At 34.6% G+C, this 57,671-nt stretch carries 56 protein-coding genes (2 of these 56 running past the window's edge); 27 read left to right on the forward strand and 29 right to left on the reverse strand.

The genetic code is table 11. The annotated features are described in order from the left end of the window. Together DM397_RS11575 and DM397_RS11580 are read left to right on the forward strand one after the other, a co-directional pair. On the forward strand, positions 1–2,833 hold the 3' portion of the coding sequence (locus tag DM397_RS11575; RefSeq protein WP_111377689.1) for an efflux RND transporter permease subunit. 341 nt of this gene lie to the left of the window's left edge; only the last 2,833 of its 3,174 coding nucleotides appear in the window; the start codon falls outside the window, past its left edge; the stop codon is at positions 2,831–2,833. Then, the gene (locus tag DM397_RS11580) at positions 2,826–4,193 is read left to right on the forward strand and encodes an efflux transporter outer membrane subunit (RefSeq protein ID WP_111377690.1); all 1,368 of its coding nucleotides are present in this window, start codon (positions 2,826–2,828) and stop codon (positions 4,191–4,193) included. Before DM397_RS11575 ends, DM397_RS11580 begins: the two co-directional genes overlap by 8 nt. Before the next feature lie 169 nt (positions 4,194–4,362). On the opposite strand, the gene DM397_RS11585 is transcribed toward DM397_RS11580, so the two are convergent. The 7 genes from DM397_RS11585 to DM397_RS11615 all read right to left on the reverse strand — a co-directional run bounded on the left by DM397_RS11585 (position 4,363) and on the right by DM397_RS11615 (position 11,026). After that, entirely contained in the window at positions 4,363–4,773 is a 411-nt protein-coding gene (locus DM397_RS11585) for a BrxA/BrxB family bacilliredoxin (protein WP_111368202.1), read from the reverse strand. A 128-nt stretch (positions 4,774–4,901) separates the two neighbouring features. Further along, positions 4,902–5,333, reverse strand: a complete 432-nt coding sequence (locus DM397_RS11590) for an ArsR/SmtB family transcription factor (protein WP_111377691.1) — start codon at positions 5,331–5,333, stop codon at positions 4,902–4,904. Between the two features lie 136 nt (positions 5,334–5,469). Further along, positions 5,470–6,636 carry a lycopene cyclase family protein gene (locus DM397_RS11595; protein WP_111377692.1) on the reverse strand — a complete coding sequence of 389 codons (1,167 nt, stop codon included), beginning with the start codon at positions 6,634–6,636 and terminating at the stop codon, positions 5,470–5,472. 18 nt (positions 6,637–6,654) lie between these two features. Continuing rightward, entirely contained in the window at positions 6,655–7,119 is a 465-nt protein-coding gene (locus DM397_RS11600; protein ID WP_111377755.1) for a thioredoxin family protein, read from the reverse strand. Positions 7,120–7,289: 170 nt separating this feature from the next. After that, a complete protein-coding gene (locus DM397_RS11605) occupies positions 7,290–9,542 on the reverse strand; it encodes a TonB-dependent receptor (RefSeq protein ID WP_111377693.1) in 2,253 nt (750 codons plus the stop codon). A gap of 214 nt (positions 9,543–9,756) precedes the next feature. Further along, entirely contained in the window at positions 9,757–10,662 is a 906-nt protein-coding gene (locus DM397_RS11610) for an NAD(P)/FAD-dependent oxidoreductase (RefSeq protein ID WP_111377694.1), read from the reverse strand. Positions 10,663–10,672: 10 nt separating this feature from the next. Further along, positions 10,673–11,026, reverse strand: coding sequence for a MerC domain-containing protein (locus tag DM397_RS11615; protein WP_111377695.1), 354 nt, complete (start codon positions 11,024–11,026; stop codon positions 10,673–10,675). Between the two features lie 93 nt (positions 11,027–11,119). On the opposite strand from DM397_RS11615, the gene DM397_RS11620 reads away from it, so the two are divergent. The 3 genes from DM397_RS11620 to DM397_RS11630 all read left to right on the forward strand — a co-directional run bounded on the left by DM397_RS11620 (position 11,120) and on the right by DM397_RS11630 (position 14,214). Continuing rightward, entirely contained in the window at positions 11,120–11,512 is a 393-nt protein-coding gene (locus DM397_RS11620) for a Fur family transcriptional regulator (protein WP_095930227.1), read from the forward strand. A gap of 74 nt (positions 11,513–11,586) precedes the next feature. After that, entirely contained in the window at positions 11,587–13,455 is a 1,869-nt protein-coding gene (locus DM397_RS11625; RefSeq protein ID WP_111377696.1) for an Nramp family divalent metal transporter, read from the forward strand. A 105-nt stretch (positions 13,456–13,560) separates the two neighbouring features. Continuing rightward, positions 13,561–14,214: a metal-dependent transcriptional regulator gene (locus DM397_RS11630; protein ID WP_111368214.1), complete on the forward strand. Its 654-nt coding sequence runs from the start codon at positions 13,561–13,563 to the stop codon at positions 14,212–14,214. A 182-nt stretch (positions 14,215–14,396) separates the two neighbouring features. On the opposite strand, the gene DM397_RS11635 is transcribed toward DM397_RS11630, so the two are convergent. The 8 genes from DM397_RS11635 to DM397_RS11670 all read right to left on the reverse strand — a co-directional run bounded on the left by DM397_RS11635 (position 14,397) and on the right by DM397_RS11670 (position 20,849). Then, on the reverse strand, positions 14,397–14,795 hold the full coding sequence (locus tag DM397_RS11635) for a hypothetical protein (protein WP_111377756.1): 399 nt from the start codon (positions 14,793–14,795) through the stop codon (positions 14,397–14,399). A gap of 183 nt (positions 14,796–14,978) precedes the next feature. Then, positions 14,979–15,761 carry an enoyl-CoA hydratase/isomerase family protein gene (locus tag DM397_RS11640; RefSeq protein WP_111377697.1) on the reverse strand — a complete coding sequence of 261 codons (783 nt, stop codon included), beginning with the start codon at positions 15,759–15,761 and terminating at the stop codon, positions 14,979–14,981. Between the two features lie 11 nt (positions 15,762–15,772). Next, on the reverse strand, positions 15,773–17,188 hold the full coding sequence (locus tag DM397_RS11645; protein WP_111377698.1) for a sensor histidine kinase: 1,416 nt from the start codon (positions 17,186–17,188) through the stop codon (positions 15,773–15,775). A 125-nt stretch (positions 17,189–17,313) separates the two neighbouring features. Then, positions 17,314–17,862: a CopD family protein gene (locus DM397_RS11650; protein ID WP_111377699.1), complete on the reverse strand. Its 549-nt coding sequence runs from the start codon at positions 17,860–17,862 to the stop codon at positions 17,314–17,316. Next, positions 17,863–18,435, reverse strand: a complete 573-nt coding sequence (locus DM397_RS11655; RefSeq protein ID WP_111377700.1) for a hypothetical protein — start codon at positions 18,433–18,435, stop codon at positions 17,863–17,865. A gap of 15 nt (positions 18,436–18,450) precedes the next feature. Continuing rightward, the gene (hemH, locus tag DM397_RS11660) at positions 18,451–19,470 is read right to left on the reverse strand and encodes a ferrochelatase (protein ID WP_111377701.1); all 1,020 of its coding nucleotides are present in this window, start codon (positions 19,468–19,470) and stop codon (positions 18,451–18,453) included. 137 nt (positions 19,471–19,607) lie between these two features. Next, the gene (locus tag DM397_RS11665; RefSeq protein ID WP_111377702.1) at positions 19,608–19,970 is read right to left on the reverse strand and encodes an FEKKY domain-containing protein; all 363 of its coding nucleotides are present in this window, start codon (positions 19,968–19,970) and stop codon (positions 19,608–19,610) included. A gap of 3 nt (positions 19,971–19,973) precedes the next feature. Beyond that, the gene (locus DM397_RS11670; protein ID WP_111377703.1) at positions 19,974–20,849 is read right to left on the reverse strand and encodes a helix-turn-helix domain-containing protein; all 876 of its coding nucleotides are present in this window, start codon (positions 20,847–20,849) and stop codon (positions 19,974–19,976) included. A 227-nt stretch (positions 20,850–21,076) separates the two neighbouring features. Here DM397_RS11670 and hemA point away from each other — a divergent pair, with 227 nt between their 5' ends. From hemA to DM397_RS11725, 11 genes are all read left to right on the forward strand, one after another. Beyond that, positions 21,077–22,327 carry a glutamyl-tRNA reductase gene (gene hemA, locus DM397_RS11675; protein ID WP_111377704.1) on the forward strand — a complete coding sequence of 417 codons (1,251 nt, stop codon included), beginning with the start codon at positions 21,077–21,079 and terminating at the stop codon, positions 22,325–22,327. A 154-nt stretch (positions 22,328–22,481) separates the two neighbouring features. Further along, positions 22,482–22,886: a GxxExxY protein gene (locus DM397_RS11680; RefSeq protein ID WP_111377705.1), complete on the forward strand. Its 405-nt coding sequence runs from the start codon at positions 22,482–22,484 to the stop codon at positions 22,884–22,886. A gap of 96 nt (positions 22,887–22,982) precedes the next feature. Continuing rightward, positions 22,983–23,906 carry a hydroxymethylbilane synthase gene (gene hemC, locus DM397_RS11685; protein WP_111377706.1) on the forward strand — a complete coding sequence of 308 codons (924 nt, stop codon included), beginning with the start codon at positions 22,983–22,985 and terminating at the stop codon, positions 23,904–23,906. Next, a complete protein-coding gene (locus tag DM397_RS11690) occupies positions 23,906–24,571 on the forward strand; it encodes a uroporphyrinogen-III synthase (RefSeq protein ID WP_111377707.1) in 666 nt (221 codons plus the stop codon). The genes hemC and DM397_RS11690 overlap by 1 nt, the downstream gene beginning before the upstream one ends. Before the next feature lie 54 nt (positions 24,572–24,625). Beyond that, on the forward strand, positions 24,626–25,651 hold the full coding sequence (gene hemE / locus DM397_RS11695) for a uroporphyrinogen decarboxylase (RefSeq protein WP_111377708.1): 1,026 nt from the start codon (positions 24,626–24,628) through the stop codon (positions 25,649–25,651). 82 nt (positions 25,652–25,733) lie between these two features. After that, positions 25,734–26,411, forward strand: coding sequence for a hypothetical protein (locus tag DM397_RS11700; protein WP_111377709.1), 678 nt, complete (start codon positions 25,734–25,736; stop codon positions 26,409–26,411). A gap of 3 nt (positions 26,412–26,414) precedes the next feature. Further along, positions 26,415–26,792: a hypothetical protein gene (locus DM397_RS11705; RefSeq protein WP_111377710.1), complete on the forward strand. Its 378-nt coding sequence runs from the start codon at positions 26,415–26,417 to the stop codon at positions 26,790–26,792. Position 26,793: 1 nt separating this feature from the next. Continuing rightward, complete coding sequence (locus tag DM397_RS11710; RefSeq protein ID WP_111377711.1) at positions 26,794–27,339, forward strand: GNAT family N-acetyltransferase; 546 nt, start codon at positions 26,794–26,796, stop codon at positions 27,337–27,339. Beyond that, positions 27,336–28,241: an oxygen-dependent coproporphyrinogen oxidase gene (gene hemF, locus DM397_RS11715; RefSeq protein ID WP_111377712.1), complete on the forward strand. Its 906-nt coding sequence runs from the start codon at positions 27,336–27,338 to the stop codon at positions 28,239–28,241. The genes DM397_RS11710 and hemF overlap by 4 nt, the downstream gene beginning before the upstream one ends. A 143-nt stretch (positions 28,242–28,384) precedes the next feature. Continuing rightward, entirely contained in the window at positions 28,385–29,323 is a 939-nt protein-coding gene (locus DM397_RS11720) for a DUF4421 family protein (protein ID WP_111377713.1), read from the forward strand. Positions 29,324–29,405: 82 nt separating this feature from the next. Beyond that, on the forward strand, positions 29,406–30,302 hold the full coding sequence (locus tag DM397_RS11725; protein WP_111377714.1) for a fructose bisphosphate aldolase: 897 nt from the start codon (positions 29,406–29,408) through the stop codon (positions 30,300–30,302). Positions 30,303–30,449: 147 nt separating this feature from the next. On the opposite strand, the gene DM397_RS11730 is transcribed toward DM397_RS11725, so the two are convergent. Both DM397_RS11730 and DM397_RS11735 read right to left on the reverse strand, forming a co-directional pair. Then, positions 30,450–32,327, reverse strand: coding sequence for a hypothetical protein (locus DM397_RS11730; RefSeq protein ID WP_111377715.1), 1,878 nt, complete (start codon positions 32,325–32,327; stop codon positions 30,450–30,452). Positions 32,328–32,331: 4 nt separating this feature from the next. Beyond that, positions 32,332–32,964 (reverse strand): hypothetical protein, encoded by a 633-nt coding sequence (locus DM397_RS11735; RefSeq protein WP_111377716.1) that lies wholly within the window; start codon positions 32,962–32,964, stop codon positions 32,332–32,334. Positions 32,965–33,228: 264 nt separating this feature from the next. On the opposite strand from DM397_RS11735, the gene hemB reads away from it, so the two are divergent. Then, on the forward strand, positions 33,229–34,224 hold the full coding sequence (hemB, locus tag DM397_RS11740; protein WP_111377717.1) for a porphobilinogen synthase: 996 nt from the start codon (positions 33,229–33,231) through the stop codon (positions 34,222–34,224). A 1-nt stretch (position 34,225) separates the two neighbouring features. Next, positions 34,226–34,624: a c-type cytochrome gene (locus DM397_RS11745; protein WP_111377718.1), complete on the forward strand. Its 399-nt coding sequence runs from the start codon at positions 34,226–34,228 to the stop codon at positions 34,622–34,624. 260 nt (positions 34,625–34,884) lie between these two features. On the opposite strand, the gene DM397_RS11750 is transcribed toward DM397_RS11745, so the two are convergent. After that, positions 34,885–36,942: a M13 family metallopeptidase gene (locus DM397_RS11750; protein WP_111377719.1), complete on the reverse strand. Its 2,058-nt coding sequence runs from the start codon at positions 36,940–36,942 to the stop codon at positions 34,885–34,887. A 226-nt stretch (positions 36,943–37,168) separates the two neighbouring features. Here DM397_RS11750 and DM397_RS11755 point away from each other — a divergent pair, with 226 nt between their 5' ends. From DM397_RS11755 to DM397_RS11775, 5 genes are all read left to right on the forward strand, one after another. Continuing rightward, complete coding sequence (locus tag DM397_RS11755; RefSeq protein ID WP_111377720.1) at positions 37,169–37,834, forward strand: SCO family protein; 666 nt, start codon at positions 37,169–37,171, stop codon at positions 37,832–37,834. 103 nt (positions 37,835–37,937) lie between these two features. After that, positions 37,938–38,177 (forward strand): FeoA family protein, encoded by a 240-nt coding sequence (locus tag DM397_RS11760; protein WP_111368256.1) that lies wholly within the window; start codon positions 37,938–37,940, stop codon positions 38,175–38,177. After that, positions 38,177–40,276 carry a ferrous iron transport protein B gene (feoB, locus tag DM397_RS11765; RefSeq protein WP_111377721.1) on the forward strand — a complete coding sequence of 700 codons (2,100 nt, stop codon included), beginning with the start codon at positions 38,177–38,179 and terminating at the stop codon, positions 40,274–40,276. Before DM397_RS11760 ends, feoB begins: the two co-directional genes overlap by 1 nt. A 6-nt stretch (positions 40,277–40,282) precedes the next feature. Next, a complete protein-coding gene (locus tag DM397_RS11770) occupies positions 40,283–40,408 on the forward strand; it encodes a FeoB-associated Cys-rich membrane protein (protein ID WP_085949274.1) in 126 nt (41 codons plus the stop codon). 138 nt (positions 40,409–40,546) lie between these two features. Then, positions 40,547–41,470 (forward strand): alpha/beta fold hydrolase, encoded by a 924-nt coding sequence (locus DM397_RS11775; RefSeq protein ID WP_111377722.1) that lies wholly within the window; start codon positions 40,547–40,549, stop codon positions 41,468–41,470. 66 nt (positions 41,471–41,536) lie between these two features. Here DM397_RS11775 and DM397_RS11780 read toward each other — a convergent pair whose 3' ends face one another. The 3 genes from DM397_RS11780 to DM397_RS11790 all read right to left on the reverse strand — a co-directional run bounded on the left by DM397_RS11780 (position 41,537) and on the right by DM397_RS11790 (position 44,145). Next, on the reverse strand, positions 41,537–42,190 hold the full coding sequence (locus DM397_RS11780; protein WP_111377723.1) for an HD domain-containing protein: 654 nt from the start codon (positions 42,188–42,190) through the stop codon (positions 41,537–41,539). A 167-nt stretch (positions 42,191–42,357) separates the two neighbouring features. Further along, positions 42,358–43,353 (reverse strand): acyl-ACP desaturase, encoded by a 996-nt coding sequence (locus tag DM397_RS11785; RefSeq protein ID WP_111377724.1) that lies wholly within the window; start codon positions 43,351–43,353, stop codon positions 42,358–42,360. A gap of 45 nt (positions 43,354–43,398) precedes the next feature. Continuing rightward, on the reverse strand, positions 43,399–44,145 hold the full coding sequence (locus DM397_RS11790; RefSeq protein WP_111377725.1) for a lysophospholipid acyltransferase family protein: 747 nt from the start codon (positions 44,143–44,145) through the stop codon (positions 43,399–43,401). A 125-nt stretch (positions 44,146–44,270) separates the two neighbouring features. On the opposite strand from DM397_RS11790, the gene rnpA reads away from it, so the two are divergent. The 4 genes from rnpA to DM397_RS11810 all read left to right on the forward strand — a co-directional run bounded on the left by rnpA (position 44,271) and on the right by DM397_RS11810 (position 48,026). Further along, positions 44,271–44,675 carry a ribonuclease P protein component gene (gene rnpA, locus DM397_RS11795; protein WP_111377726.1) on the forward strand — a complete coding sequence of 135 codons (405 nt, stop codon included), beginning with the start codon at positions 44,271–44,273 and terminating at the stop codon, positions 44,673–44,675. Between the two features lie 70 nt (positions 44,676–44,745). Then, positions 44,746–45,579, forward strand: coding sequence for a DUF4349 domain-containing protein (locus DM397_RS11800; protein ID WP_111377727.1), 834 nt, complete (start codon positions 44,746–44,748; stop codon positions 45,577–45,579). A gap of 2 nt (positions 45,580–45,581) precedes the next feature. Beyond that, positions 45,582–47,219, forward strand: coding sequence for a S41 family peptidase (locus tag DM397_RS11805; protein ID WP_111377728.1), 1,638 nt, complete (start codon positions 45,582–45,584; stop codon positions 47,217–47,219). A 3-nt stretch (positions 47,220–47,222) separates the two neighbouring features. Then, complete coding sequence (locus DM397_RS11810; RefSeq protein ID WP_111377729.1) at positions 47,223–48,026, forward strand: OmpA family protein; 804 nt, start codon at positions 47,223–47,225, stop codon at positions 48,024–48,026. Positions 48,027–48,029: 3 nt separating this feature from the next. Here DM397_RS11810 and DM397_RS11815 read toward each other — a convergent pair whose 3' ends face one another. The 8 genes from DM397_RS11815 to DM397_RS11850 all read right to left on the reverse strand — a co-directional run. Continuing rightward, positions 48,030–48,587, reverse strand: a complete 558-nt coding sequence (locus DM397_RS11815; RefSeq protein ID WP_111377730.1) for a TlpA family protein disulfide reductase — start codon at positions 48,585–48,587, stop codon at positions 48,030–48,032. Between the two features lie 149 nt (positions 48,588–48,736). Then, positions 48,737–49,183, reverse strand: coding sequence for a GNAT family N-acetyltransferase (locus DM397_RS11820; RefSeq protein ID WP_111377731.1), 447 nt, complete (start codon positions 49,181–49,183; stop codon positions 48,737–48,739). Between the two features lie 162 nt (positions 49,184–49,345). Beyond that, entirely contained in the window at positions 49,346–49,987 is a 642-nt protein-coding gene (locus DM397_RS11825) for a DUF1579 domain-containing protein (RefSeq protein ID WP_111377732.1), read from the reverse strand. 214 nt (positions 49,988–50,201) lie between these two features. Continuing rightward, positions 50,202–51,170 (reverse strand): DUF4837 family protein, encoded by a 969-nt coding sequence (locus DM397_RS11830; RefSeq protein WP_111377733.1) that lies wholly within the window; start codon positions 51,168–51,170, stop codon positions 50,202–50,204. 46 nt (positions 51,171–51,216) lie between these two features. Further along, positions 51,217–53,028: a LysM peptidoglycan-binding domain-containing protein gene (locus DM397_RS11835; protein ID WP_111377734.1), complete on the reverse strand. Its 1,812-nt coding sequence runs from the start codon at positions 53,026–53,028 to the stop codon at positions 51,217–51,219. 110 nt (positions 53,029–53,138) lie between these two features. Next, positions 53,139–54,326 (reverse strand): phosphoglycerate kinase, encoded by a 1,188-nt coding sequence (locus DM397_RS11840; RefSeq protein ID WP_111377735.1) that lies wholly within the window; start codon positions 54,324–54,326, stop codon positions 53,139–53,141. A gap of 158 nt (positions 54,327–54,484) precedes the next feature. Then, positions 54,485–55,465 carry a PorP/SprF family type IX secretion system membrane protein gene (locus tag DM397_RS11845; protein ID WP_239457843.1) on the reverse strand — a complete coding sequence of 327 codons (981 nt, stop codon included), beginning with the start codon at positions 55,463–55,465 and terminating at the stop codon, positions 54,485–54,487. Between the two features lie 43 nt (positions 55,466–55,508). Then, positions 55,509–57,671 carry the 3' portion of a T9SS type B sorting domain-containing protein gene (locus DM397_RS11850; RefSeq protein WP_111377736.1) on the reverse strand. 16,143 nt of this gene lie beyond the right edge of the window, so only the last 2,163 of its 18,306 coding nucleotides appear in the window; the start codon falls outside the window, past its right edge — the gene reads right to left on this strand; it ends in the stop codon at positions 55,509–55,511.

Genomic DNA, 57,671 nt, shown 5'->3' on the forward strand with positions numbered 1-57,671 from the left:
TGCTCCCTTTATGCCTTCGAGCGTAAAACAACAGGGTGTTGTGGTAAAAAAGTCCCTTTCGTTCCCGATGATGCTTTTTACGATCACATCTACCAATCCGAAATATGATGCTAAATTTTTAAATAACTACGCAAGTATAAATGTTGTGGATCAGCTGGCCCGTATCAAAGGAGTTGGAGAGGTAGCACTTTTTGGAGGTAGTGATTACTCGATGCGTATTTGGCTAAAAGCCGATGTGATGAGTAAACTCGGTGTAACCGTTGAAGATGTCAAAAACGCACTGAATGCGCAAAATATGATCAGTCCTGGAGGAAAATTTGGAGCTGAACCAGCACCTCCTAATACTGAATTCACCTACGGTGTAACGCTCCAAGACCGATTGGTAACCGAAAAAGAATTTGGAAATATCGTAGTTCGAAGCAAAGAAGATGGAGCACAGGTTTTACTTGCTGATATTGCCCGAATCGAATTAGGAACTGAAAATTACAGTTCAACGGCTAGAAGAAATAGTTCACCAAGTGCTGTTGTTGCTTTATACCAAATGCCAGGAAGTAATGCTCTTGATGTGGCAGAAACTGCAAAAGCAACAATGAAACAATTGTCTGAGAGATTTCCGCAGGACATTGTATACCAAGAATCTTTAGACACCACACTTGCTATTACTGCAGGGGTTGATGATATTGTTCACACTCTTTTTGAGGCTATTATATTGGTTATTCTGGTGGTATTTATATTCCTGCAAAACTGGCGTGCGACTTTAATTCCGTTAATTACGGTTCCGGTTTCGCTGATAGGTACTATTGCGGTTTTCCCAATGTTGGGATTTTCGATCAATACACTTTCTCTTTTAGGATTAGTATTGGCAATTGGTATTGTGGTCGATGATGCGATTGTGGTTGTAGAAGCCGTAATACACCATATCGAACATGGAAAAACTCCTAAAGAAGCTACCGTTCAAGCAATGAAAGAGGTTTCAGGACCTGTAATTGCCATTGCATTAATTCTCTGTGCCGTTTTCATACCAGTAGCTATGACGCCTGGAATTACGGGACGTTTTTATCAGCAATTTGCCATAACCATTGCCGTCTCGGTCGCCTTTTCGGCATTTAGTGCTTTATCTTTAAGTCCCGCACTTTGTGCTATGTTGTTAAAACCAACAAAACCTCTCGATCAGCAAAAAGGATGGCTTGCCAAATTCTTTTCTTGGTTCAATAGAGTTTTCGAAAATGTGACAGGAAAATATATTGGTGGAGCAACATTCTTTGCCAAAAAAGCAATGCGTATTGTAGTTTTATTAGCTGTGATACTAGTTTCAATTGTGCTTTTAGGTAAAAAGATTCCGTTAGGATTTATTCCTGAAGAAGATCAAGGTTATGTTTTAGTAAATATTGCCTTGCCTCCTGCTTCATCATTGCAGCGTACCGATGAAATATCTAAAAAAGTAGATAGTTTCCTTAAAGAAGAAAAATCTATTTTGTCTTATACCACGATAAACGGATTTAGTATGCTTACAAACTCTTATCAGCCAAATAACGCTTTCATCTTTATTTCTCTAAAACCTTGGGAAGAAAGAGCCGAAACAGCGAAACAGTTTGTAGACCGATTCAATAAAAAACTGGCCACTCAAATTACGACCGCAACCTGTTTTTCATTTGGTCCGCCCGCCATTCAAGGTTTGGGTGCTTCTGCTGGATTTAGTTTAATGCTGCAAGACCGTGGAGGAAATACACCTCAATATTTAGCAGAACAGACACAAAAATTTATTGCTGCAGCACAACAGCGTCCTGAAATAAAACGAATTTACACCACTTTTAATGCTGGTACTCCACAAATTAAACTGGATATCGACAACGACAAGGCAATGAAATTAGGAATACCAGTTTCTAAAGTAACCGAAGCGCTTGGAGCATTTTTAGGAGGTAGTTATGTAAATGACTTTAACCGTTTCGGACGTCAATATAAAGTTTATGTCCAAGGAGAAGCTGTCAATCGTGTAAAACCCGAAGACCTGAATATGATTTATGTCAAAAACAATAAAGGCGATATGCTCCCAGTTTCGACATTAGTTACAGCAACTAAAGTTTCAGGTCCCGATTTTACGAATCGTTTAAATTTATTCCGATCAGCTGAAATTGGAGGAAGTCCAAACGATGGTTATAGTAGTGCGCAGGCTTTAACTGCATTGGAGGAAGTCGCCAAGGAGACTTTACCTGCAGATATGAGTTACGATTACATCAACTTATCGTATCAGGAAAAACATTCGCCTGGAGGATCTTCGGTATTCATTATGGCATTAGTCTTTGTATTCTTAATCCTAGCCGCACAATACGAAAGCTGGAAACTGCCATTTAGTGTACTTCTTGGAGCTCCTTTTGCAGTGTTTGGAGCCTTTTTAGGACTTCTTTTGGCAAGATTTGGAAGTGATGCTTATGTCAACAACGTTTTTGCGCAAATCGGACTCGTTTTACTTATCGGACTAGTAGCGAAAAATGCCATTCTGATCGTTGAGTTTGCCAAAGAAGAATATGAAAAAGGAAAACCTCTTTACGAATCGGCAATGTACGCAGCAAGACTTCGTTTTCGACCGATCTTGATGACTGCTTTTGCTTTTATTCTTGGGGTTGTTCCGTTACTGACCGCTACAGGCGCAGGTTCTCAAGCCCGTATTGTAATGGGAATGGCTGTATTTAGCGGTATGTTGATCGCCACCGTTTTAGGGGTATTAATTGTACCAGGTCTATTTGTTATGATTGAAAAAATTGGGCACAAGAAAGAAGAAGCAATCGTAACAGGAGAAAACAATGTAGAATCAAATACTACAGACCATGAGTAAGAAATATAAAATAATCGTTATTGTATTGGTTCTTTCCTTATTTCCTGCAGGATGTATGGTTGGACCAAAATATAAAAAACCTGAGCAGTTAAAATCAGATTCTTATAAAAACGAAAGAAATTTAGACAGTCTCGCTTCGGTAACCAATTTAAAATGGTTTGATCTGTTTAATGATGATGTTTTAAAAGGACTTATTCAAAAAGGTCTTGAGAATAATTACGATTTAAAAATTGCAGTTTCAAGAATTGAGCAGTTTCGTGCTGAATTAGGTTATTCCAAAGCCGATTTATTTCCGTCTTTTCAGTATGGAGCTACTATAAACAGTAACAAGAAATACATTACACCATCGACCGCTGGCGCAAGTATGTCTTGGGAACTTGATTTCTGGGGAAAATTTCGCCATGAAAATAATGCTGTTAAAAATGAACTTCTTGCTACAGAAGAAGCTCGTAAAGTAATATTGTCCGATATTGTGGCCAATATTGCAATAGCGTATTTTCAGATGCGAAATTTTGATGATCAGCTAGAAATAACCAAACATACTCTTGAAACCAGAGAGAAGTACTATCAAATCATAAGCGAAAGATTTGAGAAAGGGTATATCTCTGAAGTTGATAAAGTACAGATTGAACAGCAGGTTGCCATTGCCGAAGCAGCGATTCCTAACATTGAAAGACAAATAACATTTCAAGAAAATGCAATTGCGTTACTAACGGGTCAGCTTCCTACTGAAATTCCGAGAGGAAAAAGCAATACTGAACTGCAGATAGTCAGTAAAATTCCGTTGTCAATTCCGTCTGCCTTATTAGAAAACAGACCAGATGTAAAAGCGGCTGAATTAAGATATGCAGCAGCAAACGAAAGAATTGGTGTAGCTCAAGCAATGCGTTTTCCTTCTATCAATCTAGCTGCCATTGCCGGATTTGCCAGTGCCGATTTGAGTAATCTATTTTTAGGAAGTTCTTACATGCAAAATGCTTCTGGCGGGATTGCAGGACCAATATTCGCATTCGGAAAAAACAAAAGAAGAGTTGAAATAAACAGACAACAAGCAGAACAGTTCAAATTTCTTTATCAACAAAAATACATTGACGCTGTCTCTGAAGTAGAACAATCGATACAAAACGTCAGAACTTATCAAGAAGAATGGAAAGCCCGCAACAGACAAGTGCAAGCGGCTTTAATAAACTACAAATTATCTCACGAAAGATATGACAGCGGTTACGTTTCTTACTTAGAGGTTTTAGATGTAGAAACCAACCTTTTTAATGCACAGTTAAGTCTAGCTCAATTATCAGAAAGACAATTAAGTTCCATGGTTGAATTGTACAAAGCACTTGGCGGGGGATGGAATCTTTAATTTTTGAGGTTCTAAGGTACTAAGATTCTAAGGTACTGAGGTTTTAAAAACTGTTTAAAAAAACAAAAAGCACTATTTACATAGTGCTTTTTGTTTTTTATGTCATTTTACCGCTTCGTCCTAAAAAACCTTAGAACCTCAGCAACTCAGAACCTTAGTAACTTAAAAATTAACAGAACTCGTTAAACGCATCCTGTAAATTCTCAGCAATTAATTCAGCTGGGCGTCCTTCAATGTGGTGACGCTCTAACATATGAACCAATTCTCCGTTTTTAAACAAAGCCATAGATGGCGAAGATGGAGGAAATGGGAACATATGTTGTCTTGCAGCATCAACAGCTTCTTTGTCAACACCTGCAAAAACAGTAATTAAATGATCTGGTTTTTTAGCATTATCTAAACTCATTTTTGCTCCTGGACGTGCATTTCTTGCAGCGCATCCGCAAACAGAGTTTACAACAACTAAAGTGGTACCTTCAGCTTTGATCGCATTCTCAACAGCTTCAGCACTATGTAAGTCTTGAAAACCAGCAGCTGTTAATTCAGCCTCCATTGGTTTTACCATTTCTAGTGGATACATATTCTTGTTTTTTAAATTGTACTTTTTGAACTGCAAAGTTACAAAGTTTACTCACAACTAGTTGCTATCAAGTATAAAGTTTTGTTATAGTTTGATATCAAATTTTAAATCAAAGATTTTACAAATACTTAGGCCGTTCTCTCTTTAATATTTTTATGCGGAAACTGATAATTGTATTGCTTTAAATGTCTCTTCCTTCCTTTCATTTTATGTCGAGTTGTTAAAACCGTTGATTTATCCTCTTCTGAAATTTCGATGGTTGAAAGGTAATTACTGATATACTTTTTAAGAACTTCTATATTATCAACTGTTATAGAATAGATTGTTTTTTTTCCTTCATATTTTACATCAACCAGACTAGCTTTTTTAAGCTCTAAAAGATGTTTAGACATTGTAGACTGTGCAAGCGGAAATAATTCGACTATTTCGCCGCACGTTCTATTATCTCTTTTCCAAAGAAGTGTCATAATCTGGATTCGTGCAGGATGTCCAAGAGCTTTGCAGATTTTTCCTATTGCTTCTGTTTCTGTATCAAAATTTAAGCGTTTTGTGATTCCCATAGCCTATTAATTCATTCATTATCGTAAAAAACCGATGTTGTTTTGAATCACAAATTTATACAGGCAACATATCTTGCAAAAGCCTCAAGAAGTCATTAAAGTAAGATAATAAGGCATTTTTTGGCGCAAAAACACATTAATTTAAACGAAAAATCACTCTAAATAACGCTTTAATAAATAGAAGTTTTGGGCACTTTAAAATAACTTTAACATCTTCAAAGAAACTTGTCTCTTCATCTAAGAATTTAAAAATCAATTCAGGATTTCCTTTTTTAAACAAAGAAGAAAAAATAGAACTCCCCAATTCGTTATGTCGATACAGAATATCCAGAAGCAATAAATCGTAAAACCAAAATTTAGATTTTTTATGAAAATCTTTCATTTGGAAATCTTTGTTCTGAATAAACTCTACTAAATCTGATGATTTTTTGTCTGAACTCTTAAATGTATAACCTGTACTCGCTTTTGTCCAACCGCCCGCCGTACCAATATTCAGGACACGTTTGGTGTTTTTTTCCCAAAAAGGATAACAGGTCATCAGAATGCTTCCCTCCTCTTTTTCAAGAATTTGATATTGGCTTACGCCGAACTTCTTCAGATAAACTTGAATTTCGTTTTCGTATTCTTCTTTCGGAAGCAATTTTTCCGAAAACAGCGTATATTCAACCAAAGCTTCTGTTTTTGAAGTAGGCAGCACATACATAAATCTTGTATTTCCTTTTTGTTCAACCGAAAAATCCATGAAAGTTACTTCGTCTGAATTGAAAACTTCTTCTTCAGTTTTTACAAACCAACCCACAAAATGCTGTTGCAAAACGGCATATTTGTTTTGCCTTTCGGCGAAAGCCTTAGTATAAATGCTGTTAAATAAATAATTACAGGTAAATCTCTTTTCTTCTGTACCAACGAAAACGTGGGTTTCGAGTTCGTTGATATCGGTTACTTTTTCATTTAGAAAAGTAATATTTGAATGTTTGAAAAGTTCCTCAAAAACAAAATTGTAAAAATCGATTCCGTTAATTTTATTGTATTTATAGGGCTTCAACGCTAAATGTCGTTCAAACTTTTTATTAGCAAATAAAGCAAAATCCCACTTTTTAGAAATAATAGAATCCCATGTTGCTTGTTCTTTTCCCCAAAAACACCAGGTTCTGTCATTTGTTTTCTTCAAATCCTGATCTAACAGCAAAATAGTTTTAGAAGAGAATTTCCCAGACAGAATCATTTTATAAACGGTCATTAAAGATGCTAATCCAGTTCCTGTAAAAATGTAATCGAAATGTGGGATTTGTGAAGAGTTCATTTTCAAAAATAAGAAAATTTATTTTGTCAGTTTTTCCAAAAGGATTTTAAACTCTTTTGTGCTCAAATAAATATTATATTGAAAAATAATTTCGTTTTTCTCATTCAAAACGCACAAAGTCGGGTAGACAATTTGATTATCAATTGTTCCCAGCTGCAATGCCAGTTCATTAACCCCAACATTATTACCAGAAGGCAAGTATTTAAAAGTTTGCTTTTGGAAAGTAACCTCTCGCTTTTCCTCTGCATTGAAATCAACGAAATAGAAATCGGAGTTTAATTTCTCTATAATTTCTTGATCTTTAAAAGTTGTGGCTTTCATTCGCTGGCAAAATTGGCACCAATCGGTATGTATAAAAACAATAATTTTCCGTTTTTGAATTTGTTGTAAGCTGTCTACTTCTTCAAAAGTTCTGCTTTTTAATTGACAGAAACCTGTTGAAGTTATTCCGAAGAAGAAAATAAATAGAGATAGCTTTTTCATTTTTTTTGTTTTGTTTGCCACGAATTCACGAATTATTTTAAAAATTATCTGCAATGCAAAACAACTGAAAGAAAAATTACACAAATTAATTTTGATAAATTCGTATAATTTTATTTGGTTGAATCTCCATAAATAATTCGTGAATTCGTGGCTAATAATCGCTAATAAAATTACCTAAAAGTATATCGCAATCCCAAAAATCCACGAATAGTTTGGTTTTGCCCATAAACATAAGTGGTATCAAATGTCAAACCGTATGGATTATCGGGTGTTACCAATACTTTTCCAGTTGAATCGTATTGCACATTTTTGTCGAAAGGATCGTTTGTTCTAGAAATCAAAAACGGATTATTTTGCATCGGTGTAAAGTTCAGCAGGTTTTTAATTCCGCCATAAATTTCAAAATCCTTCCAGCCCAAAAAGGTAAACTGAATATTCTGAATACTGTACCAAGGAGAATTCGGACTTCTTGGATCGGTTTCGCTCAACAAAGGCAATTTCATCGGACTGTAAACATTTCCAGTATAATCCATCGACAAATCCCAAGGCTGAATTTTATAGGAAACACTCCAAGTTGCCGTGAAATTCTCGGTCAAAAAAGGTCTTTCAGAAATTCCGTTTTCAACATTTTTGTTGTCCAAAACCGTTGCCCCCACAATAAATTTTAATCCAGAAGGAAAATTAAGATCAACATTGGTACTTATTCCCTGACTAATCGCATAACCGTCAATATTGTCGTATATAATCTCGTTTGGATTGGTTTCGTAATCTGAAATGATCTTATTGCTGAATCTCGTGTAAAAAGCAGTTGTTTCAATTCCCATAAACGTTCCATTCCCAAAATTGATTTTTTGAATGTAGTTTAAATTCACATTTACAGATTGTTCGGGTTTTAAATCGTTTTTAATGATCACATCTCTAGAACCCGTTAACGCCGCATGATCTTCGGTAAACAAATTCACAACTCTAAATCCAGTTCCGGCATTTAATCTAAAAATCGTATTTTCATTTGCTTTAAATCTGTAAGCAAAACGCGGTGTAAAAATAGATCCGTGAACGGAATTGTAATCGTAACGCATTCCTAGCAAGACTTGACTTTTTGGAGAAAATGTAATTTCGTCCTGAACAAAAATCCCAGGAAGCCAAGTATTTTCAGCTTCTTTAGTTGCTGTTGTATTATCGTCATAATATGTATATCGGCTAGCAATTCCTGCCAGCAAATCGTTTCTTCCGATTTTTTTATCCCAAGTCAGTTGTAAAAATCCAATTTTCTGATTGGCAATATAAGACGTTGTTCCGTAACGGCTGTCCTGATAATGGACATTTCCTGAAAAGGAAAGCATTAGTTTTTCTTCAAACGGCAATTGGTAACTTCCAATTAATTCGGCTCTTTTAGTATAAATGCTTTCACCATAAATTTCATCTCCACCGCGATGTTTTTTCTCCCAACGAATGTCTCCACCCCAACGATCTTCGTACATTCCGCGTGCAGCGATCGTAAAAAGGCGATTATGATTTCGCTGAAAACTCCATTTATTAAAAACCGAAATTCGTTCAGAAAGGGTGACATCAGTAAAATTGTCTTTGTCTTTATCAATTACTTGATCGTAGTTGAAATAATTAACTCCGATAAGAGAAATAGCTTTTTTGCCAGCATTGAATTTCATTCCCAAATCAAGATTACTCTCAAAATAAGAAGTCGTAAAATAATCGGCTGAAAAAACGGGTGCGTTAGTCGGGTTTTTAGTTATAATGTTGATTAAACCTCCAACTGCTTCACTTCCGTAAAGAGACGAAGCTGGACCTTTCACAATCTCAATTCGTTCCACCAGAGAATTCGGAATTCCAGACAAACCGTAAACCGTAGAAAGACTGCTCACAATTGGCATCCCGTCAATCATAACCAAAGTATACGGACCTTCTAATCCGTTTATATGAATGTCTCCTGTATTACAAACACCGCAATTAAGTTGCGGACGAACTCCATTTATGTTCTGAAGCGCATCGTAAATACTTGGCGTTGGATTTTTCTTGAAGAAAACTGGCGAATAAACCTCAACCGGAACGGCACTTTCTAATCGTTTTACAGGTTTTAAAGTTCCAGAGACCACAACTTCGTTCAATTCATTCTGATCTTCTTTCAATTCAAAATCGAGATTCAGATTTTCATTTTCTAAAACAGAAATTCTTTGAGTTATGGCTTTAAATCCTGCCGAAGTAACTGCTATTTTATAATTCCCTTTCGGAACATTTTCTAGTTTATAAAAACCTAGAGAATCTGTTTGTGTTTTAAAGTTTGTGTTTAATAAATGAATGCTAATTCCTTGAATTGATGGCACATTCGTTTCCACTTTTCCAGAAATATTTTGAGAGAAAATGCTTTTTGTTGAAATTATTAATATTGTCAAAAATAAATATTTCATTATTATAAAATTAAATTTAGACAAAACTAAAAATTAAATTTGACAAATAATTATTCTTAAAACAAAATTTTCAGACTGATTGAAATCAATATGTTACATTTCTATTTTTAAGAATCATAAGCATTTCTGTTTAATCTCGCAAAGACGCTAAGTCGCAAAGTTTTTTATAAAACTTGGCAACTCTGCGACTTTGCGAGAGAATTTTAAGAATACATTAAAAATCTTCGTCAATAAGTTCTTTATTTATGACCGCTCCAACAAAAGAGCCAGTAGAAACCGCAATCGCCACAGATCGCATTTGAGTTGTGCAATCTCCACTTGCAAAAACACCTGAAATATTTGTTTTCTGCATAGCATCTACTTTCAACAAACCTTGTTCGCTAATATCACATCCCAAAGTTGCAGGAATTGGACAATGCTGTTCAAAAGGCGGTCTTGCGTAAATCGCTTTTACTTCCACTCTTTCTCCGTTCTTAAAAATGATATTTTTAATATATCCATCCGTATGCTCAAAAGAATCTATTTCTCCTTCTAGAATTAAAACGCCTTGACTTTTAAGTATTTGTGTTTGTTCTGAAGTCAATTCCGATTTTCCGTTGGTGCATAATCTCAGGTCCTTTGTCCAATTGGAAATCAGTTTAGCATATTCAAAGCCCATTTCTCCATTGGCAATAATTGCGGTTTTTTCATTTTTAACTTCGTAGCCATGGCAATACGGACAGTGCAAAACCGAAATTCCCCAACAAGCTTCAAAACCCTCAATTTCTGGTAGTAAATCTCTAACTCCCGTTGCAAACAAAACTTTTCGTGAAGAAAAAATAGCACCAGATTCGGTTTCAATTTCGAAACTATTTTCTGTTTTAAGAGCTTTTACCGCAAGTCCGTTATAGAATTGAACTGTTTTATAAATATCTACTTGCAATTTGGCTTTCGCCGAAATAACCGCTGGCTTTTCACCATCTTGCGTAATAAAATTATGAGAATGCGGTGTTTGTCTGTTACAAGGCAGACCGCTGTCGATAACTAAAACCTGACGCAAAGAGCGTCCTAAACTCATGGCTGCAGACAATCCGCTGTAGCTGCCTCCAATGATAATCACTTCAAAATGCTTCTGTTCCATCTTTCTATTTTTAATGATTTTGATTTCTATGTAATTTGTAATTGATTAAATGCCCGATGATCATTCCGATTCCTCCGAAATAAATCAAATCAAGATGAATATCTAAAAGAAGTTCTGCCAAAACACTAATCCAAATGAGTGCCATTGAAACAACTAAAATCGACGATACCAAAAGAGATGATTTTTTTATAATTTTGAGAATTGCAAATAAACCTATCGAAGCAAATAGTAAATCTATAAAAGGATTGTGACTCAGCCCTAAAGGCAGAATCGTTAAAAGAGGAAAAACCAAACAATGAACCAGACAAATGGTCGCGCTTGAAATTCCTAAAATATCGTAAAAGGATGTGCTTATTTTCTTCATTATGTGTACTTTTGCTTAATGCAATTTTGTTGCAAATATATACAATTTTATCAATTGCAACATTGTTGCGTTTAATTTTTAATTTCATAAAAAATGAAAACTACACGTAATACCGCAGCAAAGACAGCTGTTTTAGAAGTGTTTGAAAAATCTAAAACGGCTCTTTCGCATACCGAAATTCACAAACAATTAAATGATTTGTGCGACCGCGTTACCATTTATAGAATTTTAGATCGTTTAATTAATGAAGATGTTATTCATAAAATTTCGAATCTAGACGGAACTGTAAAATATGCCAAATGCAACCATTCGCATCAGCGCGTACACATTCATAATCATGCACACTTTAGCTGCGAGAATTGTCATGAGATTACATGCCTTGAAACAGTTAAGCCAAGTTACATTATGCCGCACAATTACAAAGTGAACGAAATCAATTTTACGTTATCTGGATTATGCCCGAATTGTTTAAATTCTAACATTTAACTTTTAGACTCGTCTAAAAATATTGTTTCGCGAATATAATTTTTCTCTATATTTGTGAAAACAATACTTTTACAATGACCAAATCTTTAGAAGAAGTCCACGAATCGGTTTCTACAGAAAATAAAAAAAAGGGTTTTAGAAAAATTTTAGCCTTCTTAGGCCCCGCTTATCTTGTAAGTGTCGGCTACATGGATCCAGGAAACTGGGCGACTGATATTGCCGGCGGAAGCCAATTCGGATACACTTTGGTCTGGGTTTTATTGATGAGTAATTTAATGGCTTTGCTTTTGCAGAGTTTAAGCGCTCGCCTCGGAATTGTAACACAGCGCGATCTTGCGCAAGCCTCTCGAGAAACCTATTCTAAATACATCAACTACATTCTATATTTCCTTGCCGAAATTGCCATTGCGGCCTGCGATCTTGCCGAAGTTCTCGGAATGGCAATAGGGATTAATCTGCTTTTCGGAATTCCGCTAATCGAAGCGGTTCTAATTACCGTCTTAGACACCTTTTTACTGCTTTTCCTGATCAATAAAGGAATTAGCAAGATGGAAGCCTTCATTATTGCTTTGGTAGCCATAATTGGGTTCTCTTTCATTTTCGAAATGATTTTTGCAGAACCCGAAGTTCATAAGATTTTTGCAGGACTTATTCCTTCAATTCCAAATTCTGCTGCTTTGTATATCGCTATCGGAATTATTGGAGCAACTGTAATGCCTCACAATTTGTATTTGCATTCGTCTTTAGTGCAAACCAGAAAATTTGATAGAACGCCAGCAGGAATCAAACAAGCTTTAAAATACAATTTAATCGATTCTACGATTGCCTTAAATCTGGCTTTCTTTGTAAATGCGGCCATTTTAATTCTTGCCGCCGCGACTTTCCATAAAAACGGAATGTTTGAAGTTGCCGAAATTCAAGATGCACATCAATTTCTTGAACCGCTTTTAGGAACTAAATGGGCACCGATTTTATTTGCCGTAGCCTTAATTGCTGCGGGACAAAGCTCAACAGTAACAGGAACACTTGCCGGACAAATTGTAATGGAAGGTTATCTTCATTTCAGAATTCAGCCTTGGGTTCGTAGAATTATAACACGTTTGATCGCTATTATTCCTGCCGTAATCGTGATTTTAATTTATGGCGAAAGCGTAACAGGGAAGCTTTTAATTCTAAGTCAGGTCATTTTGAGTTTACAGCTCGGTTTTGCCATAATTCCGCTGATTCATTTTGTGAGTGATAAATCTAAAATGAAAGGTTTTCATATTTCCAGAACCACTCAGATTGTTTCCTGGATCATTGCGTCTATTATTGTTTCTTTGAATGCCAAATTGGTTTACGACGAAATCACTTCATGGTTAGCAAATTCAGATAATCCAATGGTTCTTTGGTTCACAGTTGTTCCGCTTGCTTTCGGGTTCTTGGCTTTATTGTTATACATCGTTTTTAAACCATTTATTGCCAAATTCAAATCAAAAGCTATAAATCATTCGCCTCACAATCTTAAATTGAAGTTTTCGCCAAGAGAAAGCAAGAGTATTAAAAACATTGCTGTTTCTGTCGATTTCTCAAATGCTGACCAAGCTGCTTTGAACAAAGCCTTTGAATTGGGTGGCATTGATACCGAATATACGCTCATTCACATTGTAGAAACAGTCGGAGCCTTAATGTACGGAGTTAATATACAAGATTATGAAACCACAATAGATGAAAAGTTATTGCTGAAATACAAAGACATGCTTTCAGAAAAAGGGTTCAAGATCAAAACAGAACTTGGTTTTGGAAAACCGACCAAAGTAATTTCGAAAATTATAAACGAAGGAAATTTTGATATTCTCGTTATGGGAACCCACGGCCACACTGGCCTAAAAGATATTCTTTTCGGTACAACGGTAGATAAATTGAGACATAAAATTTCAATACCTTTGTTGATTGTTAAATAAAAGGTGCTGAGGTACTGAGTTGCTAAGGTTATAAGGTTTCTCTCGAAAACTTTAAAACAAAACCTTAGAACCTCAGCCCCTTAGAACCTTAGAACCTCAAAAGAAATGACCTTTTCAGAAGAAAACTACCTTAAATCGATTTATCATCTGACTGCTGCATCAGAAACAGAAGTTAGCACGAATGCCATTGCCGAAATTATGGAAACGAAAGCTTCCTCTGTAACCGATATGCTTAAAAAGCTGGCAGAGAAAGATTTAGTGAATTATAAAAAATACCAAGGGGTTTCGTTAACCGAAAACGGAAAATTGGCAGCTAAAATGATTGTTAGAAAACATCGTCTTTGGGAAGTATTTCTGGTTGAAAAACTAAATTTCAGTTGGGATGAGGTTCATGATATTGCAGAACAATTGGAACATATCAAATCGGAGCAACTGATTAATCGTTTGGATGATTTTCTAGGAAATCCTACTGAAGATCCGCACGGTGATCCAATTCCAGATGCAAATGGCCGCATTATCAAAATAGAAAAACAGCTTTTATCTGAATTGGAAGAAAATCAAACTGGTGTTTGTGTTGGTGTAAAAGATACTTCGTCAGAGTTTTTGAAATATCTCGATAAACAAGGAATTGCTTTGGGTTCTAAAATTGAATTCCTTTCTAAAGAATCTTTCGATTTGTCGGTTAAAATTAAAGTGAATGATAGAGAATTATCGATTTCGAATAAAATTGCTTCTAATTTGTTTGTGAAGCTGGTTTAGAGGTTATTTCGCAGAGATACGCTAAGAAGTTTCACAGAGATACACTAAGGACTCTGAACAAGATTTTTTTGTCAGGCTGAGCGAAGTCGAAGCCCCGCAAAGTGATTCCGCAAACTTAGGCTTCGGCTTCGCTCAGCCTGACAAATAAGTTCTATAGTGGCCATAGCCACTTAAATTACTCTTTAAACAATCCCCTTTTCAATCATTTCCAGCATAACTGGCGAAGCATTTTTAAAAGTCGGCGCTTGCTCAATAATGCTTCCTGCATTCTTTTTATTCACTTTGAAAGTAACATCGTCATCGGTTGTGAATAAAAGTGCGGTTAAAAAAGGATTTTTAATATGAGTACCTAAAATCAATAAGGCTTCATCTAAAGTATGAATACTTTCAATTTCCTCTGTTTTATATCTAAAAGTCAGCGAAATTGAGAATGTATTATCTTCATTGAGAACCAATCTAAAATACACATTTTTAAGTTCGGTATCGCCCATGGTTTTGGCCAAAGTCAGTTTTGCGAAAGTTCCGCTTTGGATACTTTCTTTAACTCGTTCACAAAAAAGGGCAAATATTGGTTCGTACATTTTTTTAAAAGTTTCTAAGGTTCTGAGATGCTGAGGTTCTAAGTTTTTTTTAAAACCTTTGTCGATATTTAACCGCAAAGGTCGCTAAGATTTACGCAATCCCGATAGCTATCGGGAGCTAAGTTTTTAAATTTTCTTGCGTGCTTTGCGTAGTCCCTTGCGAACTTTGCGGTTAAGAATAACTTATTTTCCTGTAAATTCAGCTTTACGTTTTTCTAAGAAAGCCGTTGTTCCTTCTTTAAAGTCTTGTGTTCCGAAGCATTTTCCGAATGATTTTATTTCAACATCAAAACCATTTTTACCATCTTCAAAATTAGCATTAATCGCTTTTATTGCTTTTCCGATAGCGAAAGGAGCATTTTTGATGATTTTCTGCGCGATCACATTTGTAAATGATAGCAATTCTTCCTGAGGCACAACATGGTTTACCAAACCGTATTCTTTTCCTTGTTCAGCAGTAATCATCGCTGCGGTCATAATCAATTCCATTGCGCGGCCTTTTCCAATTAATTGCGGTAAACGCTGTGTTCCTCCGTATCCTGGAATCAAACCAAGAGTAACTTCTGGAAGTCCCATTTTTGCATTATCAGAAGCAATTCTAAAATGACAAGCCATTGCCAATTCTAGTCCTCCTCCAAGAGCGAAACCATTTACGGCTGCAATTACAGGTTTTTTAAGATTTTCAATAAAATCAAATAAAGACTCCTGTCCTTCAGCAGCTAATTGCGCGCCTTCAACAGTGGTATAATTTGCAAATTCCGAAATATCTGCTCCAGCTACAAAAGCTTTTTCTCCGCTTCCGGTTAAAACAATAACACGAGCATCATCATTTTTAGCCAATGATTGAATAGCATTACTCAAATCACTAATTGTTGCTTTGTTTAAGGCATTCAATTTCGTTGGTCTGTTAATCGTAATTGTAGCAACTTTTTCTTCAATTGAAACTAAGATATTTTCGTAATTCATGACACTAGATTTTATGAGTTGGTGATAGGGAGAGAAACTGTAAACGTAGTTCCTTTTCCGTAAGTTGATTCAAAGGTAATTGTTCCTTTGTAATTTTCGATAATGTTTTTGATAATTCCGAGTCCAAGTCCCATACCACTGGTTTTGGTAGTAAATTTTGGTTCGAAAATTCTTCCGATATCTTGTTTTTGTATTCCGATTCCGTTGTCTTTTACAGCAATTTCAACATTATTATCCTGCCTTTTTACAGTAACCACAATCGATTTATGAAACTGGCTTTCTGGAATAGCCTGAGTCGCATTTTTAACCAAATTGGTAATCACACGAATCAATTGCGTACGATCCATTTTGGAAATGATTTCTTCTTCTTCTTTTTCAAAAGAGATATAATCTTCGTTGAAAATATCTAAAGCCAATTCTACAACCTCAACCACATTTAAGGTTTCGTTTTGCTGAGCCGGCATCGAAGCAAAGTTCGAAAATGCCGAAGCCACAGCCGTCATGGTATCTATTTGCTGAATTAAAGTTTCGGAGTAATCATTCATTTTCTGCTTCACATCTGGGGCAGAAGGATCAAATTTTCTCTGGAAACTTTGAACCGTCAAACGCATCGGCGTAAGCGGATTCTTGATTTCGTGCGCAACTTGTTTTGCCATTTCGCGCCAAGCTTCTTCACGTTCGCTTTGCGCAAGTTTGATCGCACTTTTTTCTAGTTTGTCCACCATTCCATTATACGCTGTAATCAAGAAATTGACTTCTTTGCTGTTGGCTTCTAAAACAATTTTTTCGTTTTTCTGGTCTAAATTAGTTTCTTCTAATCTTTCAGAAATCGTTTTTAGTGATTTTGTAATGTACGTTGAAAGAAAATAAGCCAATGCAAAAGCCACAATCAGCATAAATGAATATACCTGGCTTAAACGAATCAAGAAAGTATTCAACTCGTTATCGTAATAACCATCGTCTTCCAGATAAGGAAGATTTAAAATTCCGAGCGGTTTGAATTTTTCGTCTTTAATTAAACTATATGAAGATCTGTTCTTAACTCCATCAATAGTTTTGATATCCACGAATCGTTTTTCAATAGAAGAACGAACCAGTTTAAGGATATATTCTGGAATTGGCGGAGCAATTTTATCAACCGCAAAAGACTCTTTGGAGGATTTAAGCAGTTTTCCATCCAAACTGTAGATATTGATTTCGATTTTATGAATCTGCGCTAACTCATGAATTTTATCTTTAAAAATTAAATCTAAATTCTGAGTTTTTAGCGGATACGTTGTAGTCGCGAGAACGTAATTGATATGTTCTTTTACCGCATTTTCTTTTCGTTCTAAACGTTCTTGATGATATTCTTTGGCCTCAGTTTTAAACTGAATAATCGAAATCGAAGCCAATAAAAAAGATGCCACCACAATCAATACAATCATCGACAGGAAAATCCTGGTACGAAGCGATAGCATTGACATTTTGAAGTTTAGCATTTTGTTTAGTATTCAGTCTCAGTCTCAGTCTCAGTCTCAGAAAAACTGAAAACTGTGACTGCGACTGAAAACTATTTTCTTTCTCTTATTCTTTTATAAAACCTGAATCCAAGCATAATTAAAACTGAGAATAAAATAATTCCGATTACGCCGAAAATCCAGTTGATGGCACTTTTTAAAACTACTAAAAAGACAACAGCAAATAGAATAATGGTTGCGCCTTCATTCCACAAACGCATAAAATTATTGGAATATTTTACCTCGTCATTTTGCAATTGCTTAAAAATCTGATGACATTTTCCGTGATATAAATATAATAGGAAAACAAAACATAATTTTACGTGCATCCACGGCATTTTGATCCAAACGCTTCCTGCAGCTGTAAAAAACAGCATCCAAAAAGCAAAAATACTCGCCAAAACTGCCGATGGCCATGTAATTATGTACCACAAACGGTAGGCCATAATTTTGTATTGTGCCTGCAGAATTTCTTTTTCTGGCGAAGGTTTTTCATTGGCTTCAATTTGATACACAAACAAACGCACAATATAAAACAAACCCGCAAACCATGTGATCACGAATATAAGATGCAGTGATTTTAGATAATTATAATATTCCATTTATTTTTTGAATGTGGATTTTTTAAAAAGATCAATCATATCTTTGCCATAATTTTCATCTTCATACACTATTGAAGCTATAAATATTTTGTCTGCAAATCCTCTCGAAAAAATTACTACTGTAGCAACAGTCTTACCGTCTTCAGCAACTTCGATTTTAGCTTTTCTAAATTGCAGACCAGAAATATTTTCACTACTTACTGAATAATCTCCCATTTTACCCTTTGGGTAAACTTTTCCAATGTCTCTTAAAAAAAGAAAATCTTTTAATCTCATCTTTAGATCAGCTCCACGAACATCTCCAGCAGGATAGTTTTCGTAATTTGCAGAAAAGTAATTTGCTTCATCTCTTTTAAAAGCTACAATAGAGTTTTCTCTTTTAACCAAAGCGGTATCTCCTTTTACTTCTCCCTCTTCCTTTTGGATTACTTTTTCATAATCATCAGGAATTGCAATTTCCCAGTTGAATGTTTTATCAAAAAAACGATTATTCTCAAAAGTGTTTTTCTTTTTGCACCCAATTATTGTTACTAAAGCAAAAAGTAAAATCGAAAAATATTTTAATTTATTCATTTATAAAAATTGAAATTATTTAGCCCAATTATTAATCCAACTTGCAACTGTTTCGCACCATTCATCATCATCATTCAAACAAGGAATTGCCAAAAACTCTTCTCCTCCATTTGCTTCAAAATCTTCTTTGGCACGCATTGCGATTTCCTCTAAAGTCTCTAAACAATCGGTAACGAAAGCGGGAGTTACAACCGCAATTTTCTTAATTCCTCTTGCTGGCATATTATCGATTTCGACATCTGTATAAGGTTCCAGCCATTTATCGCCCGCCAATCTGGATTGGAAAGTTACGCAATATTTGTCTTTTGGAATTCCCAATTGTTCCACTACTAAACGCGTTGTTTCGTAACAATGCGTTCTGTAGCAGAATTCGGCTTCTGGAGTTCCTACTTCACAACACATTTCATTGGTTACGAATTTTTTATGTGATTTTGTTTTATCGGTTTTACGAACGTGACGCTCTGGAATTCCGTGATACGAAAACACCAATTGGTCATAATCGAAATCACGCAAATGTTTTTTGATTGAATCTGCCACGTTTTTAATATAATCCGGTTTATTGAAAAATGCCGGAACATCTGAGAATTTCATGTGAGGGAATTTCTTCTTGCGGATTTCTTCTGCCAAAACTAAAATCGTCAAAGTAGAAGCCATCGCATATTGAGGATATAAAGGAAAAAGTAAAACCTCAGTAACACCTTGATCGCTCAATTCCTGTAACCCTTTTTCTATTGTCATAGATCCGTAACGCATGGCAAGCGCAACTGGAATATTTGATAAAGGCTGTACTTTTTTGTGCATTCTTTCAGAAAGAACGATTAGCGGAGAACCTTCTTCCCACCAGATTTTCGCATAAGCGTGTGCAGATTCTTCGGGTCTTTTTCTTAGAATAATTCCGCGAACTAATAATGCCCTCAATAAATAAGGAACATCGATCACGTATTTATCCATTAAAAATTCATCTAAATAAGGTTTTACATCTTTTGGAGTTGGACTATCTGGAGATCCTAAGTTTATTAATAGTGCGCCTTTCATTATGTATTTTTTGCTTTAAGCTTTTTATTTGTTTTTAAAAATTTCGACAAAAGTAGAACTTGCAACTTTTTCGAAATATGATAATTATTACTTTTTAATTATGTTCTTATTTATAAAATTGATTCCTATTTAAGAACTCATTTTAAATTATTAACTTCTATACTCATTTTTTCTTCCCAGCCTTTTCCATTTCGCTTCTCAAGATAAACATCGGTTATTTTTCGATATTCATTTGCGGCAGCATCTAATTCTTTATCACCAACAATGCATCCGAGATTCTTAATGTATAATCCATATTTTTGATAGATAGCCGTTTTTCTGTTATTCCTTGATAATTCTAATGAATCTCTTGGCGGAAGTGGCAAACCAAAACCAAATGTCTTTACGCTATCGGCTTCAATATCATGAAATGCCATATTTCTATATTCAGTAACAAGCGGACTTTCTTCAGATTTACAACTCAAAAAAACAATTAAAATTGAGAAAACAACTTTCTTCATTTATTAAACATTCGCATTAATAGACATCAAATATTTTTTTGGTGTTGTTCCGAATTTCTTCTTGAATGCGGCTATAAAATGGCTTCCCGTGCTGTAGCCAATCTTCAATCCTACTTCGTTTACATTATAAGAACCGCTGTCTAAAAGTTTTCTGGCGAAATCCATTTTATAATCGAAAAGAAAACCGTAAACCGTATCGCCATAAATCTGTTTGAAACCCATTTTGAGTTTTTTCAAATTCAAACCAATTTCATCTGCCAATTCTTGCAATCCTGGCGGTTCGGCCATATTGGCGATGATAATTTCTTTAGCTTTTCGGATTTTTAAAACATTGTCTTCATCAATCAAAAACGGACATTGTTCTGCATTTGGGTCTTCGGTTCTGTTGAAATACAAACTCAACAATTCGTATCCTTTTCCTTTATAATAAAGGTTTTTTATAGATGGATGAAGATTATAATGAAACAACTGACTCAAAACAATTGCCATTGATGGACTGATATTTCCTTCGTTATAATACTTTTTATCCTTATTGTCAGGACTTAGAAAAGTAATATAATCGGCTTCGGCAGAAAATAACGCATGAAATTTCTTGATCGACACAATTACTGAAATCGCCCACGAGTTTGGAGCCAACTCTAAATTTAGCGGCAATTCTTTCTGTGGATTGTATAAAAGCAACGATTTCTCTTCTTTCAATTCTAAGGCGTAATTGCCCTGATTGAATAAAAATTTTGCGTTTCCTTTTATCCCGAAGTGAAACTGTATCAGGCCAGTACCTATTATTTCGTGCTGTGCGTAGAAAGGTTCTGAACCATCATTTTGAAAACGAATCAGCGTAAAGTCGTCTTCAATTTTTATAACTTCTTGAGAACTCATAGCGATATTTTTTTGAAACGAAAATCAAAACAAACTCAAAATGTTATTTAGAACGACTCTAAACTAATCACTTCAAACGAGTTGATTTTGCTACAAAAGTAGTCCTTTTTACTCAAAAACACCTATTTAGGTTCAAAAAAACATACAGCGACATAAAAAGTACTTTTAGCGTTATTTTTATCGATGGTATAGTAATAATTTTGTTGCACTTTTATGAAAGTGAATTTATGGAAAACAATAACGTACCGAAACACCTATATTTTTACTCAGTTGGTCTGAGTTATAAAAAAGCTGATGCTGAGGTTAGAGGTCAATTTAGTTTGGATGCAGTTGCGAAAACTCGCCTGCTAGAACAAGCTAAAAACGATGGAATAGAAAGTTTACTAGTTACTTCAACTTGCAACAGAACTGAAATCTACGGTTTTGCTGAACATCCATTTCAATTAATAAAACTTATTTGCGATAATAGTAACGGATCTGTTGATGCTTTTCAAAAAGTGGGTTTCGTTTACAAAAATCAAGAAGCAATCAATCACTTATTTCGTGTAGGAACTGGTTTAGACAGTCAGATTTTAGGTGATTTTGAAATTATATCTCAAATTAAAACCAGTTTCATTCACTCAAAATCTTTAGGTTTAGCGAATGCTTTTATGGAAAGATTGGTGAATGCAGTTATTCAGGCGAGCAAAAGAATTAAAAACGAGACAGAAATCAGTTCTGGTGCTACTTCAGTTTCTTTTGCTTCGGTACAATATATTTTGAAGAATGTTGAAGATATCAGCAACAAAAATATTTTACTTTTTGGAACTGGTAAAATCGGAAGAAACACATGCGAGAATTTAGTAAAACATACTAAAAACGAGCATATCACTTTAATCAACCGTACTAAAGATAAAGCAGAGAAATTAGCTGGAAAACTAAATCTGATTGTTAAAGATTATTCTGAATTGCATTTAGAGCTTCAAAAAGCCGATGTTGTAGTTGTTGCAACAGGCGCTCAAAACCCAACGGTTGACAAAGCGATTTTAAATCTTAAAAAACCTTTGTTGATTCTTGATTTATCGATTCCTAAAAACGTTCATGAAAATGTAGAGGAATTAGAAGGTGTAACTTTAATCCACATGGATTATTTGTCTCAATTGACAGATGAAACTCTAGAAAACAGAAAATTACACATTCCGGCTGCAGAAGCGATCATCGAAGAAATCAAAGAAGAATTTGTTACTTGGATGAAAGGAAGAAAATTTGCTCCGACAATTAATGCTTTAAAAGAAAAATTAAACGCTATTAAAGCTTCTGAATTGGATTTTCAAAGCAAAAAAATCGCCGATTTTAATGAAGAGCAAGCTGAAATCATCAGTAACCGAATCATTCAAAAAATCACTACACATTTTGCAAATCATTTAAAAGACGACGATACCATGGTTGACGAAAGCATCGAATGGATCGAAAAAGTCTTCAAAATAAAAGCATCTTAGTTTTTAATTTAAACCATTAAGATATTAAGGAAATTAAGACCAATCTTTGTCAAGAGAATTAAGCCAAGCTATAACACGAGCTTAATAATCTTAAATTCTACACAAAAAGCTTAATTCTCTTAATGCCCTTAATGGTAAAAAATAAAAAAGTTCTATGACAAAAAAAGAGGTTACACAATTGGCTTATGAAATTACAGGTTTTGCTATAAAAGTGCACAAAGCTTTGGCACCTGGACTTTTAGAAAGTATCTATGAGAAGTGCCTCAAATATGAATTAGAACGAAACGGATATGATGTGAAACAACAATTATCTGTTAAAATTGATTATTACGATCTTGAATTTGAATCTGATTTAAGAATAGATTTACTTGTAAATGATTGTGTCGTTGTTGAATTAAAAGCAATAGAAAATTTATTACCAATTCACGAAGCCCAATTATTAACATACATGAAGTTATTACAAAGACCTCAAGGTTTACTAATAAATTTCAACACAACAAATATCACAAAATCAATGAAACCCCTTGTGAATGATCATTTTGCAAGATTAATAGATTAAATTTAAACCATTAAGATATTAAGAAAGTTAAGCTTAATTTTCTTGACAAAGCTTGGACTTAATTCTCTTAATGCACTTAATGGTAAAAAACAAAACATGGCTGAAAAAACAATCAGAATTGGAACACGCGATAGCGAATTAGCACTTTGGCAAGCACATACTGTAGAGAAAAAACTAAACGACTTAGGTTATAAAACCTCGATTGTTGCGGTTAAATCTCAAGGTGATATTATTCTAGACAAACCTCTTTACGAATTAGGAATCACAGGAATCTTCACCAAAACGTTAGACATTGCTATGATCAATGGAGATTGTGACATTGCTGTGCATTCTATGAAAGATGTTCCAACGGCTTTACCAAAAGGAATTGTTCAAGCTGCTGTTCTACCAAGAGCCAATGTTTTGGATATTTTAGTTCATAAAGGAAATCCTGATTTTACAAATCCAAGTACTATTGCGACCGGAAGTTTGCGTCGTCAGGCACAATGGTTCAATAAATACCCAAATCATACTGTAGTGGATTTACGTGGAAACGTAAATACGCGTATGCAAAAACTACAAGATAATAATTGGGACGGAGCTGTTTTCGCGGCGGCTGGTTTGGAAAGAATTAATCTGAAACCAGAAAATTTCATCAACTTAGATTGGATGATTCCAGCGCCGGCTCAAGGAGCAATGCTTGTTGTGGCAATGGAAAATGACAATTATACTTTGGATGCACTTTCTCAGTTAAATGATATTGAAACTGAAATTTGTACTTATATAGAGCGTCAGTTTTTAAGAACACTTGAAGGCGGATGTACGGCACCAATTGGAGCTTTAGTAACTTATAACGAAGACGAAGACACACTTCATTTTCAGGGTGTTTTACTTTCTATTGACGGAAAACAAAAACTGGAAATCAACAAAACGGTTGATATTTCTGAATGGAAAAAACTAGGTTTCAACTCTGCACAAGAGATTTTGAATAATGGTGGAACGGAATTAATGCAGAAAATTAAAGAATCCCTAAAAAAATAATGGCAAATCCAGTCCAGATATTATCGACAAAAATATTATCTCCTCTTCATAAACAAGAGTTAATGAAATATGGCGTTGAATTAATCGAAGCCGATTTTATTAAAACCGAAAACAAATCTTTCGAATTAAAAGACCTCAACGAAAGTCTAATTTTTACAAGTCAGAATGCCGTTCACAGTGTTTTATCAGATCCAAAATCAGAAGAGCTAAAAAAGAAAAACGTATACTGCGTTGGACTTAAAACCAAAACGCTTTTAAGCGATAATGGCTTTAATGTAGTGGCTTACACAGGTTACGCTGCAGATTTGGCTGAAATTATCACTTTGATTTACGGAAATGAGAGTTATACTTTTTTCAGCGGAAATTTAAGAAGAGACACTTTGCCAGAAGCTTTAAAAGAAGCTGGAATAAAGTTCAATGAAATTCAGGTTTACGAAACTACACTTCAGCCTCAGAAAATAAAAGCAAATCCTGAAGCGATTTTGTTTTTTAGTCCGTCTGGAGTTAAAAGTTATCTGAAACATAATACCATAAACAAACAAATCTGTTTCTGCATTGGCGATACGACTGCAGAAGCTTTAACAAAAATCACAAAAAACATCATCATCGCAGATCAGCCCACAATTGAAGATGTGATTGAAGATGTAATTCACGAATATAAATAACAACAACAAACCCGACAGGTTTTAAAAACCTGTCGGGTTTAAATATAGAAACTCATGTTAAAAAACGACCTATTTTTAAGAGCATTAAAAGGAGAAACAGTTCAGCGTCCGCCAGTATGGATGATGCGTCAGGCAGGAAGATATTTACCAGAATTTAGAGAACTTCGTGATAAATATGATTTCTTTACGCGTTGCGAAACTCCAGAATTAGCTGCTGAAATTACAGTTCAGCCAATTCGCCGAATCGCTCCAGATGCCGCAATTTTGTTCTCAGATATTTTGGTAGTGCCTCGTGCAATGGGAATTCATGTAGAATTGAAAGACAATTTGGGTCCGATTATTCCAAATCCTATTCGTTCTTTGGCAGATGTTCACAAAGTTTATGTTCCAGATGTAAATGAAACTTTAGGTTATGTTTTTGATGCTGTGAAATTGACTAAAGAAATGCTGAACGACGAAGTGCCATTAATTGGTTTCGCAGGTTCACCTTGGACAATTTTCTGTTATGCTGTTGAAGGAAAAGGTTCTAAAAGTTTTGATACTGCAAAAGGATTCTGTTTCTCAAACCCAGCTGCAGCACATACTTTATTACAAAAAATCACCGATACAACTATTTTATACTTAAAAGAAAAAGTAAAATCTGGCGTAAATGCCGTTCAGATTTTTGATTCTTGGGGAGGAATGCTTTCTCCTGTTGACTATCAAGAATTTTCATGGAAATACATCAACCAGATTGTTGACGCTTTAGCGGATATTACTCCGGTTATCGTTTTTGGAAAAGGATGTTGGTTTGCTCTTGGCGAAATGGGTAAAAGTAAAGCTTCTGCATTAGGAGTTGACTGGACTTGTTCGGCTAGAAATGCTCGTTATCTGTCTGGTGGAAATATCACTTTACAAGGAAACTTTGATCCGTCAAGATTACTTTCTCCAATTCCGACTATAAAGAAAATGGTTCACGAAATGATCGATGAATTCGGAAAAGACAAATATATCGTAAATTTAGGTCACGGAATTTTACCAAATATCCCTGTAGATCACGCAAAAGCGTTTATTGACGCTGTGAAGGAATACGGGAATTAGTATTTAGTTTTCAGTCGCGGTCGCAGTATTCAGTTTTATTCTGAGGCTGGAAACTGCGACTGAAAACTTTAAACTCAAAAATATGCTTGCAAACCTAAACTTCAACAGAAACTCACCGTTTTCATTTATCGAATACGGATTTCAGGCGTACTACGCTTATGTGTTTTTGATGGTTTGGACGCATCCAGAATTACACCCGGTTAGTCTTATAAATGACTTGGCAGTTTTGATGGCTTTTGAGTTTATAATGGTTCACTCCGGAGTTTTTATGGCGGTTATGCCAAAAAAGTGGTCGCTTTTTGTGTTTTTCCCGCTCTATGGATTATTTGCCTATTCTTTTAATGAATCAGTAGTTAATACTAACATTTTGTATATTTATCTTCTGACGGTTCTAAACAGAATGAGATTTGCTTTTTCAAATGTAGCGCCAGAAGTCAGAGTATATCAAATGGGAAAATCTGCGGCCAAAGCGGTTTTCTACTTTTTCCTAATCCTAGCGGTTTGCATTGGAAATTCTATAATCCCTCCATTCGGATTGACAAATGAGTTTTTAGAAAAATCACATTATTTCCAAACCGTTAAATCGAGTGGATTATTTATAGAAAAGCCTTATGTGCCTATCTGTATGGGATTTATTTATTATGCTTTGCCTGTTTTATATTTTGTTTATCGAATAATAAAAGGATTTGGAAAAAAGGAATTTTCTCAACCTGGAAAGTTAATGTTCAGCCGAACAACTGTCAAATCGAATAAATTCTAATTTATGTTGAATAAAGGTTTACGAGACGAAGAATCTATTAGAATAGAGAATACTCTACGAACTTTGCATGCATTAATTTTTGTCCCAAAGTTTTGGAATGCTGAAGATACAAGTCTTATTGATGAACAATTGAAAAGTTTTGGCTTAAGCCTACAAAGAACAGTTGAAATTCCAGAAGAGGAATTAATTCTGCTTTTACAACGATGCCATTTAGACTGGAATCAGCAAGAACAATTTGCTGATATTTTAATGGGCCTTTCTGCCGAGAAACAATTTGACTTTCTAGGAAAAGCCCTCGCAATATATCAATACATCCAACAAGAAAGCAAAGTTTTTTCTTTCGGAATAAATTCGAAAATTTCATCAATTAAAAACAAATAAAATGAGTTTTACAGATTGGAAAACAGACCGAATCGATGCTATTCTTCCCGAAGAATTCTACAAACTGATTGATAAAAATAAAACTCACATAGGAAAGACATTTCCTGTCACTCTTGCCAATTCAGATTCTCCTGAAAAAGCTCAAAATTTCATATCGCTAAGCGTCGATAAAGAGAGAAACAAAGACGGTTTTCATTTTTATGCCCGAGATGTTAAAACCAACGATTTGATTGGTTATTTGTGTGTGAAAACGATCGATTATCGCATTTCTAAATGTGAATTCGGATATTTTATTGATGAAGATTATCAAGGAAAAGGAATTACCTCAAAAATGGTTTCTGATGCCCTTGATTTTTGTTTCAATGAATTGGAGCTTAATAAAGTTTTCATCTGTACATCAGAAGTTAATTTGGCAAGTCAGCGAATTGCATTAAAACATAATTTTAAACAAGAAGGAATTTTAAGAGACGAATTTAGAAATGGTGACGGCACTTTGCAAAACTCTGTTTATTTCGGACTTCTTAAATCGGAATATATTAAACCATGAAAGACAAATTTTACGCATACATACAAAATTTACAAGACCAGATCTGCGCTGGATTAGAAGCTGTTGATGGAACTGCAAAATTCCGTGAAGATTTATGGAAACGTCCAGAAGGCGGTGGCGGAAGAACTCGCGTTATTGAAAACGGAACGGTTTTCGAAAAAGGCGGTGTCAACATTTCGGCTGTTCACGGAAAACTTCCTGAAACGATGCAAAAAATGTTTGGCGTTGGCGAAGCAGATTTCTTCGCTTGCGGATTAAGCTTAGTGATTCACCCGAAAAACCCAATGGTTCCTACCGTGCATGCCAATTGGCGATATTTCGAAATGTATGACGAAAAAGGAAATGTGATCGAACAATGGTTTGGCGGCGGACAGGATTTAACGCCTTATTATTTATTTGAAGAAGATGCAATTCACTTTCATCAAACGTGTAAAACAGCTTGCGATAAACACAACCCTGAGTTTTATCCAAAATACAAAAAACAATGTGATTCGTATTTTTGGAACGCACACCGAAATGAAGCCCGTGGACTTGGCGGTTTATTCTTTGATTATTGCAAAGCAAATGATCAAATGTCAATGGAAAATTGGTACAACTTTGTAACCGAAGTGGGTAATAGTTTCCTTGAAGCGTATGTGCCAATTGCAGAAAAAAGAAAAAATCTTCCTTATACTCCAGAACAAAGAACTTGGCAAGAAATCCGTCGTGGTCGTTATGTTGAGTTTAACTTGGTTCACGATAAAGGAACTTTATTCGGTTTAAAAACTAACGGAAGAATCGAAAGTATTTTGATGAGTTTGCCTCCGCATGTTCAATGGGTGTACGATCATCATCCAGAAGTTGGAAGCGAAGAAGAAAAATTGATCGATGTATTGGCAAATCCGCGTGAGTGGATTTCGTAACCTAAAATTTAATTAACACATAGAAACATAGATTTAAAGACCTATCTTAGAGGTGATTTTAGAAAATTGTATTTTTTCACATAGCTAGATGTGTGGATTATTTAAATTAAACGTCTTTTCAAATTATCTAAAACTATGTTTCTATGCGTTTAGCACTAATTTACGCCACATTCTTTATCAACATTTTTGGATGTTTTGCCCAAAATGATTCCCTGCAAAACCCATATTTTAAATCATACAATGATAAAATTACTGCCAGTATTTATTATTTAGATACTTCCAATAGTTTTCAGATTGCTTCAGATAATACCGATACGAAAACATATGTAAATCTAATTCCGAATCGAAGAGAACAAATAGGTTTTACATTAAACTACAAAATCATTGATATTACAATTGGTTTTGCTCCCAAATTTTTAAGTCAGAACAAAGGTGATTCTCATTCCAAAAACTTTAATTTCAACACACGTTTTTATTTAAAAAAATGGATGCAATCGTTCACTTTTATCAATCAAAAAGGATTTTATATTAGTGATGACAATATTATTGCTCAGTTGCCTCGTATGCGTACGACAAAAATTGGCGGATCGACTTCTTACGTTTTCAATGAAAAATTCTCTTTTAGAACATTGGTAAGTCAAAATGAATGGCAGACCAAAAGTTCTGGTAGTTTTATCCCGACTTTCTCGTTTTATTACACCAATTTAGACCTAAACACTCCCGACTCGTCTCCTGGAGATATTTATGTTATAACGCTGGCGCCCTCCTATTTTTACAATTTCGTAATCAGTGATCGGATTTTAATTGGTGCCGGACTTGCTTTGGGAGGCGGACTTAATATTATTGATAAAGAAACCTCCGCTTTATATCAGGCCGACTTCAATTTGAAACTGGCTTATAACAAAGATCGTTTTTTTGGTTTTGCAAGTCTTAACACAATAGGTTTTGCACAAGATGATAAAGTCGATCCGCGATTGAATGATAATATTTCTACTCTAAAATTGTCTATTGGTTACCGATTTGACCCTCCGAAAAAAGTAAAAGAAGTTTACGATAAGGTCAATGAAAAAATCGGACTGTAGGAAATCTTAATCTGAAATAAACCGCAAGCACAATAAAAATGCTTAAATTACAGAGATTTATGAAAAACTAAAATTCATTATTATGGGAAATAGGAACACAGAACAATTAAATCTCATGCAATTTGGAAAAGGATTTATCGCAGCACTTGACCAAAGCGGTGGCAGCACGCCAAAAGCATTATCGCAATATGGCGTTGAAGAAAATCAATATTCAAATGATGAAGAAATGTACACTCTAGTACATGAAATGAGAACTAGAATTATTAAAAGTCCTGCTTTTGACAGCCAATACATTCTCGGTGCTATTTTGTTCGAAAATACAATGGATCGCAAAATAGACGGACAATGGACAGCAGATTATTTATGGGAGAAAAAACATATTATTCCGTTCTTGAAAGTAGACAAAGGACTTGCAGATCTTGCAAATGGCGTACAACTAATGAAACCCATTTCTGGCTTAAATGAATTGTTAGATCGGGCTGTAGACCGCAATATCTTTGGAACTAAAATGCGTTCTGTCGTTAAAGAAGCTAATCCTAAAGGGATACGTGATGTCGTTGCTCAGCAATTTGAAATAGGAAAACAAATTTTCAGCAAAGGTTTAATCCCAATTATAGAACCCGAAGTTGATATTTACAGTCCTGATAAAGAAAAATCGGAAGAGATTCTGAAAGAAGAAATTCAAAAACAGCTTCATTTATTGGATAAAGAGGTAAAAGTAATGCTGAAACTTTCAATTCCGACTGTAAGCGATTTTTACAAAGATCTTATTTCTGATCCTCATGTAGTTCGTGTCGTAGCACTTTCTGGCGGATACTCTCGTGAAGAAGCAAATCAAAAGCTCTCACAAAACCACGGATTGATTGCCAGTTTTTCACGGGCATTGTCTGAGGGACTTACCGCTGGTCAATCTGATGAAGATTTTAATGCTGAATTAAAAGAAACCATCAAAGGTATTTATCTGGCTTCAATTACTTAGCAAACCGAGATAACCAAACGTTCCTACGGAACGTAAATAAATGGTGCCGTCAATTTTTTTCTACCGATGAAACATTCCTACGGAATGAATTATTATTAAATAAAAAAAATCCCTGAAACAGTATTGCTCAGGGATTTTCTTTTTCAATTATTTAGAAGTCATTTCTTCTGCCAGATCTAATGTCTGTAGAATAATGTTCTTATCAGACTTAAAAGAGTTTAGTTTAAAAACAAATTTCAATTTATTGTCAATTAGCTTTTTTGCAGATTCTATAGAAATATCTGAAAACTGAGATGAAATTTTAGTCATTCGATCCAATTCTGAATCTTTTGCATTTTTTCCAAATGTTTTCACCGTTTGCGCAATATCCAATTTTCCAGAAATGTAATTTTTGCTCAAGTCTTTCTTAGCATCTTTGGCAAAAGAACCTTTTCCTGTTGCAAAATAATCTCTCGTATTGGCAACAATTACTACATCTTTCTCTTTCATTATAAAAATATCGCCATACTCTTGCGTGCCAGCAATCATGTATGAATTTCCATTTGGAATCAATACTTTTTTGCGAACTCCCAATTGCAGTAATTTATCTCCAAATGTTGGATGCGTAGAAGTAAAAATCACAGAAAACAGCGGAATATCTTTTTTCACTTTTTCTTCGGTTATTTTTTCTTCATAATTCTCATCATAATCATACTTTTTGGTCATTACCTCAACTTCTTTCGTATCGTATAAAAAAGCGCTTAAATCACCATCAAAAAGCTTTGCTGTTGCTTCCTCGTCAACAATTGTAGAAATAAGATCCGTGATGAGTGTAATATCTTCTTTCGCGAATTTTGGATTCTGAAATAATTCAGACATCAATGATGGAAAATTTTCAAGTGCTGCTTTTGTATTGGCATGATATGAAATGTATCCTAGAGGTTTTTCTGCTGGAAAATAATTAAAGATATTTTTGTTGATTTTTCTATCACTAATTTTGCTTACAACAGCAGCAATTTCTGGAGCATATTCAACCACCTCTTCAATTCGCGAATTATCATTATCAAAATAAAAATCCAGATTAATGCCTTTTATAAAATTCCCAAAATTCTTTTGCATTGGCAAGTATTTATCATAACCGCCAAATAGCGCTAGAGGATAATTATACAACGAATAAAAACTAGACATCAATCCGCTGTAATTTACCCAAGACGAAATATCTGCTGAAGCATTTATTTTTGAAAAACTTGGCGCTGTAAAACCATTTTCAAATAAGCCTTTTATAATTTCCCTTTGCTGTTCTGCCAGTTTTTTATCAAACTCTGCTTGTTCAGCTGTATATTCTTCATAAGGATTTCCATCATACAGATAATCTTGTTCCGTCGTTTCTGCTGATCCGGCTGGCACATCAGCTACCATTGGTTCATCACGCACTATAGAAGGTTCTGCTATTTTTGGAGGATTTGGTGCTTCTTCTACTCCGTATACTTTCGGTGTATCTACAATTACCGTTTCTTCATACGCCTCTGAAATTCCTATCGAATCATTTAAAACTGGTGGCCCATCAGGAGAAGCATAAAATTTATTAGGAAGTCTTTTTGTCAATTCAAATATGACCAAATAATTATCATTCCATACAAATGATCTTTTTAAACCACTTGGTGTAAAAACAGCATATTTTCCGAATTCTTCAATTGTGCCATTCTTATCATTTGCTCCTTGTTTTTCGATCAGATATTGTCTTACTGCTTCTTTGTTTTTTATCGGAATGGTAACTTGATAAAACGGAACACTATCTAAAAAATTCCCATGAACCGTAATTTTTTGGTCCAATTGAATGATAGAAGTATATTGACGAAGATCAAAATCAGGTTTTTTACTCGTGTACTTCGTAATAATCGGATGATTCAGCACCTCATCTATGCTGACTTTTTTAGAAAGCTGATTTCCGTTAAACTGAACAAAATAATCGTATTTGTCTGAACTAGTCTGTCCAAAAGTAAAATACGTGGCAAATAGAAAAATTAGAGTGTAAAAATGCTTCATAAAATCAAGGCGTTAATTGGATGGTATTATTCATTAAAGTCGATTTCTTAAATACGCTGTACATACTTTGCTTTAAAAAAACCGTTTTTTTATTTTTTGAAATTTTGCTGTTTGCATTATCTACAGCCACAATATCTTTATCAAAACTATAAATGGCGATGATGTTAGCTTCTTCTAGATCTTTCTTTTTCTTTGGGTCATTTACCACTTTTTCAGGAACTGGATAAGATGCAATTCTTTCAAAAGTTTTGCCGCTTCCGCTAAAGTGAATCTGATCACGCTGATTGTTTATCGTATTGACAACAGCATTTAATGCTTTTAGGTTCGTGTAATTAAGTTTGATAATGAAAACGTAATTCTGAAAATCTGTTTTGGTTGTTACATTTGAGATTCCGTCAATTTTTACAGCTTTAGATTTAAAATCTTCCAATTTCTGTGTAATTTCTTGTTCGTTCGGAATTTTAACGCCATCAACTTCTTCCAGCCAAATGGCCGATTTGGTTTTGAACCAAGATTTCGAAAAGTCGATCATCAACGTATATTCGCCACTTTGATCATCGTGATGTTTGATTCTTTCTGTAATCTCAAAACAGCTTGTTAAGAGCAGACAGCAAAATAAAGCGAGAATTTTCTTCATTTTACAAATTTAGATGGAATATTCTGAAAAACCATGCTTTCACTCAAACAATAAAAATCTAAATTTTTAGATAATATTAACGGATTCTACAGCAAGCTAAAAGCCTTATTTTGTTCCTTTTTCTTTAACTTTGCGCCACTCATTAAAAAATGAGATAAACTTCAAAAAATTAAAAAACAACTTCAATTTTAGAATAAGGATTTATCAATCTGTTTTCAAATTCAGGTTAAAATCTGAAATCTAAAATCTAAAATCTAAATTTATATGTTCCCATTACAAAGAGGCAGAAGATTAAGAGTAAATGAATCGATTCGTTCTTTAGTACGCGAAACCAGCTTAAGTCCATCGGATTTTATGTTTCCAATGTTTATTGCTGAAGGCGAAAATGTAAAAGTCGAAATTCCGTCGATGCCTGGAATTTTCAGAAGATCTATAGATTTAACCGTTGAAGAAGTAAAAGAACTTTTTGATTTAGGAATTCGCGCCGTAAATATTTATGTAAAAGTTAGCGAAAATCTAAAAGACAATACTGGAAAAGAAGCTTGGAATCCTGATGGGTTAATGCAGCAGGCTATTCGTGCCATAAAAGCGGCTTGTCCAGAAATGATCGTTATGCCAGATGTGGCTTTGGACCCGTATTCTATTTATGGTCATGACGGAATTATAACAAATGGCGATGTAGAAAACGACAGCACAGTTGATGCTTTAGTAAAAATGGCCGTTTCGCACGCAGAAGCTGGTGCCGATTTTGTTGCTCCAAGCGATATGATGGACGGACGCGTTTTGCGCCTTCGCGAAGGTTTGGATGCGGCAGGATTTCAGAATGTGGGAATCATGAGTTATTCTGCTAAATATGCTTCAGCTTTTTATGGTCCGTTTAGAGATGCTTTAGATTCTGCTCCAAAAGAAGCTGATGTGGTTGTTCCAAAAGACAAAAAAACATACCAAATGGATTATGCGAATCGTATCGAAGCAATCAAAGAAGCGTTGTCTGATGTGGAAGAAGGTGCAGACATGGTAATGGTAAAACCAGGAATTGCTTATTTGGATATTGTTCGCGAAATAAAAAATACTGTACATGTTCCTGTAACCGTTTATCAGGTTTCTGGAGAATATGCTATGATTAAAGCGGCATCTGAAAGAGGATGGCTTGATCATGATAAAATTATGATGGAACAATTAATGTGCATCAAACGTTCGGGCGCTAATCTTATTTCTACTTATTTTGCTAAAGAAGCAGCAATACTTTTAAAGAAATAAAATGAAAAAGATCTTATTTTTATCTGCTGTTTTAGCTTTTGCTTCTTGTAAAAAAGAAACTTCTGAGCCGACAAACGCAGCAACCGAATCTGTTTCTGAAGGCGAATCGGCGAAGGCCAAAAGTCCAGAAGAACTAGGAAAACAAATATTTGAAAGCACAGGAAACTGTTTTGCATGCCATCAGCCCGATCAAAAGGTAGTTGGACCAAGCATTAAGGAAATTGCCAAAATCTACAAAGACAAAAATGGCAACATTGTTACTTTCTTAAAAGGAAATGCAGAACCAATTGTAGATCCAAGTCAGTTTGAAGTTATGAAAACCAATTTTGCCATAACTCAAGCAATGTCTGATGAAGAATTAAAAGCAATTGAAGCTTACATCTACAGTAATTTAAAATAATTACAAGATGTTCCGTAGGAACATTTTGTCGGTAGAAAATTATGTTATTAACCATTTACGTTCTGTAGGAACGTTTGATATGCTGGATGGTTAAAATTTACGTCAAAATCACACGTTTCTACGGAACGTAAAAAATGGGTCGTCAATATTTTTTCTACCGATGAAATGTTCCTACGGAACATCGTTTGATTATCTAAACATAGTAAAGCAAAAAAGGCGGTTCCGAATATCGGAACCGCCTTTTTTATCATTAAAATATATTACCAGATTTTAACTCGTTTTTCTGGTTCAACATACATTTTATCGCCTTTCTTAATATCGAAAGCTTTGTAGAAAGCATCAACATTCTGAATTGGCACATAAGCTCTGTACATTCCAGGAGAGTGCGGATCTGTTTTTACTTGATTTTTGATTGCTTCATCTCTAGATTTTGTTCTCCAAACTGTAGCCCAAGAAATAAAGAAACGCTGTTCTGGCGTAAATCCGTCAATTAAACCTGGATTTCCGTGTTGTTTCAAATACAATTGCAAACCGTCAAATGCAGCATTAATTCCGCCTAAATCTCCAATATTTTCACCTAACGTAAAATGACCATCAACATGAATGCCTGGCAATGGCTCAAGAGCACTATATTGATTTGCTAAGTCGTTTCCTAAAGTTGTAAATTGTTTCAAATCATCTTCTGTCCACCAATCCACTAAATTTCCTTCAGCATTATAGCGTGCACCAGAATCATCAAATCCGTGAGAGATCTCATGTCCAATTACGGCACCAATTCCACCATAATTAACTGCTTCGTCAGCTTGATAATTGTAGAAAGGCGGCTGTAAGATCGCAGCTGGAAATACAATTTCGTTGTAAGATGGATTATAATACGCATTTACAGTTTGCGGAGACATATGCCATTCTGTTTTATCAACTGGTTTAGACAATTTCTCTACGCTTTTCTTAAATCTCCATAACGCTAAGCTTTTAGAATTCTCAAAATAGCTTCCTCCTTCTGCAATGCTTTTAATTTCTAAAGCCGAGTAATCTTTCCATTTATCAGGATATCCAACTTTAATAGTTATTTTATTCAGCTTTTCGATTGCTTTTGCCTTAGTATCTTTAGACATCCAGCTTAAATTGTTTATACGATTTTGGTAAGCCGTAATAACATTATGAATCATATCGATCGCTTTAGTTTTAGCTTCAGCTGGAAAAACTTTTTCTACATAAAGCTTTCCAAGAGCTTCACCAACATTTCCGTTAACGACATTAAGCGCTCTTTCTTCAGCAGGAAGCTGTTTTATTGCCCCTCTTAATGTTTTGCTGTAAAAATCAAAATTAGCATTATCAATTTCGGTTGTCAGTTTACCTGCAGCATTGTTAATCAAATCCCATTTCAGGTATTCTTTCCATTGTGCTACTTTATTTTCCTTGAAAACAGTTTCCAAAGCCGTCATATATTTAGGCTCGTTTACAATTACAGTTTCTAATTTAGTAATTCCTAAACCAGCAAAATATTCATTCCATTTAATGGCTGGAGTTAATTTTTGAAGTTCAGCAATTGTCATCGGATTATATTGCAAACGGCTGTCTCTTCTTTCAACTCTGTTCAATCTCGGTTTTGATAATTCTGTTTCAAGAGCCAAAACCTCAGCTGCGCTTTGTTTTGCTTTTTCTGGAGACTCTCCAATAAACTGAAGCATTCTTGCCACATGCAATTCGTATTTCGCACGTTTTTCTTTAGAATCTTTGTCATCGGAAGTATAATAGTCCTTATCTGGAAGTCCTAATTGGCTTGGGCCTAAATTTACAGAATTTATAGAGCTGTCTTTATCATCAGCTCCGATGTAAATTCCGAAAAATCCAGCATTGCTTTCTTTTTCCATTTCAACCAAATATTTCTGAACATCAGCAATACTTTTAATTGCATCGATTTTTTTCAGATATGGTTTTAAAGGTTCAATTCCTTTCTTATTTCTTCCGATAGAATCTAAGTAAGTATTAAATAAGTTAACCGCTTTTCCCTGATCTGTATTCGATTTATATTTCGGATTTTTAGAAGCTTCTTTTAAAACCGCCATCACATCTTTGTCGGTTCTTTTAATTAGTTCATTAAAACTCCCCCATGTCGTACGATCGCTCGGAATTTCTGTTTTTTCCAGCCAAGTGCCGTTTACATATTTGAAAAAATCCTGACTTGGGCTGATTTTCGTATCCATGTAAGATACATTAATACCTGGCTCTTTTGGCGCTGTTTGAGCTTGAGCTGCAGTTATGGCAAACATTGCAGATATCACACCAAACACAGGTTTAGCAAATTGTTTTTTCATAAAAAATTATAGTTTAAGGGAAAATACAAACATATTGTTATTATTTTAAAAATTGTGTTAAAATTCTAACTGTACAGTCAAAAAGACAGATAAATTTCACAAATAGAACTTAAACATTGAGGTATATGTCTACAGATACTGGTAAAAGTTACAAAAGGCTGTTAAAAAAATAATCCAGTAAAGTTTTTAGAATCTGCTTTTTGTATTTTTGCGCCAAATTATTTTTATGAAATCGCTTTTATATAAATACCGCAAATTCTTCATTGTATTAATAGTGTTTTCGGTTGTTACGATATCTTTGTTTTATTCTGCACTGAAACCTAAAAAGACACTTCCGATTTACAATCCCGCTGATGTAAATCCTGAATTGGTTGACAGTACAGTCCAATATAAAAGCAAATACCACACCATTGCCGATTTTTCTTTCATCAACCAAAATGGCGATACCATTACCCAGAAAAATTATGAAGGAAAGATCTATGTTGCCGATTTCTTCTTCACAACCTGCGGATCGATTTGCCCGAAAATGTCAACCAATTTAGTTGATGTTCAAAAAGCGGTTTTAAATAATCCGAAAGTAATGCTGCTTTCGCATACTGTTTTTCCAGAAGTTGATAGTGTTTCTGTTTTAAAAGCCTACGCTATTAAATATGGCGTTGTAGACAGTAAATGGAATCTGGTTACAGGCGATAAAAAAGAAATCTACAAAATGGCCAGAAAATCTTATTTGGCAGTAAAAATGGGAAGACCAGATCAGCTATATGATATGGTGCATACCGAGAATTTTGTTTTGGTTGATCAAAAGCGTCGCGTTAGAGGTTTTTATGACGGAACAAACAAAGAAGACGTAAAACGCCTTTTGGAAGACATCGAATTCCTATCTCAGGAGTAAAATCCCTTATTTTTAGAAACTTTTAGCATTTGTGGAAGTGTTAAATGCCTTGAAATAAAGAATAATTGCCTACTTTTGCAATCTAAATTCAATCTAAATAAGCTTGCAAAATACAATACACACTCTGAAAAAAGGCGAAAAAGCCATTATCAAAGATTTTGATATCGATCTTGTTCCACTAAAATTATTAGAAATGGGTTGTCTCCCTGGCAGCTTAGTTGAATTATTGCAAGTTGCTCCTTTTGGCGATCCGTTATATTTAGACATTAATGGTTCTCATGTTGCAATACGCATTGAAACAGCTCGTGAAATTGAAGTTGAACTTATCAAAACCAATTTGTAATGAGTGTTCAAAATATCAATGTTGCCCTTATCGGGAATCCAAATACTGGAAAAACCTCTGTTTTTAATCAATTAACAGGCCTTAACCAGCAAGTTGGAAATTACCCTGGAATTACGGTTGAGAAAAAAATGGGCTTTTGCAAGCTGCCTAATAATGTTAAAGCCAATATTCTAGATTTACCAGGAACATATAGTTTGAATGCCAGTTCGATGGACGAGAGTGTAGTAATCGAACTTTTATTAAACAAAAACGATAAATTATACCCAGATGTAGCAGTTGTCGTAACAGATGTCGAAAATCTGAAACGAAATTTACTGATTTACACACAGATAAAAGATCTTGAAATCCCGACGATTTTGGTCATCAACATGTCTGACCGTATGGCGCGCAAAGGAATTTCTTTGGACATTCCGTATTTAGAAGAAAAACTAAAAACGAAAATTGCTTTAGTAAGTTCGCGAAAAGGCTTAGGAATTGAAGAATTAAAAGAACTAATTGTTTCTCATAAAACAATTCCACACGAACCATGCTTAAATGCTTCTGTAATTGACCCTGAATATTTTGCAAAATTGCAAAAGGCATTTCCAAATCAATTGATGTACAAATTGTGGCTGGTAATAACGCAAGATGTCAATTTCTTGAATTTAGACCGAAACGAAATCCGAAGCACTTTTACCAAATCACATTCAGAGTTAAAGCGCTTACAGCAAAAAGAGACCATCAAAAGATATCAGTTCATCAATGATGTTTTAAAAGAAGGCTTAAAGATTGATGCTTCGATGGCAAAAGACGTTCGTGCCAAATTAGATCGAGTTTTAACGCATAAGGTTTTTGGTTACGTTATTTTCTTTGCCATTTTATTTTTGATTTTCCAATCAATTTTCAGCTGGTCCACTATTCCTATGGATTTCATTGACAGCACTTTTGCTTCTTTAAGCAGCTGGGTTGCGGCAGAATTGCCAAGCGGTATTTTGACCGATTTGCTTTCGCAGGGAATTATTCCAGGAATTGGCGGCGTAATTATTTTTATTCCGCAGATTGCGTTCTTGTTTTTGTTCATTTCTATTTTGGAAGAAAGCGGTTATATGAGTCGTGTCGTATTCTTGATGGATAAAATCATGCGCCGATTTGGGCTTTCAGGAAAAAGTGTTGTGCCTTTAATTTCAGGAACTGCCTGCGCGATTCCAGCAATTATGGCAACAAGAAATATCGAAAACTGGAAAGAACGTCTTATTACGATCTTAGTAACGCCATTCACGACTTGTTCGGCAAGATTACCTGTTTATGCGATTATCATTTCGCTTGTCATTCCAAGCAAACGTATTTTTGGAGTTTTAAATCTTCAAGGATTAACCCTTATGTCTCTTTATGTTTTAGGGTTTTTCATGGCCATTTTATCAGCTTACGTTTTGAATAAAGTTTTAAAACTGCAATCAAAAACGTATTTTGTTGTTGAAATGCCAAGTTATAAAATGCCACTTTTGAAAAATGTTGGAATCAATGTGGTAGAAAAAACAAAAGCCTTCGTTGTTGGCGCAGGTAAAATCATCTTGGCAATATCGGTTATTTTATGGTTCTTGGCTTCTTACGGTCCAGGAAAAGAATTTAATGAAGCCGAAACAATCGTCAAAGAAAGATTTGCCAACACAACTCTAGATGAAACACAATTTGAAAATGAAGTTAATTCTCAAAAACTAGAAAATTCGTATATAGGTTTAATGGGAAGAACAATTGAGCCTGTAATTCAGCCTTTAGGTTACGATTGGAAAATCGGAATCGCGTTAATCAGTTCTTTTGCTGCCCGCGAAGTTTTCGTTGGAACATTGGCAACCATTTATAGTGTTGGAGATACAGATAACGAATCGACCATAAAAAGCAAAATGCAGGCAGAAGTTCGTCCAGATACCGGAAAGAAAGTATTTGACTTTGCCACCGGAATTTCGTTGCTACTGTTTTATGCTTTTGCAATGCAATGCGCCAGTACATTGGCGATTACAAAAAAAGAAACCAATTCATGGAAATGGCCAGCAATGCAGTTAGTCTTCATGAGCGGTCTAGCTTATTTAACCGCATTAATTGCGTATCAACTTTTAAAATAAAAAGTCATGTTTCAAGAAATAATAGCCTTTGCCATATTAGGATTTGCAGTTGCTTTTTTGATCAAAAAGTTCTTCTTTAAATCGAAAAAGAAAAAAGACTGCGGAGGCGGAACTGATTGTGGATGTTCTTGATTAAAGGGACAAAGTCGCAAAGGTTCATAGTTACAAAGTGAAAAGCTTCAAGTAGAATTTAAATTTCTATTTGAAGCTTTTCTTTTCTCTACCATTTCATTAAAATTTGATAATTTTAGCTCTTCAAATTATTAAAAAATGATACAAAAAGCCTCTTTTCTATTTTTCTTTTTATGTTTAAGTTTCAATGGATATTGTCAAGGTGCAAATTCAAAACAAACTACTAATAATTCATTTACTACCTCAGATGGAGTTCCTTTGTTTCTAAAAGTTTCAGGAAAAGGTGATGTCTGTATTTTTGTTCATGGCGGTCCTGGTGCATGGAGCAAATCTTTTGAGGAATTTGGCGGAAATGTACTTGAAGATAAATTAACGATGTGCTATTTCGACCAAAGAGGATGTGGTAGATCTGGGTCTCCAGCAGATAATAATTACGGCATGGACAGAATGATTGATGATATTGAAGAAATTCGGGCTCATCTTAAAACTGATAAGGTATTTGTAATTGGGCATTCTTTCGGAGGAATTTTAGCCACTAAATATGCTGAAAAATACCCTCAACATGTAAAAGGTTTAATTTTATTGAATGCTACTCTTGACATAAACGATTCTCTTCTTAATCAAATTGCTTTTATGGGTAAAACTCTTGGAAAAGATTTCCCTGTAAAAAGCAAGGATTCAATACTAAATACTTTTTTTGAAGCTAAACAGCAAATTAAAAAAGCTGATCTAGATTACAAAATGCTGTCAGATAATATAGTAAATGTCGAAAAACTAGATAGCATTGATACTAGCGAAAAAAGAAATTCTTCGTTTGCGCAACATGCGTTAAGTGGTCCGTTATATTTTAGTGATTTTACTAAAGAAACAGCTTCTATTAAAGTTCCAACACTTATAATTTCAGGAACAAAGGACAACAATATTGGTCCAGAACATTATCGTCTGTTTAAATTCCCAAACCAAGAAGTCAAGATTATTAAGGGTGGACATATTTTGTATTATGAACAGAATAAGGAATTTAAAAATACCATTCAGAAATTTGTACTTGCTTCTAAGAATTAAAAATCATCTCAAATAAAAACGGCTCCAATGTAGAGCCGTTTTTTATTTTTATAATCGAAAGAAAATCTACTTCAATCCTTCCCACTCTGCATAAAACTGGGCAAGAAAAGTTTCCATGAAACGATGCCTTTCAGCTGCGATTTCTTTTCCTTTTTCGGTATTCATTTTATCTTTTAAAAGTAAAAGCTTTTCGTAGAAATGATTAATGGTTGGAGCGCTGTTCTTTTTATACTCCTCTTTTGTCATAGTGGTAACTGGGGCAATTTCTGGATTGTGTAAAGCTCGGTTCTTAAATCCGCCGTAATTAAACGCTCTAGCAACACCAATGGCGCCAATTGCATCTAAACGATCGGCATCTTGAACAACATCCAACTCGACAGAAGAGAACTTTCTTTCAAAATTTCCGCCTTTATAAGAGATATTTTCAATGATATTGACAACGTGGGCAATTATCTCCTCAGAAACATTTTCGGCCTCTAAAAACGCTCTTGCTGTTTTTGGACCAATAGTTTCATCTCCATTATGAAATTTGCTATCGGCTATATCATGCAATAATGCCCCTAATTGTACAATGGTAAGATCACATTCTGTTTCCTTTGCAATCAGCAGCGCATTTTTGTAAACACGTTCAATATGAAACCAATCATGTCCGCCTTCGGCATCGTTAAGTTTTTCTTTTACAAAAGCAATGGTTTTAATAATTAATGCTGCATCGTTCATACAGAAGTTTTTACGGTTTATAAAAAATGTTGATTGCTAAAGATTCTAAATCTCCAACAATCAACAAATATGTTTTAAAGCAACAATGTTGCTTTTTTCAAATTTCAAATATTATAAACTCCAAATTCCAATCAAGAATCTGAAATCTACATTCTAAAATCTAAAATTTAAAGTCTCGCTGGTTCAACCCATTTAAAAATGTGCGATTCTTGTGGAATAACGATTCTTTCAGAGATTTTAGCCATTCTTGCAGGCAATTTCATCAAATAATCACGTGCTTTTTCTGCTTCATCAGTCAGATTAGAGATTTTATCTATCTCCCATTTGTTGATTAATTTCTGCATGATTTCAACATAATCGTTTGCAGTATAAACTCCAATACGTTGCGCTGAATCAGAAAACTGCTCAAAAGCAGTGCTGATTTTTTGGCCAGATTCTCTCAAGAAGTGAGCCGGCATAACGATTTTCTGCTTCATCATGTATTGAAAAGCCAACATCATTTCGCTTGGATCAACTTGGAAAATTCTAGTTACAAATTCGCTATATGCATGGTGGTGACGCATTTCATCACCTGCAATCATTTTACACATTTTAGACAATTTATTATCGCCAAATTTCTTAGCTATCTGAGCTACTCTATTGTGCGAAACATAAGTTGCTAATTCTTGGAAACTAGTGTACACAAAGTTTTTGTATGGGTCAGTTCCAGTTCCAATATCAAAACCGTCGTTGATAAGATGCTGTGTTGTCATTTCGATTTCACGCATGTTTACACGACCAGACAAATACAAGTATTTATTTAAAAGATCTCCGTGACGGTTTTCTTCACCAGTCCATTGTTTTACCCACTTAGCCCAGCCGTTTCCTTGACTTCCTTCTTGCTGATCTATTCCTTCAACATCCATCAACCATGACTCATATGTAGGCAAAGCTTCTTCTGTAATGGTATCTCCAACAAGAGTAACCCAGAAATCGTAAGGAAGTTCTTTAGCAATTTCGCGCAATTCTTTTACCTCTTCAAAGAAGTTTTCTCCTTGAGAATTTGGTAAGAAATCCGACGGCTGCCAAATTTTTTCCACTGGAATTAAATACTGTTCAACGAAGCTATCCACGTTTTTTTCCAAAAACTGCATTACTTCTAATCTAATGTTTTTTATAGACATTACTTATTATAGATTTGAGTTGTACGTTTTAGCTCGGACTAAAACTTAAACTTGTTTATATTCATTTATTCCTTCTTTAACTGCTTTTTCAGTAATCTCCATCAGCTCTTCAAATTTGTAATCTTTAACAGCCAAAGCTTTATGCGCTGTAAACTTGAGGTGATTTCCTAAACCAACAGGAAAAAAACCAAACTTTACCATTTTCCAAGAATTATTGATGCTAACCGGTACAACGTATGCAGATGGTGCATATTTGCATAAAATTTTTAAACCGCTTTGCGCAAATTCTTTTGGTACTCCTGTCTTACTTCTTGTCCCTTCTGGAAAGATTACGGCAGATCTAGTGTTTTTTTCGATATATTCAGACAAGCCTTTAATAACGGGTATCGCTTGTTTAGGGTCTTTTCGGTCAATTAAGACAGATCCTCCGTATTTCAAATTATAAGAAACACTCGGAATTCCACTGCCTAACTCCTTCTTACTTACAAATTTACAATGAAAACGTCTAAAATACCAAATCATTGCCACGATATCGTACATACTTTGGTGATTTGCCACAAAAATAATTGGCGCACCCTTTGGAACCGTGTCCACACCTTCAATTGTATACCTTGTTCCAACAAGATTAGTACATTTTAAAAGGCAGAAATTTAAATAATCAACACTTTTTTTGTGAGCCTGGTAACCAAAAACATTTAAACAAATCCACTGAATTGGATGAAAAACAGCCAAACATAAACCAAATAATAAATAGTAAATTACCGATAGCGGATAAGAAATAATTTTTTCCATGCTTCAAAAATTAATGCGCAAAAGTAGTAAATATATTTTTAGACTTATTAAAATTGAAAACAATAACCGTTTTTCTGGTTTAATTGTACCTTTGCACTAGAATTTGCAAATTTTTTCTGAATTAAATGAACTTTACTTACCCTAAAAACGAACGTTTAAAAAGCAAAACAACAATTGGTTTACTGTTTTCTGAAGGAAAATCAGTATCCAAATATCCGCTTCGTTTGGTTTACCGTCAAGCGGAAGCAAATTCTGAAGAACAAACCAAGATTGGCGTTTCGGTTTCTAAGAAATATTTTAAGAAAGCCGTTGATCGAAATTACTTCAAAAGAGTTCTGAGAGAAACCTATCGATTGAACAAACATTTACTTTTAGATAACTTGGATCAGCCGTATTCAATCATGCTTTTTTATCAGACTAAAGACCGTTTATCCTACGAAGAAATCAATACTAAAATGATTCAATTGTTTGAGAAATTTTCGGCCCAAATCAACAAACCTCAAGATTCTGATACAAAAACAGAAGCGTAAATTTCAAAACGTAAGATTATTATTCAAATTAGACAAAAAAATCGTAGTTTTAGCTCTAAATTGAAATTTTATGCGTCAACTTTTCTTTTTATCTGTTTTATTTTTAATGTTTTCTGGTTGCAGTAAATCTGACGCTGAGAGTCATGATGTTGCAGTAAGCGCTGTTATGGTTCCACCACCACCTGCTGGAGCGAGTGAGTCTAATAGAAAAGATCAAGATTTAACTGAATCTTCAACAACTAAGATTCCACAGAAAATAATCAAACAGGGATCCCTCCGATTTGAAACAGATAATTTAGAAAACACTTACAATCAAATTCAAAAAGCGGTTTCAGACAACAAGGCAAGAGTCATAAACGATTCTGAAGGGAAAGATTACAACAGTGTTTACAGAAGCCTTACTATAAAAGTACCTAGCCAGAATTTTGATCGTTTTATAAATAATGTTTCAAAAGGAGTTTCGTATTTTGAAGTTAAAAATATATCTGCAGAAGATGTAACAGAACAATTTATTGATTTAACTTCAAGATTAAATACTAAGAAAAAACTCGAAGAACGTTATTTACAGATCTTACAGAAAGCGACTAAAGTCAGTGAGATTTTAGAAATTGAAAAACAGATTTCGGCTATCCGCGAAGAAATAGAATCGAAAGAAGGTCAGCTTAAATATTTAGAAAGTCGTGTTTCCGAAAGCACAGTCACCATTGACTTTTACAAAAAGACACCTGAAAAAGAAGGTATTAAAATATCCTATGGCTCAAAAATCTGGAACGCAATTAAATCTGGATTCTTTAGTTTATCCGATTTTTTAATATCGTTAATCAGCGTTTGGCCGTTTGTTATCCTATTTTGTGTATTTGCCTATTTTATTAGAAGAAGATTAAAAAGAAGAAAAAAAGAATAATCATGTATCCGTATTTCAAAAAGAAATTTATTATACCAGTCGCTGCGGCGGGAATGTTGTTTGTTGGAACCAGTTTTAGAGAAGATTTTTTTGAAATTGCCAAACAAATCGAAATTTTCACGACTTTGTTTAAAGCCGTAAACACCAATTATGTAGACGAAACCAATCCTGGTGATTTGATGGATAAGGCCATCAAGAGTATGTTGGGAAGTTTAGACCCCTATACGGTTTATTTTAATGAACAAGATGTTGTCAACTTTAAAATCAATAATACTGGAGAATATACTGGAATCGGCGCTTTGATTTCTAGAAAAAATGACCGTTTGGTTGTACGTGAACCTTATAAAAATTATCCCGCCGATAAAGCTGGACTAAAAGCTGGTGATGAAATCATTCAGATTGGAGATGTTTTAATTGCCGATTTTAAGGATGATGCTTCTCAATTATTGAAAGGAACAAAAAACACAAAAATCAATATCAAATATCTTCGTCAGGGAAAACCAAGTACTACGGTTTTAGTTTTGGATGAAGTAGATATCAAATCAGTTCCTTTTTACGGAAAAATTGATGATAAAACTGGTTATATTGTTTTAGCGCATTTCAGCAGAAAAGCTTCAGCCGAAGTTAAAGATGCTCTTGAGAAACTAAAAGCCGATGGAGCCAAACAAATCGTTTTGGATCTGAGAGGCAATCCTGGAGGTTTATTAAATGAAGCCATTGATATCTGTAATTTGTTTGTTCCAAAGAATGAAGTAATTGTAACGACTAAATCTAGAATTGAAAAACATAATAATACTTATAAAACACAGAAAGAACCAGTTGATACTGAAATTCCGTTAGCAATTTTAGTGAACGGAAGAAGTGCTTCGGCTTCTGAAATTGTTTCGGGTGCTTTACAAGATTTGGATCGTGCCGTAATTTTAGGAAGCAGAAGTTTTGGTAAAGGTCTAGTACAGCGTTCTGTTGATTTAACTTATGGGACGCAATTGAAAGTTACTATTTCTAGATATTATACGCCTTCTGGCAGATGTATTCAGGCTTTGGATTATGCGCATAAAGATAAAAATGGTGTGGCTCAGAAAACTGATGCTAAAAACTTCAATGCTTTTAAAACCAGAAAAGGAAGAACAGTTTATGATGGCGGAGGAGTTTTACCAGATATTGAATTGGAAGAAACTAAAACAAGTGCTATTGCCACTGCTTTAATTAAAAACGATGGTGTTTTTGACTATGCAACAACGTATTATTACAAAAATCCAAATTTAGGAGATAAGATTCCGACTTTGACCGATGCTGATTATACGGCTTTCAAACAATATCTGAAAACAAACAAACTCACTTTTGATACTGAAACCGAAGTGGCTTTGAAAAATACTTTAGCTGCAGCTAAAAAAGAAAAAATAGACGAGACCATTACTGCCGAATATCAGCAATTGTTGAATGCTTTAGAAAAAAGCGAAACTACTTTACTGGACAAAAACCAAAAAGAAATCAAAAACATGATTTTGGAAGAGTTGATCAAAAGATATCAATATCAAGAAGGTTTGTATCAGTATTATTTAAAAAACAATTCAGAAATTAAAAGAGCAGTTAGCGTATTAAATAATCAGACAGAATATAAGACGATTTTAAAAATGTAGTGAATGAAGATAACTCTAGCCCTGATTCTTTTTTCATTTTATACAGTAAACGCACAGCAAAAACCTGTTGAAACAATTTATTTTGAGTTTGACAAATATGATTTGACAGAAAAACAAATCAGTGTAGTTTCTAACTTTATAAAAAACATAGACACTTCTAAAGTAGAGTCTATACAGATTTATGGCTATTGTGATGATCGTGGAAATGATGAATATAACTTTAGATTGTCTAACAATCGGGCCAATACGATTCAGAATCTATTAGTAAAAAAGGGATTCAACCAGAGTAAAATTGTAATTCTTGAAGGAAAGGGACGTGTTGTTGTAAAAACAGACACAGTAGAGAATCTGTATGAAACACGTCTTCGAAATCGGCGGGTTGATTTGATTGTCGTTAAGAAAAATAGTTTTGGAAAAGGAGTTTACACTTCTTTCAAAGACAATTTAAAAGTAGGCGACAAAATATATCTCGAGTCTATTTTATTTGATATTGGAAGCGCTAAACTTACCAGCAATTCTAAAAAAGAACTGGATAAAATTGCACTCATACTCCAAAAACACAGAAGTCTGAATTTTGAAATTAGAGGGCATGTGTGCTGTACTCCTGAAATTTATAGCGACGGAATTGATAGAGATACCAAAGAAAGAAGGCTTTCCTGGAACCGCGCCAAAACTGTTTTCCATTATTTAATATCCAAAAAAGTATCCAAAAGCCGCATGACTTATATTGGATGCGGCAATCGATATCCGTTAGGAAAAGGTGATAATTACGATCGACGAGTGGAGTTTGTGATTACTAAAATCTAAATTTTATTTAAAAGTTGGTGGTGCAGGCATTTCTGAAACTGTATTATCGGATTCTAAAATTTCTTCTCCTTTCAAAAATTTATTAATTACAATATCATTTAAAGTATAGGGCTGTCCAATCCATCTTACAATTCCTTTATTATCAATTAAAAATGTTTTAGGAATTGAATAACCTCCACGCTCATTTTCGACAACAAAATCGTTTAATGCTTTTTTAGTTTGATCGCTTACAACTATAGAATTAAACTTTACTCTTTCTAATGTCTTTTTTGTTTTTTCTGGAGATTCATATGTAATGGAAATAAAAACTAAATTTGTTCTGTCTTTAAACCTTTCTTGCATCATATTAAGGTTTGGAACTTCTGCTAAACAGGTCGTGCACCAAGTCGCCCAAAACTCCAATAAAATATATTTATCTTCCAAGTTTTTATCCTTTGGGGTATTCTGAAGATAATCTGTTATATTAATTTTAGGCGCTTTGTCTCCTACTTTCAGTTTTAACTGACTAAAGGTTTTACTTGACAACAATAAAACGAAGAACAATAAGAAAGTCTTTTTCATATTTGATTTTTTATTTCTAAAAATAAACAAAAATCAAATTAAAAGAATAATTCTATATGAGGCTAAAAAAACGAAAAAGCTCGCAAGCCTTTAAAATTCAATGCTAACGCGAGAATAAAATTTTACTTGATGTGTTTTTGTATAAAAAATCATTCTCGGATCATTTCTATATGCTCAATATCATCTTCCAAATACATTTCGCTAGTTTGGACAAAACCGTGGCTTTCGTAAAATTTCTTTAGATACAACTGTGCTCCAATGGTAATTTTATCTTTTCCGAAATTAGATTTAATTCCAGCTATGGCTTCACGCATTAATTCATGTCCCCATTTTCTATCTCTGTAATTGGCATCTACAGTAACTCTTCCGATCGAAGCGTTATCAAAACTAATTCCGACATCAAATAAACGCGAATAGGCTACAATTTTACCTTCAAACTCTCCAATTAGGTGTAAAGCTTTCTTGTCTTTACTGTCAAGATCCAAATAAACGCAGTTTTGCTCTACTACAAAGATTTCACTTCTCAGTTTGAGCAAATCGTATAACTCATGAACAGTTAATGCCTCAAAAGGCTTTATTTTCCATTTTAATTCCATTCTTGCTTATTTTTTGCCACAAAGGCATGAAAGCGCTAAGTTATATTATTTTTTAGTTGCGCTAAAGTTTCTTGTAGAAATTGCAAAAGACACAAAGTTATATCTCGCAGAAATAAACCTTTGTGCCTTTGCATCTTTGTTTCTTTAAACCTAAATAGAAAATTATTTTTTAGTCATTACGATTTCCATGCTTTTATATTCGGTTCCGTTTTTTGTATCGAACATTTCCATTTTTCGAGTTTTAGCGTCCACAATAGTGTAGACTTCTCTATACTTGGTATTTTTTGCCGTTACTGGATCAGCCATTTCTCCATTAAAATCAATACTCTTGGTGCTTTCATTATACTTACCTTTACTAATCATCATTCCAGTTCCCATATTATCAATAAATGTGGAGATGTATTCTTTAGTAGCATTATTATAACCTACAGTGGCTTTACCTTCAAAAGGCTGCCCCATCATGGTACCTTTATAAATTGCTTCTTGAAAGCGTCCGCCTAAAATCATTTTGATTTCGGCTACAGAAGTTTCTTTTTCAGGTTTTGCATTTGCATCAGACCAAAATGTCATATCGCAATTCCATGTCCCCACTTCATCGGCCAGTATTTTATGAGGATTTCCAGGCGCTGCATATTCCTGCCAGGCTTTCATCTGCGCTGCCGAATCTAATGGTGCTTCGGTAACAGGCTCTTCCGTTTTAACAGAATCTGTTGCTACTGGAGTTGCTGCTTCTTCTTTCACTTCTTTTTTACAAGAAATAAAACACAAAGTTATTATTGCTAAGGTTGCGGTTAATTTTTTCATAACTATTTGTTTTTATGTTTGTTATGAATAAAAGTACGAAAAAATTTGTTTGTTTTATTTTGTTTCAGGTTTCATGTTTCAAGTTGATATGCTTTGGCGACTTAACCGCAAAGTTCGCAAAAGATTTACGCAGAGAACGCTAAGTTATATTGAGACGATCAAGTTCTCTAAGAAATGCACACATTCAATCGTCAGATTTTGAAACTTTAAACCCTTATCGTTTGTCGATTCTCACTGTTTTTATGATTGCTTCGAGTTCTAGCATTAAATCGCGTTCTTGATGTGAAGGCGAATAAGAGAATCCTTCGATGACCAAAACTCTATTGAAGGTTGGGTCTATTATGGCATAATTGATAAATGGCCCTGTCATGAAATCATTTTTCAATTCCCACGTTCCTTTTGTTTCAAAGGCTTCTTTGTTGTCCAACATCACTTTTGAAAAATAGGGCGCGTAAGCTTCGCTGGTAATCATTTGCGTATTAGGTTCACGTCCTTGAATGTATTTGCCAATTGAGTCTCGCATTTTGACAATTGCATTTACAACGTCTTTTTTCTTTTTGAAATTATAAAGCGGAATCTGGTAAATTAATAAACTGGTATTACCGCTTATGATTTCTTTTTTGAGCCAGATGAATTTCTTTTTATGCAGCATGTATTCATATCCTGTTGGGATTTGAATATTAATATGAAATTTGTTTTTTAAGATTGCTTTATTTAACAGCGATGCACTATTATCTTCCTGAATTTTTTGAATTTCGGCATCATGAATAATTTTGATTATTTGGGGCGCATTCAATTCTAAACTACAGGTAATATCGTCTACGGATTTTCCGTAAATGCGAAAAGTATTGTGAGGTAATGTTTTGCTTCGAATGATTTCGAATTTATCTGCAGTTGCTTTTTTGACCACAATAATGCTTCGGCTGTCTGTAACAAAACCTTCAAGCAATCTGGCAGGATATTGGTTTATGGTAAAAAGCGGTTCTTCTTGGGTAAGTCCAAGAACTGGTGAGGCAAATTTATTTCTGATGCTATCGCCTACTTCTCCATACCACAATTGGTCATCAATAATGACCGAAATGGTATTGGTTTTTCCAGAAACTGTTTCGTTTTGTTTTTCACTTTTGAAACAAGAAGTCAGGAAAAATGGAATTAATAGCAATAAAAAATGGGTTTTATTCATTTTTTTAATTTATGAAATAAAACCCAAATTTAATAAGATTTTTCTATTATCCGTTTATTTTAAGTTTCATTCCCGGTTTAATATCTTCATCTTTAATACCATTCCATTTTTTAATATCTGAAATTGTTACTCCAGGATATTTTTTAGAAATGCTATACAAAGAATCTCCTTTTTTAACGTAATAATCTTCACTAACGTTTTTAGAAGGTGCTTTTTTCTTGAATGAATCAACCGAGTTTGATGCAATTGCTGTTGAAGTCGGCTCTTCTATAACGATCGCTGCTTTAGAAATAATTAATGTTTTTCCTAAACCAATGTTATTTGAAGTTAAATTGTTAAGTTCTTTTAACTCCGCAATAGTCGTACCGAATTTCTTTGCAATGCTGCCTAAATTATCTCCAGCCACTACAACATAGTCCATATCAACAGCTGTTTTCTCTTTATTTTCAGCAGATGCAATGGCTTGTTCTTTGTCTACAACAGCAGGAACAGCTTTAACAGGAGCTTCTTCTTCTGCCTTAATTTTTAGGCTTCTTCCAATTGCTACAGCATTTGTTTTTAAGTTATTCCATTTTTTAATATCCGAAATATTTACATCATACTTAGCGGCAATCGCTCCTAAATTATCTCCTTTTCTAACTTTATAAAATTCAAAATCACCATTATCAACTGGCGCTGGTTTTACAGCTGCTGGTTTCGCTTTTGGTGCATATTTTACAGCTAATCGAGATGATGTTGCTCTAAAATCTTTATCATATTTTACGTAAGCATAAATTTGTTCTTCGTTTGAAACAAATGTTGCTACTTTATCTTTTGGAAGACGAATAAAATGCTGTTCTCCCTGATAAAACGGAACAACTCCCATTTTATAAGATGGATTTAAAAGCTGAATCTGAGATTGTGGCATGTCTAATAAATCGGCAAGCTGTTTGAAAGACATTTGATTTTTGACTGCAACAGTATCGGTTTCAAAGTTTTTAACCACAGCTCTTTCTGGATTGATTCCGTGTTCTTTGTGGTATTCAAAAAGGTACATTGTTGCTAAGAAAGCAGGAACGTAACCTTGAGTTTCTTTTGGAAGATAATTGCGAATGTCCCAGTATTTTGTTTTTCCGCCAGAACGACGAATTGCTTTGGTAACATTTCCTGGACCTGAATTGTAAGAAGCTAAAACTAGTTCCCAGTCACCAAAAATATTGAACATTTTGGTCATGTATTCTGATGCTGCGGCTGTAGCTTTAAGAGGATCGCTTCTTTCATCGATATAAGAATCAATTTTTAAAGCGTATTGTTTTCCGGTTCCGTACATAAACTGCCAAAGTCCCGTAGCGCCCATTTTAGAAACTGCTTTAGGATTTAAAGCAGATTCTACAACGGCTAAATATTTTATTTCCAGAGGAACGTTTTGTTTGGCAAAAGCGTCCTCAAAGATTGGGAAATAATATTCTGATAAAGCCATTAATCGAGAAAACGATTTTTTACGATTCTTAAGAAATGACTTTATTATATTTTCTAAACCTTGATTGTATTCGATCTCAAAAGGTGATTTCTGATTCATCGCCGCCAAACGCTGCTTTAGCAGTTCGGTTGGAAGTTCTTCATCAACAGTAACATCTTTGTTAATGGTTTGAATGTCTTTGGTAAGATCATCATAAATATCCAGACTTACTAATTCGTTCATCCATAAACTATCTACTTTTGCAGCAAGATCGTTCTTTTTGAATGTACTTTTAATAGAATCTAAATATGAAAGTTTAACCTCTGGTTTCAGTTCTATATCTGCCTTTGCCGTTTCTTGTGCACAGACAGCTAACGAAAAGAAAGCCGAAACCACTAACGATAATTTCTTTACAATCATATAACATTATTTTAAAATTCTGTAATTCAAACAATTACAAGAGTTGTATTTTTGCAAATCTAAGCCCTTTATTGAAGAAAACTGTTTAAAAAAATGTTAATTGTGATTTTTTAGTCTAAAATCGCTGCGATTCCAGGTAAAATTCTTCCTTCTAACATTTCAAGCATAGCCCCGCCACCAGTGGAAACGTAGCTCATTTTATCTTCAAATCCGAACTGTTTTACTGCTGCAACAGAATCTCCACCACCAACTAATGAAAATGCTCCATTTTCTGTAGCTTCTGCGATATAATCTCCTAATGCAATTGTTCCTTTAGAAAAAGTTTCCATTTCAAAAACTCCTAATGGACCATTCCAAAGAATTGTTTTTGACTCCAAAATTACTTTTTTGAAATTCTCTAAAGATTTTGGACCTGCATCTAAACCTTGCCATCCGTCAGGAATTGCAGTTACGTCTACAACCTGAGTATTTGCATTGTTTGAGAAATCGTCTGCAGCAATAACATCAACAGGAATATGAACCTGACCGCCTTTTTCTTTAGCCAATCTTAAAATTTCAAGAGCTAGATCTAATTTGTCATCTTCGCAGATAGACTCACCGATTTTTCCGCCTTGAGCTTTTACGAAAGTAAAAGTCATTCCTCCTCCGATAATCATGTGATCTACTTTATCTAAGATATTTTCGATAACAGTAATTTTAGAAGAAACTTTAGAACCACCTAGAACAGCAGTTACAGGTTTTTCACTGTTTTTAAGAACTTTATTTAAACTGTCAATTTCTTTTGCCAATAATGTTCCGAAACATTTATCGTTTGGAAAAAATTGTGCGATAATTGTAGTCGATGCGTGCGCTCTGTGAGCTGTACCAAATGCATCATTTACATAAATATCTCCAAGAGAAGCCAATTCTTTAGCGAAAGCTACATCTCCTGCTTCTTCTTCAGCATGAAAACGTAAATTTTCTAATAAAAGAACTTCGCCTGGCTTTAAATCTTTTGCTGCAGATTGAGCTGGCTCACCAACGCAGTTTTCAGCAAATTTTACTTGAACTCCTAAAATATCAGAAGCTGTTTTTAAGATATGTTTTAGAGAATATTTCTCTTCTGCTCCTTTTGGTCTTCCTAAGTGCGACATTAAAATCACACTTCCGCCTTGAGCTAAAATAGCATCAATTGTTGGTTTTGCTGCTTCAATACGTGTTGTATCAGTTACATTAAAATTCTCATCCAACGGCACGTTGAAGTCAACACGGATAATTGCTTTTTTATTTTTAAAATCGAAATCGTTTAAAGTTTTCATCTGCTAATTTTTTTAATTTTTTGAAAGAATAACAAATATAGGACTTTTAACGAAGTCTAAATTTCAAAAAAGCAAAAATAATCGAACAATAAAAACGAAAACGTTGTAAATTATGAAAATAAACAAATTTATTCTCAAAGATGATAAAATTTACTTGCTTAATCGTGAACCGGACTTTGCGTACAAGGACAGTTACTGATAGACTGTAAGAAATCGAATCCGATTGTGATGGAATGTGTTCCTGAATTATAAGCTCCAAGACCATTAAACATAAGCTGGTAAGAATATGCAAAATAGAATTTAGACTTCATAAAACCAGCCATTGGCCCCATTGCCAAAGGTTTCGGGAACTGGTCGTTTAAGAAACGATATGAAACTCCAATCCAATAGTAATCTTCGTAACGATTGTAGCGTCGGTATTTGAAGTTAAAGTCGGTTGTAGAACGCTGGTCACTTGCAAAGTACTGTAAGAAAACTGATGGTTCGTATTCGATACGTCTGTTTTCTGCATCTCTAAAAGTGAATCCAGAATATACCTGAAAGTTAGAGAGTAGATCTGGCTCTACTCCTCTATACTTATCAGTGTTTTTCTTTAAAACGTTATTAGCGTTAAAACTAAAGTAGAATCCTCTGTTACGATACAATGCACTAATATCAAAGTTGTTGTTTGAATTGTAACGATTGTCTGTAATTGAAGGGTCTAATGGTACTGGCACACCATTTACGTCTCCAGTAAAATTACCCGTTTCGATTCTGAAACTGTTAAAGTTATACGATATACCAAAAGATAGATACTGCTCTGTACGATAGTCTAAAATCAAGTGGTGCGCAAAAGAAACTTTTGCCCCCGTTTGTCTTGTATTACCGTTGCTATCATTATACAATGAAATACCTACTCCAGAACGATCTAGAACACGAAAATCGGCATACAATGATTGGTTGTCTGGTGCATCTTTAATTCCGACCCACTGTGTTAAACCGTTGGCTCTAATACGGAGATTATCTCCAATACCAGCATAAGCAGGAGAAAGAATAAAAGGGTTATCAGCTAAATACTGCGTAAACACTGGTAGGTTTAACTCTTGGCTGTAACTTGTTGTTACAGCCATGAGTACTAAGGATAAAATAAACTTTTTCATTGTATTAATTTTTTTAGACAACATCATTGGGGCTATAATTTTGTTATCTGTATAATGTGAAATGTCCAACAAATTCTCTTGGATCTTTTGGATCATTCAATTTAAGAACATACCAGTAATCTCCTGTTGGTAATTCGTCTCCATGATATCTACCGTCCCATTTTCCATTAACACGGTATTTCGCTACTACTCTACCATATCTGTCATAAATATCGAACGTTAACTCTTTGTATGCTAATGCACCACAATCTGGACCAATCGTATCATTTTGTCCGTCACCATTTGGTGTAAAGTAGTTTGGCATACAGAAGTCATAGAATGTACCATGAACTGTTATTGTTTTCTCACAACCATTTTTATCTCTTACGATAACTACATAATCTCCTGTTTTGTAGATTCTATAGCTATTAGACGATGAGAATGGTTCACCATTGAAGCTGTATTCGTAAGGTGCAACTCCGCCAGAAGCTTTAACCACAATTGTATTAATGTCTTTGCTTTGGTTTGTTGCATCTACTGCGTTTAACTCTGCAACTGCATCTACTTCAAATAAATCTGTTGTTACCTCACATCCATTTTCATGTTTTACTGTAATGTAATGCGGCCCAGCAGCAACGTCTGTAAAAATATTACCAGGTTGGAAAGTTCCATTATCTAGAGCATACTTTATTAGTGTTGGATCTGTATTTGACGGATCTATTGTTACCACAACCATGTTTGCTTGAGCATTGTTCACACAATCATAAAAGACTTCTACAGTAGGATTAAGAGTTACTGGCAATGGTACGTCTACTTCTACTTCCTGAGGACAGTTTCCGCCATCTTTCACGAACACTGTATAAGTACCTCCTGCAAGATTTGCAAATGTATGTTGTGTTCCGTTAACCGGTATATACGTACCATTAATATCATTTAAACTAACCATATAAGGAGGTGTACCGCCTGCAATGTCAATTGTAAATCCACCATTAAGTTCTCCAGCACATTGTTCAGGTAGCGTCATTCCAGGAGTTTCCACAACTGAAAGTGGTGCTAAAGGCTGTTTAACCTCAACTATTTCACTATCATAACATCCATGTTCATCTGTTGCTATAACTGTATAGAAACCAGCTTTTAATTTCTCAAAAATGTTACTGTCAAAGTATTGATCGTTTCTTGGTGAAATAGAATATTTATAGCTTCCTGTTCCGCCTTTACCATTTACTACAATTTGTCCATCATTACCACCAAAACATTTTACTGGAGTTGGGATAAATTCAGCTGAAAATGCTTCATCTGGCTGATTAATAGTAACATTCTCTGGTAAAGTTTGACAATCACCACTTTTCACCACTACCTTATAATCACCAGCTAAAAGCTTATCAAATCTACCTTCAGGCTGTGGTCCTTTCAGTATGTTTCCAGCACCGTCTAACAACGTGTATTCGTAGTTTCCTAATCCGCCAGTAGCATTTGATACAATTACTCCAGTTGGCTCGTCACGACATAATACTACTGCATGCTCTATATCTAAATTAGCCAACAATGGTTCAAGAGGGTTAATTGTAATTTCATTAGAAACAAAATCAACACATCCGTTAGCATCCTTCACATAGTACTTGTATACACCTGGAGTAACATCAAACGAAACAGAACTTGTAAATGGAACTGTTGAATAGGTTACATTATCACTACTATAAGTGTAAGGAGGCGTACCGCCCACAGCGCTTAAAGTAAGTTGAGTATCTGTAAGACAAGTCATTTTTCTAGTTTCAGCCAAACTTGGTTTAACTTCAGAAGGCTCAGTAATTGTTATAGGAGCTGACTCACCAACGCAATTAAATCCGTCAGTTACAGTAATCGTATAAGTTCCTGCACCTAAACCAGTAAATGAAGGTGTATTCTGAGGTCCTGAAGATCTTACAGGAGTAACCGAAGTAGTATTTAAAGTATATAAATAATTACTTCCTTGACCACCTGTAACAGCAGTTACTGTAATAGTAGCGCTTAAATCTCCATTACATAATAATAATGTTTTGTCTGATGAAGCTGTAACCACTATTGGCGTAGGAACTGTTAATCTAATTTGATCAGTATCAACACAACCGCCAGCATCTTTAACAGAAACCGTATACAATCCTGCTTTTAATCCTGTGAATATGTTTTGAGCAGAAAAATCTACTGTAATTGGACCATCTAATTTATATAAATAATCACCTGACCATCC

Source organism: Flavobacterium nitrogenifigens (genome assembly GCF_003254565.1).
In the GTDB taxonomy this organism is placed as follows: Bacteria; Bacteroidota; Bacteroidia; order Flavobacteriales; family Flavobacteriaceae; genus Flavobacterium; species Flavobacterium nitrogenifigens.

Coding starts and splice junctions, on each gene's coding strand:
- DM397_RS11785 (WP_111377724.1), bottom strand. CDS start 43,353: ATGTCTATAAAAAACATTAGATTAGAAGTAATGCAGTTTTTGGAAAAA.
- DM397_RS11620 (WP_095930227.1), top strand. CDS start 11,120: ATGAAAACTACACGTAATACCGCAGCAAAGACAGCTGTTTTAGAAGTG.
- DM397_RS11645 (WP_111377698.1), bottom strand. CDS start 17,188: ATGATTGTATTGATTGTGGTGGCATCTTTTTTATTGGCTTCGATTTCG.
- DM397_RS11625 (WP_111377696.1), top strand. CDS start 11,587: ATGACCAAATCTTTAGAAGAAGTCCACGAATCGGTTTCTACAGAAAAT.
- DM397_RS11835 (WP_111377734.1), bottom strand. CDS start 53,028: ATGATTGTAAAGAAATTATCGTTAGTGGTTTCGGCTTTCTTTTCGTTA.
- DM397_RS11770 (WP_085949274.1), top strand. CDS start 40,283: ATGTTTCAAGAAATAATAGCCTTTGCCATATTAGGATTTGCAGTTGCT.
- DM397_RS11680 (WP_111377705.1), top strand. CDS start 22,482: ATGACAAAAAAAGAGGTTACACAATTGGCTTATGAAATTACAGGTTTT.
- DM397_RS11610 (WP_111377694.1), bottom strand. CDS start 10,662: ATGGAACAGAAGCATTTTGAAGTGATTATCATTGGAGGCAGCTACAGC.
- DM397_RS11705 (WP_111377710.1), top strand. CDS start 26,415: ATGTTGAATAAAGGTTTACGAGACGAAGAATCTATTAGAATAGAGAAT.
- hemH (WP_111377701.1), bottom strand. CDS start 19,470: ATGAAAGGCGCACTATTAATAAACTTAGGATCTCCAGATAGTCCAACT.
- DM397_RS11790 (WP_111377725.1), bottom strand. CDS start 44,145: ATGGAAAAAATTATTTCTTATCCGCTATCGGTAATTTACTATTTATTA.
- DM397_RS11690 (WP_111377707.1), top strand. CDS start 23,906: ATGGCAAATCCAGTCCAGATATTATCGACAAAAATATTATCTCCTCTT.
- DM397_RS11655 (WP_111377700.1), bottom strand. CDS start 18,435: ATGAATAAATTAAAATATTTTTCGATTTTACTTTTTGCTTTAGTAACA.
- DM397_RS11810 (WP_111377729.1), top strand. CDS start 47,223: ATGAAGATAACTCTAGCCCTGATTCTTTTTTCATTTTATACAGTAAAC.
- hemC (WP_111377706.1), top strand. CDS start 22,983: ATGGCTGAAAAAACAATCAGAATTGGAACACGCGATAGCGAATTAGCA.
- DM397_RS11585 (WP_111368202.1), bottom strand. CDS start 4,773: ATGTATCCACTAGAAATGGTAAAACCAATGGAGGCTGAATTAACAGCT.
- DM397_RS11780 (WP_111377723.1), bottom strand. CDS start 42,190: ATGAACGATGCAGCATTAATTATTAAAACCATTGCTTTTGTAAAAGAA.
- DM397_RS11650 (WP_111377699.1), bottom strand. CDS start 17,862: ATGGAATATTATAATTATCTAAAATCACTGCATCTTATATTCGTGATC.
- DM397_RS11665 (WP_111377702.1), bottom strand. CDS start 19,970: ATGAAGAAAGTTGTTTTCTCAATTTTAATTGTTTTTTTGAGTTGTAAA.
- DM397_RS11600 (WP_111377755.1), bottom strand. CDS start 7,119: ATGAAAAAGCTATCTCTATTTATTTTCTTCTTCGGAATAACTTCAACA.
- DM397_RS11735 (WP_111377716.1), bottom strand. CDS start 32,964: ATGAAGAAAATTCTCGCTTTATTTTGCTGTCTGCTCTTAACAAGCTGT.
- DM397_RS11700 (WP_111377709.1), top strand. CDS start 25,734: ATGCTTGCAAACCTAAACTTCAACAGAAACTCACCGTTTTCATTTATC.
- DM397_RS11730 (WP_111377715.1), bottom strand. CDS start 32,327: ATGAAGCATTTTTACACTCTAATTTTTCTATTTGCCACGTATTTTACT.
- DM397_RS11825 (WP_111377732.1), bottom strand. CDS start 49,987: ATGAAAAAATTAACCGCAACCTTAGCAATAATAACTTTGTGTTTTATT.
- DM397_RS11580 (WP_111377690.1), top strand. CDS start 2,826: ATGAGTAAGAAATATAAAATAATCGTTATTGTATTGGTTCTTTCCTTA.
- DM397_RS11755 (WP_111377720.1), top strand. CDS start 37,169: ATGAAATCGCTTTTATATAAATACCGCAAATTCTTCATTGTATTAATA.
- DM397_RS11640 (WP_111377697.1), bottom strand. CDS start 15,761: ATGAATTACGAAAATATCTTAGTTTCAATTGAAGAAAAAGTTGCTACA.
- DM397_RS11830 (WP_111377733.1), bottom strand. CDS start 51,170: ATGAATAAAACCCATTTTTTATTGCTATTAATTCCATTTTTCCTGACT.
- DM397_RS11605 (WP_111377693.1), bottom strand. CDS start 9,542: ATGAAATATTTATTTTTGACAATATTAATAATTTCAACAAAAAGCATT.
- DM397_RS11745 (WP_111377718.1), top strand. CDS start 34,226: ATGAAAAAGATCTTATTTTTATCTGCTGTTTTAGCTTTTGCTTCTTGT.
- DM397_RS11670 (WP_111377703.1), bottom strand. CDS start 20,849: ATGAGTTCTCAAGAAGTTATAAAAATTGAAGACGACTTTACGCTGATT.
- DM397_RS11815 (WP_111377730.1), bottom strand. CDS start 48,587: ATGAAAAAGACTTTCTTATTGTTCTTCGTTTTATTGTTGTCAAGTAAA.
- DM397_RS11635 (WP_111377756.1), bottom strand. CDS start 14,795: ATGTACGAACCAATATTTGCCCTTTTTTGTGAACGAGTTAAAGAAAGT.
- DM397_RS11800 (WP_111377727.1), top strand. CDS start 44,746: ATGCGTCAACTTTTCTTTTTATCTGTTTTATTTTTAATGTTTTCTGGT.
- DM397_RS11710 (WP_111377711.1), top strand. CDS start 26,794: ATGAGTTTTACAGATTGGAAAACAGACCGAATCGATGCTATTCTTCCC.
- DM397_RS11630 (WP_111368214.1), top strand. CDS start 13,561: ATGACCTTTTCAGAAGAAAACTACCTTAAATCGATTTATCATCTGACT.
- feoB (WP_111377721.1), top strand. CDS start 38,177: ATGAGTGTTCAAAATATCAATGTTGCCCTTATCGGGAATCCAAATACT.
- DM397_RS11615 (WP_111377695.1), bottom strand. CDS start 11,026: ATGAAGAAAATAAGCACATCCTTTTACGATATTTTAGGAATTTCAAGC.
- DM397_RS11595 (WP_111377692.1), bottom strand. CDS start 6,636: ATGAACTCTTCACAAATCCCACATTTCGATTACATTTTTACAGGAACT.
- rnpA (WP_111377726.1), top strand. CDS start 44,271: ATGAACTTTACTTACCCTAAAAACGAACGTTTAAAAAGCAAAACAACA.
- DM397_RS11720 (WP_111377713.1), top strand. CDS start 28,385: ATGCGTTTAGCACTAATTTACGCCACATTCTTTATCAACATTTTTGGA.
- DM397_RS11805 (WP_111377728.1), top strand. CDS start 45,582: ATGTATCCGTATTTCAAAAAGAAATTTATTATACCAGTCGCTGCGGCG.
- hemA (WP_111377704.1), top strand. CDS start 21,077: ATGGAAAACAATAACGTACCGAAACACCTATATTTTTACTCAGTTGGT.
- DM397_RS11840 (WP_111377735.1), bottom strand. CDS start 54,326: ATGAAAACTTTAAACGATTTCGATTTTAAAAATAAAAAAGCAATTATC.
- hemE (WP_111377708.1), top strand. CDS start 24,626: ATGTTAAAAAACGACCTATTTTTAAGAGCATTAAAAGGAGAAACAGTT.
- DM397_RS11590 (WP_111377691.1), bottom strand. CDS start 5,333: ATGGGAATCACAAAACGCTTAAATTTTGATACAGAAACAGAAGCAATA.
- DM397_RS11775 (WP_111377722.1), top strand. CDS start 40,547: ATGATACAAAAAGCCTCTTTTCTATTTTTCTTTTTATGTTTAAGTTTC.
- hemB (WP_111377717.1), top strand. CDS start 33,229: ATGTTCCCATTACAAAGAGGCAGAAGATTAAGAGTAAATGAATCGATT.
- DM397_RS11820 (WP_111377731.1), bottom strand. CDS start 49,183: ATGGAATTAAAATGGAAAATAAAGCCTTTTGAGGCATTAACTGTTCAT.
- DM397_RS11845 (WP_239457843.1), bottom strand. CDS start 55,465: ATGAAAAAGTTTATTTTATCCTTAGTACTCATGGCTGTAACAACAAGT.
- DM397_RS11750 (WP_111377719.1), bottom strand. CDS start 36,942: ATGAAAAAACAATTTGCTAAACCTGTGTTTGGTGTGATATCTGCAATG.
- hemF (WP_111377712.1), top strand. CDS start 27,336: ATGAAAGACAAATTTTACGCATACATACAAAATTTACAAGACCAGATC.
- DM397_RS11725 (WP_111377714.1), top strand. CDS start 29,406: ATGGGAAATAGGAACACAGAACAATTAAATCTCATGCAATTTGGAAAA.